Origin of the sequence: Streptomyces sp. NPDC006602 (genome assembly GCF_042870385.1) — a bacterium.
GTDB lineage: Bacteria > Actinomycetota > Actinomycetes > Streptomycetales > Streptomycetaceae > Streptomyces.
This window is the reverse complement of the sequence record NZ_JBIAHG010000028.1, coordinates 1-57671: the sequence shown is the minus strand read 5'-3', so window position 1 is coordinate 57671 and position 57671 is coordinate 1. Positions and strand designations below refer to the sequence as shown.

The 57671-nt window shown below is 68.6% G+C and carries 46 protein-coding genes and 7 pseudogenes (1 of these 53 running past the window's edge); 29 read left to right on the top strand and 24 right to left on the bottom strand.

Annotation, left to right across the window (positions count from 1 at the left end):
- The 4 genes and pseudogenes from ACFYO2_RS39250 to ACFYO2_RS39235 form a co-directional block, all read right to left on the bottom strand.
- Window positions 1–462, bottom strand: partial view of an ABC transporter substrate-binding protein gene (locus ACFYO2_RS39250; RefSeq protein ID WP_388359358.1) — the start only. The gene continues 921 nt to the left of window position 1, outside the view; 462 of the gene's 1383 nt are visible here — the first part of the coding sequence; the start codon lies at window positions 460–462; its stop codon lies off the left edge, out of view.
- A gap of 301 nt (window positions 463–763) precedes the next feature.
- Window positions 764–1891, bottom strand: a complete 1128-nt coding sequence (locus tag ACFYO2_RS39245) for a LacI family DNA-binding transcriptional regulator (protein ID WP_388359356.1) — start codon at window positions 1889–1891, stop codon at window positions 764–766.
- Between the two features lie 604 nt (window positions 1892–2495).
- Window positions 2496–4514, bottom strand: a complete 2019-nt coding sequence (locus ACFYO2_RS39240; protein ID WP_388359353.1) for a beta-galactosidase — start codon at window positions 4512–4514, stop codon at window positions 2496–2498.
- Between the two features lie 55 nt (window positions 4515–4569).
- Window positions 4570–4664 (bottom strand): annotated as a pseudogene (locus tag ACFYO2_RS39235) (carbohydrate ABC transporter permease); the annotation flags it as partial.
- Between the two features lie 315 nt (window positions 4665–4979).
- Between ACFYO2_RS39235 and ACFYO2_RS39230 the strand changes: the two are divergent.
- The 3 genes from ACFYO2_RS39230 (at window position 4980) to ACFYO2_RS39220 (ending at window position 9292) form a co-directional block, all read left to right on the top strand.
- Window positions 4980–6023 (top strand): LacI family DNA-binding transcriptional regulator, encoded by a 1044-nt coding sequence (locus ACFYO2_RS39230; protein WP_388359350.1) that lies wholly within the window; start codon window positions 4980–4982, stop codon window positions 6021–6023.
- 310 nt (window positions 6024–6333) lie between these two features.
- Entirely contained in the window at window positions 6334–8391 is a 2058-nt protein-coding gene (locus tag ACFYO2_RS39225) for an RICIN domain-containing protein (protein WP_388359347.1), read from the top strand.
- Between the two features lie 130 nt (window positions 8392–8521).
- Entirely contained in the window at window positions 8522–9292 is a 771-nt protein-coding gene (locus ACFYO2_RS39220) for an IS5 family transposase (protein ID WP_388359344.1), read from the top strand.
- Here ACFYO2_RS39220 and ACFYO2_RS39215 read toward each other — a convergent pair.
- Window positions 9228–9395 (bottom strand): annotated as a pseudogene (locus ACFYO2_RS39215) (hypothetical protein); the annotation flags it as partial. The gene ACFYO2_RS39220 and the pseudogene ACFYO2_RS39215 sit on opposite strands and share 65 nt — an antisense overlap.
- Before the next feature lie 260 nt (window positions 9396–9655).
- Between ACFYO2_RS39215 and ACFYO2_RS39210 the strand changes: the two are divergent.
- From ACFYO2_RS39210 to ACFYO2_RS39180, 7 genes are all read left to right on the top strand, one after another.
- Window positions 9656–11086 carry a DnaB-like helicase C-terminal domain-containing protein gene (locus ACFYO2_RS39210; RefSeq protein ID WP_388359342.1) on the top strand — a complete coding sequence of 477 codons (1431 nt, stop codon included), beginning with the start codon at window positions 9656–9658 and terminating at the stop codon, window positions 11084–11086.
- Between the two features lie 195 nt (window positions 11087–11281).
- Window positions 11282–12178, top strand: coding sequence for a hypothetical protein (locus ACFYO2_RS39205; protein ID WP_388359341.1), 897 nt, complete (start codon window positions 11282–11284; stop codon window positions 12176–12178).
- Entirely contained in the window at window positions 12178–12360 is a 183-nt protein-coding gene (locus ACFYO2_RS39200; protein WP_388359338.1) for a hypothetical protein, read from the top strand. The genes ACFYO2_RS39205 and ACFYO2_RS39200 overlap by 1 nt, the downstream gene beginning before the upstream one ends.
- Window positions 12357–12749, top strand: coding sequence for a hypothetical protein (locus ACFYO2_RS39195; RefSeq protein ID WP_388359337.1), 393 nt, complete (start codon window positions 12357–12359; stop codon window positions 12747–12749). Before ACFYO2_RS39200 ends, ACFYO2_RS39195 begins: the two co-directional genes overlap by 4 nt.
- 114 nt (window positions 12750–12863) lie before the next feature.
- Window positions 12864–13070 (top strand): hypothetical protein, encoded by a 207-nt coding sequence (locus ACFYO2_RS39190; protein ID WP_388359334.1) that lies wholly within the window; start codon window positions 12864–12866, stop codon window positions 13068–13070.
- 35 nt (window positions 13071–13105) lie between these two features.
- On the top strand, window positions 13106–13246 hold the full coding sequence (locus ACFYO2_RS39185) for a hypothetical protein (RefSeq protein ID WP_388359331.1): 141 nt from the start codon (window positions 13106–13108) through the stop codon (window positions 13244–13246).
- A 226-nt stretch (window positions 13247–13472) separates the two neighbouring features.
- A complete protein-coding gene (locus ACFYO2_RS39180) occupies window positions 13473–13841 on the top strand; it encodes a hypothetical protein (RefSeq protein WP_388359329.1) in 369 nt (122 codons plus the stop codon).
- A 192-nt stretch (window positions 13842–14033) separates the two neighbouring features.
- Here ACFYO2_RS39180 and ACFYO2_RS39175 read toward each other — a convergent pair whose 3' ends face one another.
- On the bottom strand, window positions 14034–14966 hold the full coding sequence (locus tag ACFYO2_RS39175) for a LysR substrate-binding domain-containing protein (RefSeq protein ID WP_388359326.1): 933 nt from the start codon (window positions 14964–14966) through the stop codon (window positions 14034–14036).
- A 381-nt stretch (window positions 14967–15347) separates the two neighbouring features.
- Here ACFYO2_RS39175 and ACFYO2_RS39170 point away from each other — a divergent pair, with 381 nt between their 5' ends.
- Genes ACFYO2_RS39170 through ACFYO2_RS39155 form a run of 4 tightly spaced genes read left to right on the top strand, consistent with a single transcriptional unit; the run spans window position 15348 to window position 19141 of the window.
- On the top strand, window positions 15348–16709 hold the full coding sequence (locus ACFYO2_RS39170) for a CoA transferase (RefSeq protein ID WP_388359323.1): 1362 nt from the start codon (window positions 15348–15350) through the stop codon (window positions 16707–16709).
- A 48-nt stretch (window positions 16710–16757) separates the two neighbouring features.
- Window positions 16758–17393, top strand: a complete 636-nt coding sequence (locus tag ACFYO2_RS39165; protein ID WP_388359321.1) for a carboxymuconolactone decarboxylase family protein — start codon at window positions 16758–16760, stop codon at window positions 17391–17393.
- On the top strand, window positions 17390–18322 hold the full coding sequence (locus ACFYO2_RS39160) for a 3-hydroxyacyl-CoA dehydrogenase NAD-binding domain-containing protein (RefSeq protein ID WP_388359319.1): 933 nt from the start codon (window positions 17390–17392) through the stop codon (window positions 18320–18322). The genes ACFYO2_RS39165 and ACFYO2_RS39160 overlap by 4 nt, the downstream gene beginning before the upstream one ends.
- Window positions 18323–18361: 39 nt before the next feature.
- Complete coding sequence (locus ACFYO2_RS39155; protein WP_388359316.1) at window positions 18362–19141, top strand: SDR family NAD(P)-dependent oxidoreductase; 780 nt, start codon at window positions 18362–18364, stop codon at window positions 19139–19141.
- Window positions 19142–19273: 132 nt separating this feature from the next.
- On the opposite strand, the pseudogene ACFYO2_RS39150 reads toward ACFYO2_RS39155, so the two are convergent.
- Window positions 19274–19534: pseudogene (locus ACFYO2_RS39150) on the bottom strand (response regulator transcription factor); the annotation flags it as partial.
- Between the two features lie 489 nt (window positions 19535–20023).
- Between ACFYO2_RS39150 and ACFYO2_RS39145 the strand changes: the two are divergent.
- Window positions 20024–20227 carry a helix-turn-helix domain-containing protein gene (locus tag ACFYO2_RS39145; RefSeq protein ID WP_388359313.1) on the top strand — a complete coding sequence of 68 codons (204 nt, stop codon included), beginning with the start codon at window positions 20024–20026 and terminating at the stop codon, window positions 20225–20227.
- Between the two features lie 9 nt (window positions 20228–20236).
- On the opposite strand, the gene ACFYO2_RS39140 is transcribed toward ACFYO2_RS39145, so the two are convergent.
- Both ACFYO2_RS39140 and tnpA read right to left on the bottom strand, forming a co-directional pair.
- Window positions 20237–21892, bottom strand: a complete 1656-nt coding sequence (locus ACFYO2_RS39140; protein ID WP_388359311.1) for an IS1182 family transposase — start codon at window positions 21890–21892, stop codon at window positions 20237–20239.
- Between the two features lie 226 nt (window positions 21893–22118).
- Entirely contained in the window at window positions 22119–22535 is a 417-nt protein-coding gene (gene tnpA, locus ACFYO2_RS39135; protein ID WP_388359308.1) for an IS200/IS605 family transposase, read from the bottom strand.
- A gap of 25 nt (window positions 22536–22560) precedes the next feature.
- On the opposite strand from tnpA, the gene ACFYO2_RS39130 reads away from it, so the two are divergent.
- Window positions 22561–23784 carry an RNA-guided endonuclease InsQ/TnpB family protein gene (locus ACFYO2_RS39130; RefSeq protein WP_388359305.1) on the top strand — a complete coding sequence of 408 codons (1224 nt, stop codon included), beginning with the start codon at window positions 22561–22563 and terminating at the stop codon, window positions 23782–23784.
- A gap of 56 nt (window positions 23785–23840) precedes the next feature.
- Here ACFYO2_RS39130 and ACFYO2_RS39125 read toward each other — a convergent pair whose 3' ends face one another.
- The 4 genes from ACFYO2_RS39125 to ACFYO2_RS39110 are packed head-to-tail and all read right to left on the bottom strand — an operon-like array spanning window position 23841 to window position 27340.
- The gene (locus tag ACFYO2_RS39125; protein ID WP_388359302.1) at window positions 23841–24692 is read right to left on the bottom strand and encodes an ABC transporter ATP-binding protein; all 852 of its coding nucleotides are present in this window, start codon (window positions 24690–24692) and stop codon (window positions 23841–23843) included.
- A 37-nt stretch (window positions 24693–24729) separates the two neighbouring features.
- The gene (locus ACFYO2_RS39120; protein WP_388359300.1) at window positions 24730–25515 is read right to left on the bottom strand and encodes an ABC transporter permease; all 786 of its coding nucleotides are present in this window, start codon (window positions 25513–25515) and stop codon (window positions 24730–24732) included.
- The gene (locus tag ACFYO2_RS39115) at window positions 25512–26303 is read right to left on the bottom strand and encodes an ABC transporter permease (protein ID WP_388359428.1); all 792 of its coding nucleotides are present in this window, start codon (window positions 26301–26303) and stop codon (window positions 25512–25514) included. Before ACFYO2_RS39115 ends, ACFYO2_RS39120 begins: the two co-directional genes overlap by 4 nt.
- Before the next feature lie 59 nt (window positions 26304–26362).
- Window positions 26363–27340: an ABC transporter substrate-binding protein gene (locus tag ACFYO2_RS39110; protein WP_388359299.1), complete on the bottom strand. Its 978-nt coding sequence runs from the start codon at window positions 27338–27340 to the stop codon at window positions 26363–26365.
- 434 nt (window positions 27341–27774) lie between these two features.
- On the opposite strand from ACFYO2_RS39110, the gene ACFYO2_RS39105 reads away from it, so the two are divergent.
- Window positions 27775–29166 (top strand): alpha/beta hydrolase family protein, encoded by a 1392-nt coding sequence (locus ACFYO2_RS39105; RefSeq protein ID WP_388359298.1) that lies wholly within the window; start codon window positions 27775–27777, stop codon window positions 29164–29166.
- A gap of 80 nt (window positions 29167–29246) precedes the next feature.
- The gene (locus tag ACFYO2_RS39100; RefSeq protein WP_388359426.1) at window positions 29247–30101 is read left to right on the top strand and encodes a PaaX family transcriptional regulator C-terminal domain-containing protein; all 855 of its coding nucleotides are present in this window, start codon (window positions 29247–29249) and stop codon (window positions 30099–30101) included.
- Between the two features lie 547 nt (window positions 30102–30648).
- On the opposite strand, the gene ACFYO2_RS39095 is transcribed toward ACFYO2_RS39100, so the two are convergent.
- Window positions 30649–32961: a family 43 glycosylhydrolase gene (locus ACFYO2_RS39095; protein ID WP_388359423.1), complete on the bottom strand. Its 2313-nt coding sequence runs from the start codon at window positions 32959–32961 to the stop codon at window positions 30649–30651.
- A 384-nt stretch (window positions 32962–33345) separates the two neighbouring features.
- Between ACFYO2_RS39095 and ACFYO2_RS39090 the strand changes: the two genes are divergently transcribed.
- The 7 genes and pseudogenes from ACFYO2_RS39090 to ACFYO2_RS39060 all read left to right on the top strand — a co-directional run.
- Entirely contained in the window at window positions 33346–33513 is a 168-nt protein-coding gene (locus tag ACFYO2_RS39090; RefSeq protein WP_388359295.1) for a hypothetical protein, read from the top strand.
- Between the two features lie 172 nt (window positions 33514–33685).
- Window positions 33686–34879, top strand: a complete 1194-nt coding sequence (locus ACFYO2_RS39085; protein ID WP_388359292.1) for a prolyl oligopeptidase family serine peptidase — start codon at window positions 33686–33688, stop codon at window positions 34877–34879.
- Between the two features lie 78 nt (window positions 34880–34957).
- Window positions 34958–36088, top strand: a complete 1131-nt coding sequence (locus ACFYO2_RS39080) for a sensor histidine kinase (protein ID WP_388359290.1) — start codon at window positions 34958–34960, stop codon at window positions 36086–36088.
- Window positions 36085–36750 carry a response regulator gene (locus tag ACFYO2_RS39075; RefSeq protein WP_388359289.1) on the top strand — a complete coding sequence of 222 codons (666 nt, stop codon included), beginning with the start codon at window positions 36085–36087 and terminating at the stop codon, window positions 36748–36750. The genes ACFYO2_RS39080 and ACFYO2_RS39075 overlap by 4 nt, the downstream gene beginning before the upstream one ends.
- 104 nt (window positions 36751–36854) lie before the next feature.
- Window positions 36855–37413: pseudogene (locus tag ACFYO2_RS39070) on the top strand (transposase); the annotation flags it as partial.
- A 183-nt stretch (window positions 37414–37596) separates the two neighbouring features.
- Complete coding sequence (locus ACFYO2_RS39065) at window positions 37597–39093, top strand: ISL3 family transposase (protein ID WP_388359420.1); 1497 nt, start codon at window positions 37597–37599, stop codon at window positions 39091–39093.
- A gap of 38 nt (window positions 39094–39131) precedes the next feature.
- Window positions 39132–39842, top strand: a pseudogene (locus ACFYO2_RS39060) (IS256 family transposase); the annotation flags it as partial.
- Window positions 39843–40010: 168 nt separating this feature from the next.
- On the opposite strand, the gene ACFYO2_RS39055 reads toward ACFYO2_RS39060, so the two are convergent.
- The 3 genes from ACFYO2_RS39055 to ACFYO2_RS39045 form a co-directional block, all read right to left on the bottom strand.
- Window positions 40011–41444, bottom strand: coding sequence for a glycoside hydrolase family 43 protein (locus ACFYO2_RS39055; RefSeq protein ID WP_388359418.1), 1434 nt, complete (start codon window positions 41442–41444; stop codon window positions 40011–40013).
- Between the two features lie 147 nt (window positions 41445–41591).
- A complete protein-coding gene (locus ACFYO2_RS39050; RefSeq protein WP_388359286.1) occupies window positions 41592–43103 on the bottom strand; it encodes a family 43 glycosylhydrolase in 1512 nt (503 codons plus the stop codon).
- 241 nt (window positions 43104–43344) lie between these two features.
- Window positions 43345–43893 (bottom strand): class I SAM-dependent methyltransferase, encoded by a 549-nt coding sequence (locus ACFYO2_RS39045; RefSeq protein WP_388359283.1) that lies wholly within the window; start codon window positions 43891–43893, stop codon window positions 43345–43347.
- 779 nt (window positions 43894–44672) lie between these two features.
- On the opposite strand from ACFYO2_RS39045, the gene ACFYO2_RS39040 reads away from it, so the two are divergent.
- A complete protein-coding gene (locus ACFYO2_RS39040; RefSeq protein ID WP_388359280.1) occupies window positions 44673–45173 on the top strand; it encodes a hypothetical protein in 501 nt (166 codons plus the stop codon).
- Here ACFYO2_RS39040 and ACFYO2_RS39035 read toward each other — a convergent pair.
- Window positions 45088–46023 carry an IS5 family transposase gene (locus ACFYO2_RS39035; RefSeq protein WP_388359277.1) on the bottom strand — a complete coding sequence of 312 codons (936 nt, stop codon included), beginning with the start codon at window positions 46021–46023 and terminating at the stop codon, window positions 45088–45090. The two genes, ACFYO2_RS39040 and ACFYO2_RS39035, sit on opposite strands and share 86 nt — an antisense overlap.
- A 548-nt stretch (window positions 46024–46571) precedes the next feature.
- Between ACFYO2_RS39035 and ACFYO2_RS39030 the strand changes: the two genes are divergently transcribed.
- A complete protein-coding gene (locus ACFYO2_RS39030) occupies window positions 46572–47288 on the top strand; it encodes a hypothetical protein (RefSeq protein WP_388359275.1) in 717 nt (238 codons plus the stop codon).
- A gap of 342 nt (window positions 47289–47630) precedes the next feature.
- On the opposite strand, the gene ACFYO2_RS39025 is transcribed toward ACFYO2_RS39030, so the two are convergent.
- The 6 genes and pseudogenes from ACFYO2_RS39025 to ACFYO2_RS39000 all read right to left on the bottom strand — a co-directional run bounded on the left by ACFYO2_RS39025 (window position 47631) and on the right by ACFYO2_RS39000 (window position 54862).
- Window positions 47631–50378 carry an FG-GAP repeat domain-containing protein gene (locus ACFYO2_RS39025; protein ID WP_388359272.1) on the bottom strand — a complete coding sequence of 916 codons (2748 nt, stop codon included), beginning with the start codon at window positions 50376–50378 and terminating at the stop codon, window positions 47631–47633.
- Between the two features lie 1023 nt (window positions 50379–51401).
- A pseudogene (locus tag ACFYO2_RS39020) lies at window positions 51402–52076 on the bottom strand (ISAs1 family transposase); the annotation flags it as partial.
- Window positions 52077–52096: 20 nt separating this feature from the next.
- Window positions 52097–52423 carry a transposase family protein gene (locus tag ACFYO2_RS39015; RefSeq protein ID WP_388359269.1) on the bottom strand — a complete coding sequence of 109 codons (327 nt, stop codon included), beginning with the start codon at window positions 52421–52423 and terminating at the stop codon, window positions 52097–52099.
- Between the two features lie 71 nt (window positions 52424–52494).
- A complete protein-coding gene (locus ACFYO2_RS39010; protein WP_388359267.1) occupies window positions 52495–53067 on the bottom strand; it encodes a hypothetical protein in 573 nt (190 codons plus the stop codon).
- A 690-nt stretch (window positions 53068–53757) separates the two neighbouring features.
- Complete coding sequence (locus tag ACFYO2_RS39005) at window positions 53758–53904, bottom strand: hypothetical protein (RefSeq protein WP_388359264.1); 147 nt, start codon at window positions 53902–53904, stop codon at window positions 53758–53760.
- A gap of 256 nt (window positions 53905–54160) precedes the next feature.
- Complete coding sequence (locus tag ACFYO2_RS39000; RefSeq protein WP_388359262.1) at window positions 54161–54862, bottom strand: CBS domain-containing protein; 702 nt, start codon at window positions 54860–54862, stop codon at window positions 54161–54163.
- Window positions 54863–55023: 161 nt separating this feature from the next.
- Here ACFYO2_RS39000 and ACFYO2_RS38995 point away from each other — a divergent pair.
- Window positions 55024–56095 (top strand): annotated as a pseudogene (locus ACFYO2_RS38995) (transcriptional regulator); the annotation flags it as partial.
- Between the two features lie 226 nt (window positions 56096–56321).
- On the top strand, window positions 56322–57119 hold the full coding sequence (locus ACFYO2_RS38990) for a maleylpyruvate isomerase family mycothiol-dependent enzyme (protein ID WP_388359260.1): 798 nt from the start codon (window positions 56322–56324) through the stop codon (window positions 57117–57119).
- Window positions 57120–57671 lie beyond the last annotated feature (552 nt).

The window sequence follows — 57671 nt, the reverse complement described above, 5'->3', positions numbered from 1 at the left end:
GACCTGTGCCCAGGTCCAGTCGACGAACTTGTCCTTCAGCGCCGACGCGCCGTACGGACTCAGGTCCATCAGGCTGTTGGTGAGGGTGAACGTCGGGATCTCCTGGTACTCGATGTGCGCCACGTCCGGGGCGCCGGTGCCGGCATTGAGCGCGGTGCGCAGTTTCGTGTACTGGGCGACGCCCTGGCCGGCGTTGACGACCTTGACCTTGATGGCCGGGTACTTCTTCTCGAAGAGCGCGATTTCCTGGTCGATGTTCTGGGCCCAGGTCCAGAACGTCAGCTGGGTGGGCGTCTTCATCGCCTTGTCGATGTCGGCCTGGCTGACCGGCTTGGCGGAGGACGATCCGCCGGAGCTGCTGCCGCCGCAGGCGGACAGGGCGGCGCCGAGCGACACCGCGCCCGTCGCGGTGAGGAAGAGCCGACGGTTCATGGCGGACGCGGGAACGAATGATCCGGGCATGGTGAACTCCATTGATGGGCTGTGGGGCGGCACGTCTGATGAGGACGCGTCGCACGGCAGGGAAAGGCAGGGGAAGGCAGGAGAAGAACCGGCGAAGGGAAGGCGGGGCGCAAGGGTCGCTACCGCTGCATCGCGGTCGCCATGTTCTGGTGCACGTCGCGCGTGCTGTTGCCGGCGTGCGTCAAGAGCGCGCCGCACAGCGGGTGGTCCACGGTGGTGGAGGTTCAGAGGTGGTGGTGAGCCGAGGTGGTCTCATCCGCTCGGCCGCGAGCGTTGTGCCGCCCGGGCCGGTCAAAGGTGATCAGTTGGTGGTTGGTGGTCCGTCCGCTGACGGGGGGTGCGTGCGTCCCGTCGGGAAAGCGGAAGACCGCGCGCCGCCCGCGCCCGGGGGTCCTCCAGGACGCGGGGGTGCAGTCGAGCCTCGGACGACGAGTTCGACCGGTAGGTCGCTCGCCGGTGGCATCTGGGTGTCGGGCTTTTCGATGGCGTGAACGAGAAGCCTGAGTCCGTCTCTGGCTGCGGCGTCTAAAGGCTGGCGCACGGTGGTCAGGGGTGGGGTGACGTGGGCGAAAACGGGGTTGCCGTCGAAGCCGATGACGCTGACGTCGTGGGGCACGCGCCGACCGGCTTCCGTCAGGGCGTGGATCAACCCGATCGCCATGTCGTCGCCCGAGACGAAGACCGCGCTCACCTCGGGGTCGGCGGCCAGTTCGCGGCCCGCTCGGTAACCGGAGTCGGCCGACCAGTCGCCTTCGACGAGGGGCGGTTGATGCCTGCCCCGTGCCACCAGTGCTGCTCGCCATCCCTCGACACGGTCCATGGCGGCGTACCAGCGCAGCGGTCCGGCGAGGTGATGGACAGTCTGGTGTCCCAGATCGAGCAGGTGGTCCGTTGCGGCCCGCGCCAGCAGACCGGCGCCGACCCCTGCGATCACCGCTCGAGGGCCGCCGAAGGCCGGTGGTGCGCCGAGGAAGAGGACCGGCACGTCGACGCGGACGGACACCTCTCCTTCGACGACGGGCTCGGAGACGATGATGCCGTCCACGCCCTGCTCCAGGAGGGAATCCACGGCGCCGGCGATGTCGTCCGGTTCGCCGTCCAGTGTGTTGACCACTCGCAGTGCGTAACCGGAGTCCCGCACGGCTTTCTCAATGGCCACGAGCAGTGAGGCGGTTCCATACCCGGCCGTCCCGAGAGCGACCACACCGATGGAACGTGTTCGTCCGGAAGCCAGTGCGCGGGCCGCGTTGTTCAGCCGGTAGCCGAGTTCCTCGGCGGCTTCGATGACGCGTCGCCGTACGTCGTCGGAGACGTAGGGCTCGTTGTTGAGGACTCTCGACACGGTCTTGCGTGAGACGCCGGCCAGTTGGGCGACATCGGCACTGCGCGGCGCGGAGGGGCTCCCGCCCTGTCCTACCACTGGTGTCATGGTGTCTCCTCTGGCCGAACGCCGGAATTTCTCGAGGTCATCTGTATGACCGCGCGGTCATTGTTTACGCAGTCAGAGTTCGCGCGTCAAGGGTGTACACACAGTTTCTTTCAGCCTCGTGCCCTCAGGGAGAAGCCGGGGACTCAGACGTCAGGCGAAGCCCTACCGCCGACGCAAAACTGCCTCTGACCAGCACGTTCGCGCCTCCCAAGCGTCACTTGTGCGGTGCGCCCGGGCGGGCACGGGATCCGGCCATGGACCAATGGCGAAGTACGTACCTGAGATGCCATACCGCCGGGCCTGCGACGTCGTCGGCTCACACTGACCCCGAGAACATCCGAGCGCGAGACAGTGTCTTCTCCGCGCTCACCAACACCTGTGGGCTCGCCCGCCGAGCTGCCGCACAACCGCCCAGCCGACCTGGACGCCAGGCTCGCGGCTCTGCGCGACCGCCGAGTTGGCAGGCAGCGCACTGCGGCATCAGGCGCGCCGAAGCCGGCGGGAGTAACGAGTGGCGGGACAGTGTCTGGGAGCTTTGACGTGCCCTCGCGACAACCTCAGCGGCAGACAGTGGAATGCGTGAGCGCCCCCCAGGAAGAACCGGTCAGTGCGGCTCGCGGACGACCGCGATGCCTCCAGGGGAGACGGTGACCGTTCCGGAGACCGGCTTGCCGGTGAGTAGTTCTGTGCCTTCGGCGGGGATCTGGGCGCCGTTTCCGGTGTGGTCGATCAGGAACAGGTAGTCGGCGTCGGTGCCGCGGCGCCGGACTACCTCGACCCCGGCCGGTGCGTCGCGTTCCGGTTGGATTCCCGCGTCGTGGCGGATGCGGTCGATGAGAGCGGTCAGGGTGGTGGGGTCGGGCCTGGTGGCCAGGTACCAGGCGGTTCCGTTGGCGTGGTGGTGGCGGGTGACGGCCGGGACTCCGGCCAGGGGCCCTTCGGCGTACGAGGCGACGGCCTTTGCGCCGGCGAGCCGCAGACGTTCCGACCACAGGTCGGCCGTGGCGCCGGGCGGTACTTCGCCGGTGAGGCCGACCCTCTCGCCAGGCAGCAGCGGGAACAGTTCGTCGGTGCGCACACCGAGGACGTCTCGGAAGGCCCCGGGGTAGCCGCCGAGGCGGACGTGGCAGTTCTCGTCGACCGCGCCGCTGTGGAAGCCGACGGCCAGAGTGCCGCCGCGCTCGGTGAACGCCGCGAGGTTGGCCGCGCCCGCATCGTCCACCAGGTAGAGGGACGGGGCGAGGAGGAGCCGGTAGCGGTCCAGATCGGGGGCGTCCGGGCGTACGAAGTCAACTGCGACGCCTGCCCGCCACAGTGGCGCGTACCAGTCCCGTACGAGGTCCTGGAAGCGCGGTGCGCCGCTGGGCTGGGAGGGCTGTTCGAGGGCCCAGCGGGCGTCCCAGTCCCAGACGATGGCGGTGCGGGCGGGGCTGGTGCTGCCCCGTACTTCGGCAAGTGCCTTGAGATCGGTCCCCAGTTGTACGACGTCTTGCCAGATTTGGCTGTCGGTGCCGGCGTGCGGCAGCATCGCGGAGTGCCATTGCTCGGCGCCGGCTCTGGCGGCCCGCCACTGGAAGTAGGCGATGCCGTCGGCGCCGTGAGCGACGTGGGCGAGGGCGTTGCGGCGCATCTCGCCGGACTTCTTGGCGCGGTTGACGGGCTGCCAGTTGACGGCTCCGGTGGAGTGCTCCATCAGCAGCCAGGGGCGGCCGCCGGCCAGCGAGCGCACCAAGTCGCCGCTGAGCGCGATGTCGATCTCGGATTCCGGGTCGGTGGACATCAGGTAGTGGTCGTTGGAGACGATGTCCAGCTCGGGTGCCCAGCGCCAGTAGTCCAGAGCGTCGAAGTTGCGCATCACCATGAAGTTGGTGGTGGCGGGAATGTCCGGGGCGGCGCGGCGAAGGACCTCGCGCTCGGCGGTGCACAGCGACAGCAGTTCGTCGGAGCAGAAGCGCCGCCAGTCGAGGCCGTGGGCGGGGTTGGGGTCGGCGCCGGTGGCGCGGGGCGGCAGGACCTCCTCCCAGGAGTAGTACCACTGGCTCCAGAAGGTGGTGCCCCAGGCGTGGTTGAGAGCGTCGATGTCGTCGGCGTAGCGGGCGCGCAGCCAGGTACGGAAGGCCGCGGCGCTGATGTCGCAGTAGCAGGCGGCGTTGTGGCAGCCGTACTCGTTGTGCACGTGCCACATGGCAAGGGCCGGGTGGTCGGCATACCGCTCGGCCAGGGCGCCCGCGATCCGCAGGGCGGCCTTGCGGTAGGCGGGGCTGGACGGGCAGAAGGTCTGGCGGCTGCCGTACGAGAGCGTGCGGCCGTCCCGGTCCACCGGCAGCGCCTCCGGGTACGCCTGGAAGAACCAGGCGGGCGGAGCGGCGGTGGGAGTGGCGAGATCGGCGGCGATGCCGTTCTCCTGGAGCATGGCGAGGATCTTGTCCATGCGGGTGAAGTCGTAGACACCCTCCGCGGGTTCGAGCAGTGCCCAGGAGAAGATCCCGACGCTGACCATGGTCACGCCCGCCTCGCGCATCAGGCGCATGTCCTCGGCCCAGACCTCCTCGGGCCACTGCTCCGGGTTGTAGTCCCCGCCATAGGCGATGCCTGGCAGGCGGAGGTGGTGCTTGCTGCTCACTGGTCGTGCTCCGAAGGGTGTGGGTGTACGGGGGTGGAGTTGGCGGTACGGGGGCTCAGCCCTTGTTGGCGCCGAGCGTGAGGCCCCTCACGAACTGGCGCTGGACGAAGTACTCGATCACGTGGGGATCGCGGTGAGCAGGGCGCCGGCGGGCGCATTTTGACTCCTGTCAGGGCAGTCGTCCTCGGGCAATGGCGGTCGGCCCTGAGGGTGATGAGGGGAAGCGGCCGTCGAGGCGACCGCAATCAAACGCGATCAAACAATTGTGATCGGCGGATGCCAGGAAGAGTGAACGCGCCGGGGAGCCGCTGTCAAGCCCTCCCGTCGGCCCACATGGAATGGGAAGAAGTGCTGTGACATCTCTTGACGTGCGTCCTGCGGATGCGTAGACATGACCGCGCGGTCAGACCGCGTGGTCACAAAGCTTCCTTGTTCGACGCAGGCATACGGCCATCAGGAGACGTGATGACACCAGAGGTGGGGCGGAATGTGGACTCGCCTGCGCCGCGCAGTGCGGACGTGGCCCGCCTGGCCGGAGTCTCGCGCAAGACGGTGTCACGGGTCCTCAACAACGAGCCGTATGTCTCCGAAGAGGCCCGCACAAGAGTCCTCGCGGCCGCTGAGGAACTCGGCTACCGGCTGAACCAGGCGGCCAGGACACTGGCCTCCGGGCGTACCGGCTCCATCGGTGTGGTCGCCCTGGGCACCGCCGGGTACGGAACCGCTTCCCTGCTCGTGCACATCGAGCGGGCCGTGCGCGACGCGGGCTACGCGCTCCGCGTGGTCAACACACCGGACGGCGACCCGAAGGGTATCGCCGGCGCCGTGGAGTCGCTGCTCGAGCAGGGGGTGGACGGCGTCGTCGTCTCGGAACCCATCGTGGAAGGGGACGTCGGCGTCCGCGTCGACGTCCCGGTCCTCTTCCTGGGGGCACCGCCGGCCTTCACCGCCACCCGCACAGTGACCATGGATGTGGGCGCCCACGCACTGGCTCGGGCTGCCACCGAGCATCTGCTGGATCTGGGACACCCGACCGTTCATCACCTCGCCGGACCGCGGCGCTGGTACGCCACCAAGGACCGCATCGAAGGATGGCGGGCGGCACTCGCGGCGCGGGGCGCGCACGAGCCGCCGGTGCTCAACGGCGACTGGTCGGCCGCCTCCGGCCATGCCGTGGGCCGATCGCTGGCCTCGGACAGGTCGGTTACCGCCATCTTCGCGGCGGGCGACGAGATGGCCATCGGCCTCATCCACGCCCTGCGGGAAGCCGGACGTCGCGTGCCGGAGGACATCAGCGTCGTCGGCTTCGACGGCAACCCCGTCTTCGCCTACGTCTCTCCTCCCCTGACCACTGTGCGCCAGCCCTTCGAGGCCGCGGCCCGGGAAGGCATCCGCCTTCTCGTGCACGCCATCGAGAGGCCGGGCACGGACCTGCCGCCTGCGAGCGCGCCGCCGGTAGAACTCGTCGTGCGCTCGTCGACCGCGCCCCCGCCGGCCATCCGCCACTGAGGGACGCACCGCATCATCGGAGCACCACCACGGCTCCGGGTCATCCACCTCGGTGAGGTGCGCAGAGGCCTTCTGTGAGGAAGCCGGGCACCAACCGGCGCAACCGCAGGCCATCCGCTCGTGCGCCGGCACCGATCCCTGCCACCAACACGGCCGTCAGCAAGCCTGCCGGCCCCTCTCCCGGACCGTCCACCGGCTACGCCCCAACCGGTCGACGCTGCTCCCCCTGCCACCCGCCGCTTCACGCTGAGCCGATCCCCTGAGCGGCGGGCAATTCACAGCACCTCGTTCCCTCAGCTTGGAGCCGCACATGTCCCCCACGCAGACAGGCGCCAGACACCGCGCCGCTCCGCGTTCCCACCCCGTCCCCCTCATGCTTCTGCTGCTGGCCCTGGTCGCAGCCGTCGGCGGGATCGTCCTTCCCGCCGCGGGCGAGGCGCACGCCATCTCGCGCCCGTCGCAGACCCTGTACACCCCGCCGTCCGGCGCGCCCTCGCCCGGGTCGCTCTACCCCAGGGGCCTGCGTCTGCAGCACAGCGGCTCGTCCAACGGCACGATCCTCGCCACGTTCGAGCAGTACACGTCGGGCACCCCCGTCTTCCCGATCTACCGCAGCACCGACAACGGCAACAGCTGGACCAAGGTCTCCGACGTCGTCGACACCCAGAACGGCTGGGGCATGCGCTGGGAACCGGAGCTGTACGAACTGCCCACCGCGATCGGCAACTACCCGGCCGGGACCATCATGGCCGCGGGTGCCTCCGTCCCCAGCGACCGATCCGCGATCAGGATCGACATGTACGCCAGCACCGACCACGGTGTGACCTGGAGCTTCGTCAGCAACATCGCCACCGGCGGCGAGGCGCAGAGCAGTAACGGCCACACTCCCGTATGGGAACCGTTCCTGCTGGTCTCCGGCAACAAGCTGATCGCCTACTACTCCGACCAGCGCGACCCCGCCCACGGCCAGAAGGTCGTACACCAGGTCACCACGGACGGCGTCAACTGGGGCCCGGTCGTCGACGACGCCGCGGTGCCCGAGTACAGCAGCCGCCCCGGCATGCCGACCGTCGCGAAACTCCCCAACGGCAAGTACGTCATGACGTACGAGTACGGCGGTGCGCCCGAGGGCGACTTCGCGGTGTACTACAAGATCTCCTCCGACCCGGAGGCGTTCGGGTCCGCCGCCGCCATCCCGCTGAAGGCGACCGACGGGACCGTCCCCACCAGCTCGCCCTACATCACCTGGCTGCCCACCGGCGGCGCCAACGGCACCCTGGTGGTCAGCGCCCACAGCAGCGACGACCTTTTCCTGAACACGCAGAACGGAGCTGCCAACACCTGGACGCACATCGGCTCCCAGGTCCCCGGCGGATACAGCCGCGGGATGGTCCCGCTGCCGGACGGCCACAGCCTGCTGGTGCTCAGCGGCGGCCGGCTCACCAGCACCGGCCTCAACCCCGTCACCTACGGCACCATCGACCTGGGCGGCGGCATCTCCGACGGCGCCACCTACACCGCGTCCAACGCGGGCAGCAACCTCAAGCTCACCATCGTGGGCGGCACCACCACCAACGGCACCAACGCCACCCAGCAGAACGCCGACAACGCGAGCGACCAGAAGTGGCGGTTCGTCCAGCAGACGTCCGGCTACTTCAAAATCTTCAACGTGGCCAGCGGCAAGGTCCTGGGCGTCGCCAACCAGTCCACCGCCAACGGCGCCAACGTCCTGCAGTGGGACGACAACGGCACCCTCGACCACGAGTGGGCCGTCGCCCCCAGCCCGGCAGGTGGCTTCACCTTCCTCAACCGGCTCACCGGCAAGTACCTCGAGATCCCCAACGCCTCCACCACCGTGGGCACCGCCGCCGGGCAATGGGTCAACACCAGCTGCGCCTGCCAGCGATGGAACCTCACCCAGACCGCCCTGCCGAACCTGTCCAGCGGCCAGTACTTCCTGGTCAACAAGAACAGCGGCAAGTACCTGGAGATCCCGGGCGCCTCCACCACCGTGGGCACGGCCACCGACCAGTGGCAGGTCTCCGCCTCCGCCTGCCAACTGTGGACCTTCCAGTCCCAGAGTGGCGGGGCGTGGACCGTGAAGAACGTCAACAGCGGCCTGAACCTGGACATCAGCAACGCTTCGACTTCGCCGGGCGCGGCCGTCGTCCAGAACACGTCCTCCACCGCCAGCTCCCAGAAGTGGACCCTGACGGACGCGGGCGGCGGCTACTACAAACTCGTCAACGCGGGCAGCGGCCTGGTGGCCGGCGTCGCCCAGTCCTCCACCACGAACGGCGCATCCGTCATCCAGTGGAACAACGTCACCGTCGACGACCAACTCTGGAACATCGTCCGGGTCAACTGACACGCTAAGAATCCTCCGCCCATCCCAGTGCGCCCACCCCTTGCTGCGAGGGGCGGGCGCCCGTTGCTGAACCGATGGAGGTCCGGACACGCGGGAGTGTGACTGCTTCGCCCACAAGTACGGCAATGCCGTGGACAATCCGAGCGGCGGGCACTGCTATCCGACCGACATGAGGGACGCGGAGTGGGCCGCGGTCCGCGAAATGATCCCGGTACCGGCGTGGGCCGAGGGTCGGGGCGGCCGGCCGGAGGAGTACTGCCACCGGGACATACTCGATGCGATCCGGTACGTGGTGGACAACGGCGTGAAGTGGCCCGCGCTGCCTGCCGATTACCCGCCGTGGAAGGCGGTGCACCGGTTCTTCACCCGCTGGCGGAAGCAGGGGCTGACCGGCGAGTTCCACGACCGGCTCCGCGCCGCGACCCGCGAAGCCGAGGGCCGGGATGCGGAGGCGACGGCAGGGGTGATCGACTCGCAGTCCGCGAAAGGCACGTCCACCGTCGAGGCCGCGACCAGCGGCTACGACGGCGGGAAGAAGATCAAGGGCCGTAAGCGGCACATCGTGGTGGACACCCTCGGCCTGATCCTGGCGGTCATGGTCACCCCCGCCTCGACGGGGGACCGGGACGCCGCCCAGGACCTCCTGGCCCAGGCCGCCACACGGCATCACCGGCTCAGGCGCGTGTGGGCGGACAGCGGATACACCGGCATGCTGGTGGGCTGGTGCGCGACCGCCTTGAACCTGATATTGACCGTCATCCGCCGCAGCGACGGCCACAAAGGCTTCGTCGTGCTGCCCAAGCGTTGGATCGTCGAGCGGACCTTCGCCTGGCTCACCCGCTCCCGGCGCCTCGCGCGCGACTACGCGCGGCTGCCCGCGTCGTCGGAGGCAACCGCTTGATGATCGCGTCGTACACCTCCAGGCGCCGCTCCGACTCCACATCGAGGTCGATGTCCGGCAGCGACGTACGGCGCTCGCTCAGGAACCGCTCGAACAGCGCCTTCGTAGCGGATGCGGCCGTGGAGGAGGCCGCGCTCGATCAGGGTGTGCCAGCCGTGCCCGGGCCGGGGTCAGGTGATGGCCCCGGCCTTCGTCTTGTCGTGGCGTCTGCCCGTCGGTTCCGGCCGTGACTGTCTCAAGCCGTCAACGCGTACCGAACAGCCTCACGAGTGAGTGAATATCGCTAGATAAGGTGTTACTAGAGTCAAGTGAATGGGTGAATTCTGGTATCGTGATGGTTAGTTGAGTGCCGTAGGAGGGTGAGTGAGTCAGCCGCACGAAGAGGTCGTGGTGAACGCGACCGAGGCACGGAATGATCTCTTCGCCCTGGTGAAGCGCGCCGAGCGGGAAGGGCGTACCGCGCTGATCCACAAGCATCGGGAGCGTGTGCTGCTGGCGCCGCTGGACCGGCTTCCGGCAGCCCGGAAGGCCGATGCGTTCCCGTCCCACGCGCTGAGTGCGGCGCAGAAGGACTTCGGTGACCTCATCACGCTGGCCGCCCAGGGGCAGCCGCAGGTGCTCCGGCGGGGCCGTACCCCGGTCGCGGTGCTGCTTCCCGTCGACGCCACGTCAGGCGCTCCCTCGTCCGACACGGCCGCGCACCCTGGCGCGGTGACCGCAGGAGGTGCGGTGAACAGCCCAACCGATCAGGACAGCGGCAGCGCACCGCGCAGGCTCGCCACGCTGGGCGACGCCATCGGTGCCGTGCTCGCCTCCGGTCCCATCGCCGGCCCCACCTTCGGGCTGCCCGGCCTGGACGCCGCGACCGGCGGACTGCAGTCCGGGCGGCTCACGCTGGTGGCGGCCGCCCCGAACGTCGGCGGAAGCCTGCTGGGTCTGGCTGCCGCGCGGCAGACCGCCCTCGTTGACAATCACCGGGTCCTGTACGCGGCGTCGGGGCCGAACCAGGCCGACATCATGCGCCGGATCATCTCCGCGCAGACCGGGGGCGACTACCCGCGCCTGAAGCAGGGCCGCCTCACCGAGCACGAGCAGCAAGTGGCCCGGGAGTTGGTCCAGGCGCCGCTACTGATCGACGACGGCAGCGAACTGACCGCCGAGGCGATCGCAGAGACCGCCCCGTACGTCCAGGACTTGGCCCTGGTGGTCGTGGACCGGCTCCAGGCCGCCCACAACCCCCGCCTCCCCCTCTCCGGCGACCGTCTCCCGGGCGCCTCCCAAATCCTGGCCTCCCTCGCGCGCACCCTGCACGTGCCGGTCCTCGCCATCGTGGACAGCACCGACCCCACGCTCCTGGGCCTGCTGGACGCCGACGTCCTGCTGACGCTCACGCCGACCGAGGATCCCTCCACGGTCCAGGTGACGGTCGCGGAGCGGGACTTCGGCGCGATCGGCTCGGCATACCTGCGTCCCGATCTGCTGCACGCCCGCTTCCTTGACGCCACAACTGCCCCCGCTGCCCGTGCAGACGGCGAAGGACCCGCGCAGGGGAGTGTGGGCAGTGCCGTGGAGCGGGAGTTGGCCGAGGCCGCGCTGCCCTACACCTCGGGCGCCCGGCAGGGGCTGCCGGCCTCCGTCACGCATGTGCTGGCCGCCCTGCGCACCGTGCTGGCAGGCGGCGACCAGGAAGCCCTTGCCGACCTCGGACCGTCCCTGGCCCAGGCGGCTGCGGCCCCGCAGCAACTGCCGGATACCGCCGAGGGGCGCTGCCTCGCCGCCGCGCTGAACGCCTAAAACACCGCCGTTTCCGCCAACACCCCCGGACAGCCCGCCGCTGTCCAGTCCGCCGCGGACAGCGGACACGTCCCGGGCGACGAAGACGATGCAGAAGCAGAAGAGGAACTTCAGCCGGGGGACGAGGAGGACGAGCCGGAAGGCGCGCCCTTCCCCGCGCTGAAACTCCTCAAGGACGCGGTCGGCCGCTCAAAGATGCACCCGATCAAGGTCATCCGCCTCGAGGAGCGGGAGAGCGGACCATGGCCGCTGATCACCGAGCACATGGACGGCGAACCGCGCTGGGTCCACCCCGACGTCACCAGCACCCGCGTGCCCTTCATCCGGGACAACGGCAAGCGGGTCCGGCGCGACCAGCTCGATGTGCCCGACTCGTTCGGCGAGGGCGTGCTGTGCCTGATCGACCGCAACGGCAGCTACCCCTCCGCGTGTTCGGCCGTTCCTCTCGCGCCGAACACGCTGCTGCACACCGGACCCCTTGAGGCATTCGACAAGGCCAGCGCCGGTATCTACCTCATCGACATCCCCCACTGGACCCGCACGGACATGCCACACCCGCTCGGGCAGATCATCGACCGGCCCGACGAGCAGGGCCGAGTGTGGGTCACCACCCCGCACATCAAGCAGCTGGAAAAGCTCGTCCGCGAACGCCACCTCGCCGCGATGCCGGCCATCCACGACTCCTGGACCGGGAAGGCCAACGAGTCCCTGTTCAAGCCCTTCTACACCGCGGCCCGCCAGGCGCGCATCGAACTCGTCCAGGCCGGCGGCGACCCGTACAAGGCGTACAAGACCCGGCTGTCGATCGCGCTGCGTCTGCTGTGGCCCAAGCGCAAGGAACAGAAGTCCCCGTTCTGGCGGCCGGACTGGCGCATGAGCATGGTCGCCGAGGCCTCCGTCCGCCACTGGACCGTCGCCTTCAAGGCCGTCCAGGAAGGCCACACGCTCATCGCCCTGCGCAACGTCGACGCGGCCCTCTTCTGGACGCCGCCCGGCACGCCCCCGGACACGTACCGGATCGGGACCGGATTCGGCGAGGTCAAGGCCAAGTTCATCCAGCCCGGCGAGGTCATCCCCGAGGGTGACGACTGATGGCCGGTCCCACCGGCCACGGAGGATCCCTGGGCGCCGCCCTCAACGACCTCCTGCGCTCCCAGGTCACTCCCCGACACCGGCTGTCGTCCTACAACGCCAAGCACTGGCACGCCCAGCTCAGTCAGCTCACCGGAACCCACCGCGGCTACAGGCCCTGGAAGAGGCCGGACTCGACGTGACTGCCAAGACCCTTCTCAACTGGCTGTCCGACCCCGAGTACAACGTCCGCCGCAGCTACCGCGACCTCATCCACACCGCCTACGAGAACGTCGCCATCGTCCCCGCCGACCGGATCCCCGACCACGTCAAGAACGGCCAGTACGAGATCAGCGGCTACGTCACCACCGGCCGCGACCGGCGCGAGCGCGGAACACGCGCCGCCGCGCCCCTGCGGATCGACGGCCGCCAAGGTGACTGGGACGCCATCGAGGAACTCTGGATGGCCGGCGAGCTCACCGACGACGACTTCGAGGACCACTTCATCGACGACGTCATCGTGCAGGACATCGGCGAAGGCACCGACGGATGGACGTTCGACGGAAGCAACTACTCCGTTGAACTCAGGTAGCCGCACACACGAAGCAGCCGAACGTCCGGCGGGAGCCGCAGGCTGTTCGGTGCCTGCCCAACCACGGGCGCCCACGCTGCCCTCGCCTTTCACCACGAGCGCGGGTACCGGGTCGTGTTCGGCGCGGACGTCACGGCCACCGACGACGAATCCCGCCAGGAACCCGAACTCGCGGTACTCCGCAAGGGCTTCGCGCTGGTGCTGACGGCTGAGGAGATCACGGATCGGCTGGCCGGACCGGATCGAGCGCCAGTGGACAGCTATACAGCCCAGGCCGGCGGACCCAGCCGGGGCTGGGCCAGTGAAGGCAGCGGCCGATGAAGTCCAGCGCTCGGCGCCTTCTTCGTGTCGCACCGGTGTCCGCGGTCGCAGCCGGTCTGATCGCGGTGCTGGTCGGGCTCACCAGTTCCGCGGCGATCGTGTTCGCCGCGGCGCGGGCGGCAGGAGCCGGCGACGCGGAACTCGCCCAGTTCTTCGGCAAGCACCTGGGGCTGTAGCACCCCCCGGCGGCTGGCCTGCTCATGGCGCGGGTCGGCCGCACCCGGGCTGCCCGCGACAACCACACTTCGACGGGCGGCCACGAAACGAAGACCCGACACGCGACATCACACAGCAGAGGGCAGCACTCCGACCACACTGAACGTCGGAAGCACCGCGATCCCCGCCGCCCTGAACAACACGCTCACCGCCCAGCGTTTCCAAGGACAGACTGTCCTTCACCGCTTGCTGCGAGAGAAGGCGGGCAAGCCGCCGTACCGGGAGATGGCCGCGAAGGCGTGCTACTCGGCGCCGGCCCGGCGAGTGGGAGTGCCGCTGGCGAGAGGCGGACGCGGAGGTCCTGGTGCCCTCGGCCGAGGAGCGGGCGCCGACCTGGCCGAGAACACTTCCCTGCTGGCCCGGCCGGGCACCGCCAGAAGGGAGCGCGCCGGTGCCCTGATGTCCTTCGTACAGGCCGTCGCCGAGGCGGCCCGCTCCGACCCGGTCTTCGAGAACATCCGGGACGACAACAATGACCATGGAAAATGCTCACAGACTCACCGGTCTGGAGACCGGTCGACTCCAGGCAGCGGCGCGGGCCCTGGGCGTACCTGACATGTCGTCACCCGTTGTCGCCCCTGCTCCCCTCTCCTGCGCTGGATCCGTGCTGGGAATGCGACGGGATCCCGTGCTGACCCGTGGGCCGCAGTTCCTGAAGCGCGCGTCCGGCAGCCCTCTCTACGGGGCCGGTGCCGGGGTGCCGCATCCTCCTCTTTTCCCCGATCAGCGTTGACTCTCGGGTGGTTCCTATTCCGTCCCCGCCATGGCCGGCGATGTCCGTTTCGGTAGCGGCAGCCCGGTCACGGCGTTCGCGAGGTCGGCAACAGGGTCCCCCTGTTTCTCCCGGTCCTGGCGCCAGACGGCCAGGGTCGTCAGTTCCAGGTGGGCACCGTCGATGGGCAGGCAGAGCACCTTCTCGTCCGCGAAAATGCGCTGGACGACGCCGCTTTCGTCGTTCGCCATGACGGTGAAGGCGTGTCCTGTGGAGACGACATGGGGGAGGCCGACGGGGCTCTCGACGGTCAGCCGCTGGTGCACTCCGGCGTCGTGGAGGAGGCCGTCGACGTGTCTCAGCAGCGCCGGGGAGTCCTTCTGCCCGTACATGGCGAAGGTCAGCTGGGCCAGCTCCTCCAGACGGACCGACGCGCGTCCGTCGAACGCGGACCCGGCCGCGACGACGATCCCGAGCGGGCGGCGGCTGACCGGGTGGGTACTCAGGCCCGGCTCCACGACCGGGCCGCAGACCAGGGCCAGGTCCACTTCCCCGGCGTGCACCGAGTTCAGGAGATAGCGGGAGGCCCCTGGACGGATGTCGATCCTCAGGTCAGGGGCCGCGGCGTCCACGGCGTCCAGGACCCTGGTGCGTACGGCGCCGGGTATCTCCCCGCCGATGCCCACCGTGGCGGTGCGGGACGGACCGTGCACCGCGGACGCCAGGGCTGCCGGGAGGGCGTCGAAACGGGCGATGATGTCCCGGGCGAGCGGCAGCAGCGCCTCACCGGCCGGCGTGAGGCACGTGGTGCGGTGGTCACGGAGGAACAGTTGCTGCCCGAGTTCCTTCTCCAGGTCCTGGATCCGCCGGCTCAGCGGTGAACTCGACATGTTCAGGCGCTGTGCCGCGCGAGTGAAGTTGAGTTCCTCGGCCACGGCGATGAAGTAGCGCAGGTGCCACACGTCCACCGCTGCACCGTACCTGGTGCGTCCGTCGCGGTCGCACTCACGTCCGCCGATCGGACGTGGACCGGTACCGGGCCCGACCCTAGCGTGAGCAGTGACGTCGAACGGCTGCGTCGAGCTCCCGGCCCGGCCGTCGGCACGAGACCGGCCGACGCGGCACGCGCCGTGGCACACCACCCACCTGAGAGCCGTGGACACCACCCACCTGAGAAAGGGGCACCCCCATGCCTCCTGCCGGATCGTCTCCTGCCGGATCTGCGACACCCACCCTCACCGAGAAGCTGGAGTCCGCACTGGCGCATCCGGCGACCGGCGGCGTGTTCAACGTGCACGCGGAGCTGGAGGGCCGGTGTCGGCCTGAGCGCCGAGGACTCGGGCGGCGCCGTGACCTTCCGAGGCGCCGACCCCATCCTGCCCAGCCCGGTGCGCTGGGGTGCCGCCTGCGGCATTCCGCTGGCCGCGCGGGCCGTCGTCCTGGCCCAACTGTGGCAGCTGCGCGGTGGGCGGCCGCAGGACATCGAGGTCGACCTGCGGCTCGACCCGCGCCGTATGGCCGCCTTCGCCGAGAACCGCTGGCTGAAGCTCAACGGAGTGGCGAACGCGGGTGGGCTGAACGGCTTCGAGGCGCTGTGTGGCGGCTTCCCCGAGACCGCCGACGGTCGGCACATGCTGCTGTCGAACCCCTACCGGGGTCTCGCGATCGCCACGACCAAACTGCTGAACTGCCCGCTCGACGCGCACGCTGTGTCAGCCGCCGTGTCCAACTGGAAGGGCCGCGATCTGGAGGAGGCCGCGGCGGAGACGGGCGCGGTCATCGCCATGGTGCGCAGCACCGAGGAGATGATGCGCGAGGCGCACTACACCGAGCACCTCGCCGACACCCCGCTGATCGAGATCACCAAGATCGGCGACAGCGCCCCCGAGCCACTGCCGTACGGCGGCACGCAGCCGCTGGACGGCATCCGCGCCCTGGGCATGGCCGGTGCCCTGGCGGGGCCCAGCGCCGGCCGCGCCCTCGCGCTGCACGGCGCCGATGTGCTCAACATCTGGCGCCCGCACCAGACGGAGGTCGAGAACTGGTACATCGACGGCCAGATCGGTGTGCGCTCCACGATCCTGGACCCGAAGCAGACCGAGGACGCGGCGCGGATCCGCACGCTGCTGTCCGGCGCCGACGTCTTCTACGCCAACCGCTGCCCGGGCTACCTGGAGAGCATCGGGCTCTGCGCGCAGGACGCCGCCGAGGTGCGTCCCGGCATCATCCACGCCACTGTCTCCGCCTACGGCCGCACGGGTCCCTGGTCCCAGCGGCCCGGGTTCGACGTCGCCGCCGGTGCCGTGGTCGGCATCTACGACCGGGAGGGCGAGGACGGGCGGCCCGCGTACACCCCGATCAGCATCATCGACGACAACATGACGGCCTGGCTCCTGGCCGTCGGCATCACCGCCGCCCTGGTACGCCGTGCCCGCGAGGGCGGCAGCTACCGGGTCCACGTCTCACTGACCCGCACGGCGCTCTGGATGCAGAGCCTGGGTCTGTTCGACAAGCGGTACGCGCGGCAGAGGGCCGGCAGCAACGCGGACCACACCTTCCTCAACCCCGAACTCTTCACCGCCGACACCCCGCTCGGCCGCTACCAGGGCGTGGCCGACCCGATGCGGATGAGTGAGACCCCCGGGGCGTACCGCCACATCCTGCTCCCGCGCGGCGCCTGCCGCCCCGAGTGGCTGCCGACGCTCGGCTGACCGGTCGTTCCGCCACCCGACTCGCCACCCTCCAGGAGACACATCACCATGTCAGAACAGCTCGTGACGCCCAAAATCCAGCTTCTCCCGGTCGAGCACTGGACCCCCGAGGTCCGCGACGTCTGGGCGGCGGACAGCTTGAAGACCCACGACGGCGGACTGCCTCCTCAGATGGAGGGCCTGCCGGACACGCCCAACCTGACGAAGGTCTTCGCGCACCATCCGGAGCTGGCCGTCGCGTTCTATCCGATCGCCCGCATGGTCAACGAAGGAAGGCTTCCGCACCGGGACCGTGAACTGGCGATACTGCGCACGGCGCTGCGCTGCGAGTCGGTGTACGAGTGGTCCCATCATTACGAGATGGCGCAGACCGTGGGACTCACGGAGGCCGAGGTGCTCCGCACCGCCGAGGACCCGGCCGACGCCGACTGGACCGCTCACGAGGCCGCGCTGCTCACCGCCGTCGACGAGATCTGCGACCGTACCGTCATCAGCGACACCACCTGGCGGCGGCTCCGGCGGACGTACGACACGCCCCAGTTGCTGGAGCTGCCGGCACTGGTGGGTACCTATCGCCTGCTGGCCTCGGTGCTCAACACCTCGGGCGCCCCGCTCGACGAGTGGCGGACCGAACGCGCGCTCCCGGTCGTCTCCGTCTCGGTGAACGGGGGCGTGCCGGCATGAGCGCGCCTTTCAGGACCGCGGCCGTGATCGGCGCGGGCACCATCGGGCTGTCCTGGACGGCGCTGTTCGCCGCACACGGCCTTCAGGTGTGGGTGTCCGACCCCCGGCCCGACCTCGCGGTGGCGGTGCGTGAGGCACTGACCGCCGCCCTTCCCGCCCTGACCGCGCAAGGCCTGGCCACGGAGGGTATCCAGGAAAGGGTGCATCTGGCCGGGGACGTGGCCGAGGCCGTCCGGGAGGCCGACGTCATCCAGGAGAACGGCCCGGAGAGCGTGGAGTTCAAGGCCGGCATCGCCGCCCTGGCGCTGTCCGAGGCGCCGAGCCACGCGATCCTCCTCAGCTCCACGTCGCAGATTCCCGCCGGGGTGTTCGCCAGGAATCTCGAACACGCCGACCGGGTCCTGGTCGCCCACCCGCTCAATCCGCCGTACGGCATGCCACTGGTGGAGGTGGTGCCCGGTGAGCGCACGTCGCGGGAGACGGTGGACCGGGCCGTCGAGTTCTACCGGTTCGTCGGCCGCACTCCGGTGGTCGAGCACAAGGAGGTACGGGGCTTCGTCGCCACCGAACTGCAGAACGTGCTCGCGAATCGCGCTGCCGAACTCGTGCTGGACGGGGTGGTCTCACCGGACGAGCTCGATCTGATCGTCCGTTCCTCGCTCGGCCTGCGCTGGTCCGCTCTCGGTCCGTTCCTCGGCCTTCACCTCGGCGGCGGACCGGCCGGCTACCGCGGCCTCGTCGCACTCGCCGCGCCCGGCGTACCGGACGAGGAGCGCCCGGTCATGCTCCGCGAGAAGGTAGTCCAGCTCGTGGAGGACACCTACGGGCTCTCCCGGTACGGAGACTTCACCACAGCTCGGGACGACAGGCAGCGGGCGGTCCTCGACGCGCTCGCCGAACTGCCGCTGCCCGAACCCTGCAACAGCTGACTGCAACAACCCACTGGCACAACTGAGAGGAAGCGGTCAATGGACCTGCAACTGGACGGCCGCCGAGCCGTCGTCACCGGAGGCAGCCGGGGCATCGGCTTCGCCGTGGCCCGTGCTCTGGCAGCCGAAGGCGCGGACGTGGCTCTCGTCGCGAGGAACGGTGAGGCGCTGGAGAAGGCGGTGGCGCAGCTCGCCGCCGACAGCAGGGGCCGCGTGATCGCCGTGGCCGCGGACACCGGGGACGACACGTCGGTGACGGAGATGGCCCGCAGTGTCGTCGAACAGCTGGGCGGCGTCGACATCCTCGTCAACGCGGCTGCCCGGCCCAATTCCGGCGCCATCGCCGAAGACGACTTCGAAACGGAGATCAACGTCAAGGTCCGGGGATATCTGCGCACCGTCCGCGCCTTCGCCCCGCTGATGCGGGAACAGGGCTGGGGCCGCGTCATCAACATCGGCGGGGTCGCCGCACGCCAGACCGGCTCGGTGGTCGGGTCGGTCCGCAACATCGCGGTGGCGGCCATGAGCAAGAACCTCGCCGACGAACTCGGCCCTCACGGGGTGAACGTGGTCGTCGTACATCCGGGTCCGACCCGCACCGAGGCGTTTGAGCAGCACGTTCAGACGCTGGCCCGGGCCCGGGGCGTCTCCGTCGAGGAAGCCGAGCGGCTGGCGGCGTCGACGGTCTCGATCGGCCGCATGGTGAGCGCCGAGGAGGTCGCGGACGTCGTGGCCTTTCTGGCCAGCCCCCGCAGCGTCGCCCTCAACGGCGACCCGGTCGTCGCCAGCGGAGGAATGCGCGGACCCATCCACTACTGACGGGCCGCGCCCATCGCCTCAGTCCTCCCTGTGGAGGAGGACGGAAGGGAAGCGAGGAGCCGGGATCGGCGCGGTGCACCTGCGCGGGAACCGGCCCCGTAGGTGAGCGGTCCCCTCGCGGGACGGCGAAGAAGTGGTCAGCATGAGCGCCTTCGGGCGGTGGACGAGCCGGGCGGCGGGTCGAGCAGCCGCCGGGCAGCCTCCAGTCCGTCCAGCTCGGCATGCGGACGTCCATGAGAGCACTACGTCGGTATGGGTGGCGCGGCAGACCTCGATGCCGAGACGGCGTGCGGGCCCTCCTACGACGTCGATGTCGCTCTGCGCGGACAGCAGCGCGGCGAAGCCCGAGCGCACCATGTCACGGTCGTCGACGATGGCCACGTGGATCGTCATGTCCACCTGTCCTCTTCAGTACGTCGGTCAGCCGGCGGAGCCGGATTGATCGGAGTGCGCCGCCGACAAGGGACGGTGACCCGGGCGTACCTCCACTTCCTCGGGGGAGAGGGTGGTGGCTGCCCGTACCTTGTCGTCGATCGCGCCGTAGGGATGAGGTTGGTGAGGACCGGGTGGTTCCAGGAGTGGTTGGCGATCTCGTGGCTGGAAAGAGCAGCGTTGTCGTCTCGCCGGTCTGAAGGCGGGCGCCGACGGCTGTCTGCTCCAACCTTTTCACGGTCCCCGAACTGCTCGCTCGCCTGCCTGCGTTGCGGTGCCGGGCCGCGCTTTCGCCGCGGACCCAGGGGGACATACCGGCCGGCGGCCCGCTGGAGACCGCCTCCCTGTGCATCGGCCCGGACGCTCGCCGTGCCTGGTGGGCCGACGAGGAACTGCAGCTGTCGAGGACCGAGTTCGATCTGCTGGAGCTGATGGTGCGACGAGGGGATCGTGCCGGCTCACTCGACGGTCTCCAGCCGGATATGGGGCTACGACTGCGGGCCGCACACCAACAATCTGGCGTGCTGCGCCGGCTGTCTGCGGCGCAAGCTCGCCGACGCCGGCGCGCCCGACCTGATCCACACGGTGCGTCGTGGGCTACCGGGATTCATTCGCAGTGCATCGGGCTTCAGGACTCTGCTGGGAAAGGCGTGATTCGGGCTGTCAGGCCGCGAGCATGAGGGCTTCGAGGTGGGAGGTGCGGGTGCCGCCGAGTGGGGTGCGGGTAAGCCATCGGTCGAGGCGGATGATGTTGATCGCGGTGGCGGCGAAGACGTGGCCGAGCCGGGTTGCGGGCAGATTGCGGTAGCGGGTGCGGCGGATCCCGGTGACGCGCACGGCCTGGGAGATTGTGCCCTCGACGCCGGCCCGGACCTTGTAGCGGTCCTTCCACTCGTCGGTGTCCTGGGTTCGGCGGGCCTCTTCGAGGGCCTCGTATCGCTCGCGGGGCAGGAAGGTCAGGCCTCTGCCCCGGCGGCCGGTCGGGGGTTTGGTGCACTGTTTCTGTTTCGGGCAGGGCCTGCAGTGCTCGGCGGAGAAGAACACCTTGATCACCGGGGTGTTGTTGCGGTGGTGTTTCTGCTCCCACCACTCGAAACTGCGTTGCCCGCCTGGGCAGTTGGCACTCTGGGTGTCCCAGTCGATGCTGAAATCACCGCGGGAGAATCCCTGGTTCTGCCGGGACTGAAGACTGCTGTCGTGCGGGGCAGGACCCAGTAGTTCCATGCCGCGCTCACGTGTGGACACGAACAGGGCAGCAGTGGTGTAGCCGGCGTCGACGACGTGCACCTCGGGCAGCAACTCCCGGTCCGCGAGTGCCTGTTGGACCGGTTCGGTCATCTCGGTGTCGGCCACGACCGCGTCGGTGGTGGCCACCTGCGTGATGACATGAGGGGCGTCCGGCTCGCAGGTCTCGGTCAGATGCACCTTGTAGCCGGTCCAGCCCGAGCCGCGCTTGATGCCGTAGCGGGCATCAACGTCATAGGGCGAGCACAACCGGTGATGAACCGACGGGAGGTCCTTGCCCTCCCGCCAGCGCACCCCCTTCTCATCGCGGTGGTACTGCTGGATCCAGGAATGCCGCAGCACCTGCACCGCCTCGACCTCGCGCAGCCAGCCGGGGGCCTTGGCACCGTAGAGGGCCTGGAGCAGGAAGAATCCGTCCTCGCCCACCTGCCGGGCCCATTTCTCCCGGACCTCTTCACCCTTGGGGAAGCGGTAGTCGTCCACGCGCGGCCCATAGCGCTCGGCCCACTCGGCGGTGACCAGGCCGGACAGCCAGGCAGGGGCCGCGACCGCCAGAGCTTCCAGCGCTGCCCGCAGCGTCTCACCGACGAACTCCATCCGGTTCAGCGTCCGCACCGCCGCCAGGACATGCGTGGCATCGGTCCGCTGCCGCCCTCCCGCCTTCAGCAGACCCAGCGCCCGCAAGTGTTCCAGGACCAGTTCCAGCGTCTTCAGCTCCAGCCCGTGCCCAATCAGCCGGGCACGGAACGTACTCAGCACCGAGTGGTCAAACCCCGGGTCATCGAGCTCCAGGCCAAGCAAGAACTTCCAGTCCATACGGGCCCGCACCTGGTCAGCGGCCTGCCGATCGGTCAGTCCCTCCGCATACTGCAGCACCGACACCAGCGCCAACGCACCCGGCGAAATGGCAGGACGCCCCCGGGCCGGAAACGCTTCAGCGAACGCCTCGTCCTCAAACAGCGGGCCCAGCGCCTCCCGGATCCGCACCGCCATCGTCCCCTTGGGGAACGCGGCCCGCACCACCCGAGCCGTCAGCTCCGGCACTCCCACATCGGCCCGAGACTCCAACGACACTTCCGGCCCTCCCGCCCGCGACCACAACAATTCGGGAAGACCAACGACACAGCACTGCTCGAATCACGCCTTTCCCAGCAGAGTCCTTCAGCCCGGTGGTGAAGCGAATCTGATGGTGGCGACGCGGAGCGTCGCGGATTCCTGGTCGGCGGAGCCGGACGTCGCGTGTTCCCCACCTGTGGCGCGGAGCGCCGCGATGGCCGGTCCCGGCGGAGCCGGGTGATGCTCACACAGGCCGGTTCTGTTGCTCGATGTACTGCCTGACCACGGAGAGAGGGGCGCCGCCGACGGTTCCGGCGAAGTAGGACCCGGACCAGAGCTTGTTGGCCCGCCAGTAGTGGCGTACCAGGTCGGGGAACTCCTGGCGCAGACGGCGGGAGGAGACACCCTTGAGGGAGTTGACCAGCTTGGTGACGGTGACCTTGGGCGGGAAGTTCACCAGGAGGTGGACGTGGTTGTTCTCGCCGTTGAACTCCACCAGTTCGCACTCGAAGTCCGCGCACACCGACCGCATGATCTCCTCCATGCGCGTCAGATGAGCATCCGTGAACACCTTGTGCCGGAACTTGGTCACGAAGACCAAGTGCACATGCATCACGAAAGTGCAGTGTCGGCCAGTTCTGATCTTCTGAATCTCGCCCATAACCCAAGTATGTATCGTGGCCGTCATGCAGCTTCGGTACAGCTTCCGCCTGTACCCGGACACCGCCCAGCGCACCGCGTTGGACCAGGCGTTCGGGTGTGCCCGCGTCGTGTTCAACGACGCGGTGCGCGCCCGTGAGGACGCCCGGAAGGCGGGCGCAGCGTTCCCGACGGCCGGTGAGCTGTCCAAGAAGCTGATCACCCGGGCCAAGCAGACCGTGGAGCGGTGCTGGCTGGGAGAGGTCTCCGTCGTGGTGCTCCAGCAGGCTCTGCGTGACGCCGAGGCGGCCTACCGCAACTTCTTCGCCTCCCTCAAGGGGGTCCGTAAGGGCACGCGGGTGGGTGCGCCGAGGTTCAAGTCCCGCAAGGACAACCGGCAGTCGATCCGGTTCACGGCCAATGCCCGCTGGTCGGTCACCGGTAGCGGGCGGCTGAACCTGCCGAAGATCGGTGCGGTGAAGGTTAAGTGGTCCCGGACCCTGCCCACTGCCCCCTCCTCCGTCACCGTGATCAAAGACGCGGCCGGACGATACTTCGCGTCCTTCGTCATCGACACGGACCCGGCCGCCGACGCCACCGCGATGCCCGACAGTGACCAGATGGTGGGCATCGACCTGGGACTGACGCATTTCGCGGTCCTCTCGGACGGCCGCGTGATCGACTCCCCGCGGTTCCTGCGCCGCGCGGAGAAGAAGCTGAAGAAGGCCCAGCGGGACCTGTCCCGTAAGCAAAAGGGGTCGAAGAACCGGGAGGAAGCCCGCCTGAAGGTCGCCCGCGCCCACGCACAAGTGGCCGACACGCGCCGCGAGTTCCACCACCAGCTCTCCACGAAGCTGATCCGCGAGAACCAAGCGATCGGTGTGGAGGACCTGGCGGTCAAGGGACTGGCGCGCACCAGGCTGGCCAAGAGCGTGCATGACGCGGGCTGGGCACAGTTCGTGGCCATGCTGGAGTACAAGGCGGTCAGATACGGGCGCACCCTGGTGAAGATCGGCAGGTTCGAGCCGACCTCCCAGACCTGTTCGGCCTGCGGCGTCAAGGACGGCCCCAAACCTCTCCACATCAGGGAGTGGACCTGCCCCGCGTGCGGCACGGTCCATGACCGGGACCACAATGCCGCGAAGAACGTGAAAACGGCCGCCGGACTGGCGGTTACAGCCTGTCGAGCGCAGGTAAGACCAGGACTCGTCCTGGCACAGTACGACGAAGCAGGAAGCCACGGATTCTCCCTCGAACCCCGTGCCGCGTAGCGGCACAGCAACGGACGAGAAGGCCAGAATCCTCGGGCTTCAGCCCGAGGAGCAAGTCAAGGGGTGCGGCGGCCATGAACCTCGCTTCCCTGCAGTTCCAGGCCGAGATCCTGGGCCGCGTCACCCGAAGCCGTGTCGCCGTTGTGGTGTTTGGCGCGCTGGATCTGTTCGTAGACGTGGGCGCGCAGTTCGGCGAAGCGGGTGCTGGAGCGGGTGTGCAACTGGTCGCGCTCGTCGGGGAGATCGATGGTCAGGTCCTCCTGCACCACGGTCGGTGAGGTGGACAGGATGATGGTCCGCTGTCCGAGGTAGACGGCTTCGTCGATGTCGTGGGTGACGAACAGGACGGTGACGCCCAGTTCCTGCCACAACCGCCGGATGAGGTCCTCCAGTTCGGCGCGGGTCTGCGCGTCGACGGCGGCGAAGGGCTCGTCCATGAGCAGCACCTTCGGTTCGAAGGCGACGGCGCGGGCGATGGCGACGCGCTGCTGCATTCCGCCGGAGAGCTGCCAGGGGTAGGCCTGATGGGCGTCGGCGAGGCCGACGACCTCCAGGGCGTGGTCCACCAGCTCCTTCTCGCGGGCCTTGCCGAGCTTCTTGCGGCGCAAGGGCAGGGCGACGTTGTCGCGTACGTTCATCCAGGCGAACAGGGAGCGGCCGTACTCCTGGAAGACCACGGCCATGCCGGGCGGGGGCCCGGTGACCGGGTGGCCGTCCAGGGTTACCTCGCCGCCGGTCGGGGTGAGCAGTCCCGCCATGCACTTCAGCAGTGTGGTCTTGCCGCACCCGGACGGGCCGACCAGGCACACGAGTTCACCGGCACCGATGTGGAAAGTCAGGTTCCGCAGTGCTTCGACGTTGCGGTTGCGTCCGGTGTAGATCTTCTGCAGGTTGCGTACGTCGAGCATCGACGTCTCCTTGTCGGGGGTTGCGCCGGGCGCGGCGTCAGGGGTTGCGCTGCGCGCGGCGCAGGCCGTGGTACCAGGCCAGGGCCCGGTTCTCCGTGAAGCGGAAGAGCAGCGACAGGGCGAATCCGAGGAGGCCGAGCAGCAGGACGCCGCTCCACATCTCGGGGATGGCGAAGGAGCGCTGGAACTGGACGATGGTGAAGCCGAGGCCGTTGCTGGCGGCGAACATCTCGCTGATGACCATGAGGATGATCGCGATGGACAGGGCCTGGCGCATGCCGGTGACGATCTGCGGGCTGGCCGAGCGCAGCACCAGGTGCCGCAGGCGCGCGACGCCGGTGATGCCGTAGGAGCGGCAGGTGTCGCTGAGTACCTCGTCGACGGCGCGGACGCCTTCGACGGTGTTGAGCAGGATCGGCCACATACAGCCGCTGACGATGACGATCACCTTCATGGTGTCGCCGATGCCGGCGAACAGCATGATGACGGGCACGAGCACCGGGGGCGGGATGGCCCGGAAGAGTTCCAGGACCGGCTCCAGGACGTCCCGCACGACCCGGCTCACGCCGACCACCAGGCCGAGTCCGACACCGATGACGACGGCGAGGAGATAGCCGGCGACCAGCCGGGCCAGGCTGGGTACGACGTCTGACAGCAGCCGTTCGCCCGTCCACACTTTCCCGAACCTGCCCAGGATGGTGGACAGCGGGGGGACGTAGAAGTCGGTGCTGCCGGCGGTGGCGAACCACCACACGGCGAACAGGACCGTGGGCAGGCCCAGGACCAGTCCGGTCCGCCTGGCCAGTGTGAGGACGCTCGTCACTGTTCCTCCCTGCGCATCGATTGGTGCCAGTGCAGTGCCCGCCGCTCGACCGCCCGCGCCACCAGGTTGACCGCGACCCCGAGGAGTCCGGTGACCAGGACCAGGGCGTAGACCCGCGGTACGGCGCCGGAGGTCTGCGCGACCGCGAGCTGGTTGCCGAGGCCGGGCGAGCCGATGACGAGTTCGGCGGTGATCGCCAGGACCAGTGCCACCGTCGCGGCCAGCCGCACGCCGGTCATCACGTACGGCAGCGCGGTGGGCCATACGACGTACCGCACCCGCCCCCAACTGCCCATGTGATAGCTGCGGGCGGTGTCCTCGGCGACCGGGTCGACGTCCTGTGTGCCTGCCAGCACCTGGACGAGCACCTGCCAGAAGGAGGCGTACACCACCAGCAGCAGCTTCGACTCCAGGTCGGTGCCGTAGAGCAGCACCGCCACCGGGATCAGGGCGACCGACGGGATGGGGCGCAGGAACTCGATGGTGGAGGCGGTCACCGCGCGCAGGACCGGAACGGAGCCGATCACCACGCCGGCGACCACACCACCCACGACCGCGATGGCCAGGCCCAGGCTCCACCCGGTCAGGGTGTCACCGAGCGCCGTCCAGAACGCGTTCTCGGCGAGCAGGTGCCACAGCGCGCGGCCGGTCTCCGACGCGGGCGGAAGGTAGTCGGCCGAGACCGCACCGGTGCGGGGGAGTACCTCCAGGACCGCCACCAGACCTGCCAGGCCGGCGAGTCCGCGCAGTGCGGCGGTGGTGCCCGGGCCGCGCCGGGCGGGGGCCACGCCGGAACCGGTACCGGTCCCGGCGGGCTGCGTCTTCGTGGACGTGATGGCCGACGGGGTCACTGGAACAGCGCCTTCAAGTCGGGCTTCTTGTCGCTGAAGAGACCGTCCTTCTCGCCGAGCGCGGCCAGCTTCTCCAGGGAGGCCATGTCGTACTGCGCGGGCCAGGAGGGCAGCGTCAGGTTCTTCAGCACCGCGCTGTCGATCTTGGTGTACGTGGTGAGGATCTGGCGTGCCTCGTCCGGGTGCGCGGTGGCGTAGGTGAGCGACTCGGTCATCGCCGCGGTGAACTTCTTCACCAGGTCGGGGTTTTTCTTCGTCAGCTGGGTGGAGGCGAAGTAGGTCGCCACCGTGAGCTTGGGGTCGGTCTCGGCGAACGGCGACGCTACGACCCGGGCCCCCTGGGACTTGGCGATCGTCAGCGCGGGCTCGCCCATCCAGGCCGCGTCCACCTGGCCGCCGTCGAGGGCGGCCGGCATCTGGTCGAAGGCCATCTCCACGAACTTGACCTTCGAGGGGTCACCGCCGTCCTTGCGGACTGCCTCGCGCACGGTGGTGTCACCGATGTTCTGCAGGGTGTTCACCGCGACCGTCTTGCCGGCGAGATCCTTGGCGGACTTGACCGGGCTGTCCTTCTTGACGGCGACGCCGGTGACGTCGGCGCCGACCTTGCCGTTGGTGGCCGCTCCGTTGACCACCGACGTGACCGGAACTCCCTTGGTCTGGGCGATCATCAGCGACGTGGTGTTGCTGAACCCGAACTGGAACTGTCCGCTCACCACACCGGGGATGATCGCGGCGCCGCCCTGGGCGCTCACCATTTTCAGATCGATGCCGCGGCTGCTGAAGAAGCCCTTCTTCTGGCCCAGATAGAGCGGCGCGACATCGACGATCGGGATGATGCCGACCTTGACCTGTGTGGTTTTGCCGCCGCCCGAGGACGACGAACCACTCGTCCCAGCGGACGAGGACCCGCATCCGGCCGCACCGGCGACCGTGACCACTGCTATCGCAAGCCCGAGAATGCGCCGTCGCATAGGGCTCCTCCTGACGGAAGTGTGAATGAGAAAATGATTAATTTGCGCAGTTATGCGCCGAGTTGGGCGAGTTGCGCGAACGTTATGACGTTGTCGAACAAGTCGTCAATGGGAGAGTCGCGGAAGTTCCGTGCACGGTGCCTGGCTTCCGCCGGCGTGGGTTGTGGGGTGGGGCCGGGCCTACCGCGATGACTCCGTGTGGAGTGAGGTGGATCGCGGCGGGGCCGAAGCTGTGTATGTTGTGCAGCTTCTTGACGGCCGCAATCTACACGCCTAATTTCGCGGTGTCATGCCCCAGCACAGAGGGATCGCGAAGCCTGTCCCGGCTTCCCGGTCTCCGGCTGCGCCCCTCCCCCGGAGGAGACGGGACTCTCCTGTCGCCCCACGCGCAGTGCTGTTCCCGCCACCTTCACCGAGACAACGGAGTCCGCATCGTGAAGTCCCGCATCCGCAGACGTACGGTCGTCGCCCTGGCGGCACTACTGCTCGCCACACCCCTCGCCCCGTCCGCCCAGGCGGCCGAGACCGACGCCCACGTCGAAGGCACGTTGCCGTCCGGCGCGAGCTATGTGATGGACAAGCCGGAATCCTGGAACGGCACGGTCCTGCTGTTCAGCCACGGCTACACCCCGGCGGGCCTGCCCAATCCCGCGCGGAACGCCCCCGACGACGCCACCAAGTCCATTCTGCTGAAGGAGGGTTACGCGCTCATCGGCTCCTCGTACGCGAGCAACGGGTGGGCCGTGAGCGAGGCGGTCCCTGACCAGCTCGCCACGCTCGATGCCTTCACCTCGCGCTTCGGCAAGGCCCGGCAGACCATCGCCTGGGGCGCCTCCTACGGCGGGCTCGTGACCTCGATGATCGCCGAGCGCCACCCGGACCGCATCAGCGGATCACTGTCCCTGTGCGGTCTGCTCCAGGGCGGCGTGGCCAACTGGAACAGCACCCTCGACCCGGTCTTCGCGTTGAAGACACTGCTCGCCCCGGATGCGGACATCCGCCTGACCGGTCTGGGGAGCCAGGCGGCCGCCGCCGAGGCGGCCGGCACTCTGGCCGGGGCCGTCGGCGAGGCGCAGAACACGGCCTCGGGGCGGGCCCGTATCGCGCTGGCCGCCGCCCTGCACAACATCCCCGGCTGGAACGACACCTCCCAGACCAAACCGGAACCGGCTGACTGGGACGCCCAGCAAGCCAACCAGTTCCAGGCGGTCATGGGCCTGGTGCAGTTCCCTGCCTTCTCCTGGCGTCAGGAAGCCGAAAGCCGGGTCGGGGGCAACATGTCCTGGAACACCGGCGTCGACTACGCCGCGATGCTTCACAACTCCCCCCTCTACAAGGAGGTCAGCGAGCTCTATGCCAAGGCCGGTCTGTCCCTGACCAAGGACCTCACCACACTGAACGGCGCTCCCCGGATCGCCGCCGACACCCAGGCCGTCGACAAGATGGCCCTCACCAGCTCCTTCACCGGCCGGCTGGCCAAGCCGCAACTGACCGTTCACACCACGGGCGACGGCCTCATCCCGGTACAGGCGGAAAGCGCCTACAACCGTGCGGTCACCGCGGCAGGCGCCGCCCCCCTGCTGCGCCAGGCCTTCGTCGAGAACGCGGGCCACTGCACGTTCAGCAGCGCCGAAGGGGTCGCCGCCCTGCACACCCTGGAGACCCGTATCACCACCGGCCACTGGCAGGGCACCGGTCCAGCCGCCCTCAACGCCCGTGCCACGGAGGTCGATCCCTCCGAACCGGCGCGTTACGTGAGCTACCGCCCCGCACAGTACCCGCGCCCCTACGACCTGGCCCACCCCACCGACCGGTACCGCCCCTGACGCCACGGCCGCCCGCCGTGCCCACGGCGGGCGGCCATACCCTTGCCAAGGTGACGCTCTCCCAGGTGAACTCCCTCAACGTGGACGACAGGTACCGCGATGCCGCCCCGGACTCCCCGGTCGGCCCGCAGCTGCGCCCCCAGTCACTGCTGCTCGCCTTCTTCGGCAACCACGTCCTGGAAGAGGGCCCGCTGTGCGTGTACTCGGGCAGCATCATCGACGTCCTCGGACGGGTGGGAGTCGGGGAGCAGGCCGTCCGCTCCACCCTCACCCGTATGGTGGGCCGCGGCCTGCTGCAGCGCCGGCGGCAAGGACGGCGCATGTACTTCGGCCTGACCCCGCACGCGGCGCAGATCCTCCACGACGGCCGGAAACGTATCTGGCACACCAGCGCGGTCAACGACGACTGGGATGGGAACTGGACCCTGTTCGGTTTCTCGCTGCCCGAAGCCTGGCAGCGTCAGCGCCACGACCTGCGCTCACATCTCACCTGGTCCGGCTTCGGTTCCCTCTACAGCGGGCTGTGGATCGCGCCGGGTGATGTCGACGTCTCCGAGATCGTCGCCGAGCTCGGCATCGCAGACCACGTCAAGATCTTCCACGCGCGGGCCGACGCGGCAACCGACATCGACGTGATGATTCGCGACACCTGGGACCTTCAGACCATCGCCGCCCGCCACACCGCCTTCGAGAACCGATGGATCACCCACGTCGGCAATTCGTCCGGCGACCCGCTGGCCACCCACCTGCGCCTGGTCGCCGAGTGGCTGGACACCATCCGCACGGATCCCCGGCTGCCCGCCCGGCACCTGCCACCCGACTGGCCCGCCCGATCGGCGGAGGAGACCTTCCGGCGCATCGCGGCACAGGCGGGGGAGCCTGCCCGCCGGGTGGCCGCCGAGCTGCTGGAGACAGCGCCGCTGCAAACCTCCTGAGCGGTTCCCTGTCGTTGGGCTCCGTGTACCGGGCCCGCGGCGCAGGGTGGCGTCCCGCAGCCGGACCGTCGCAGGCAGTGAACCCACCACGTCCGCACGCCGGTTGAGCGGGCTCACGACCAGCGCCCCGGCTCGTACGCGCCGGGCCCCCGTCGGGCCGCCAACTCGGCCCGGAAGCGGGCGATCTCCTCCGATGTGAACACAGGTGGCTTATCCATGGGCCTCCTTCGGACCGGCCTGCTCGTCGACCGACCTCGACCTGCGACAGGCACGGTCGCGCACCGCGACGGGCTGATGGTGCGCGGCCTTCGCCTTGCCTCTCCCGGTTCTCGGTACTCCGGCGACTGGGCCGTCGGAGAGCGGGCATCGTTCACGCCGCGAGGGTCTCGGGGCGCTCTGTAAGATGGCGTTCCACGAGATGGCGTCCGACGAAAAAGCGTCCGACGAGATGGCCGCGCAGCATGTTCCGGCGCGGGCCAGGGTGACGGAAGACAGGTGACCCGCGCGGCAGAGCCGTACGGGTCACCTGGCGGGCGAGGGAATGCGATCAGGCCCAGGGGCTGACCGCCTTGAAGGAACTGTCGGCGCGGAACGTGGCGTTGTCCTGGAAGGGGTCGACGCGCAGCTCGTAGTTGAAGTGGCGGAGGTAGCGGCCGGGGTAGTTATACGACTCCAGGCCGACCGAGCCGGGGGCCGAACCCGGCCGGGCGCAGTAGGTGGCGTCCTTGTTGAAGAGCGCCGTGCCGTTGCTCGCGTCGAAGCGGATCCGGAAGTCCAGGTGGCGCAGGTAGCGACCGGACGCGTCACGGAACGAGTAACAGCTGCCGTCGGCCAGGCCGGGGACGACGGTGAAGGTGGCGCTCTGCTTGACCGCCGTGGTGCTGGAGGACGTCACCGAGTCGAGGTAGCCCAGGCTGTCCGACCGTACGACGGCGTAGCGGCCGGGGAAGTTGACCGACTGGAGCGAGCGGGTGGTGTTCGTGGGCAGGGTGGTGCCGCCGGAGACCGGGTCGATGCTGCTCAGGGTGGGGACGACCTTCTTGATCAGGCCCGCCGAGTCGAACTCCATCTTGTCGATGGTGGTTTCGCGGTGGGTGCCGTCACCGCCGGGGATGGCGAACCGGTGGTAGGCGATGTACCAGTCGTCGGTGCCCGGCACCTGGACGACCGAGTGGTGGCCGGGTCCCTTGATGCCGAGGGAGAGGTCCTTCTCCAGGATCACGCCGCGCTTGGTCCACGGGCCGGTGGGGGAGGAGCCGGTGGCGTAGGCGACGCGGTAGTTCTCGTCCCGGGTGTCGTTCTCCGACCACATGAGGTAGTAGGTGCCGTTGCGCTTGATGACGAAGGTGCCCTCGTTGTAGCCGCTGGGGGTGATGTCGGTGACCTTCGAGGAGTCGAAGGAGACCATGTCGTCGTTCAGCGGGACGACGTAGGCGTGACCATTGCCCCAGTAGAGGTACGACTGCCCGTCGTCGTCGGTGAAGACCGCCGGGTCGATCATCTGGCCGGTGTAGGCGCCACGGGCGACCAGCGGCTTGCCCAGGGGGTCCTTGAACGGGCCCGTGGGCGAGTCGGAGACCGCTACGCCGATGTTCGTGTCGGCGGAGTAGTAGAAGTAGTACTTCCCGTTCTTCGCGGTCGCCGTCGGGGCCCAGGCGCGGGCGTCGGCCCAGCTGATGTCGGGACCGAGGTCGAGGATGACGCCGTGGTCGGTCCAGTGGACCAGGTCCTTGGAGGAGTAGGCCTTGAACTGCGTGCCGCTCCAGCCCGCGAAGCCGTCGGTGGTCGGGTAGATGTAGTAGGTGTCGCCGAACCGCACGATGTTCGGGTCGGCGTTGAGCCCGGGCAGGACCGGGCTCTTCATGATGAGCGCCGAGACCGTCCAGGTGCGTTTCGCACCGTCGGAGCCGGTCACCTCGTACGTCACGGGCTTGGTGAAGTCGCGCGGGGTGCCGGAGGCCGGGCTGATGGACGCGCCCTGGGCGAGGGTGAACTGCGGGGCGAGCGCGGTGAGGTCTGTGCCCTCCTTCATCGGCAGCGTGATCCTGCTGCCCGCGTCGTCGACGATGGCGGCGATCTTCAGCGAGGGGTGGGTGGCCGTGGCGATGCCCGCGGTGTTCCCGCTGAGTTCGAGGACCTCGCCGGGTGCCAGCGCGCGGTTGTAGACCCGGAAGTCGCGCATCTTGCCCTTGAAGAGCTTGTCACCGCTGTAGAGCGACTTGCCTATGGAGTTGGCCGTGGTGATGCCGGACCCGATGGAGCCGGGGGTGAGGGTGACCGACGTGTTGCGGGCCACCTCCACGCCGTCCTGGTAGAGGACGCCCGTGGTGCCGGTCTGGGTATAGGTGACGTGCTTCCAGACCGAGCGCGGCAGCGCGGCGGAGGTCTGGGTGTTCTGTTCGGTGGAGAAGTTCCCGGAGGCGATGGCGGTCCGGAACGAGTTGCCGGTGGTGAACAGGTACCCGTTGCCGACGCCGTTGGCGGTGTTGCCGAAGCCGTAGAGGAAGTACGGCGTGGCCTGGGCGGCGTCGATCTGCACGTCCATCGAGACGGTGATCGAGTTCATGCCGCTCATGATGTTGTCCGGCACCTTGATGTAGGTGTCGGAGCCGTTGAAGGTGAGCCCTTCGGCACCCGACCAGCCCGCGGTGCCGTTGACGGTTCCGTTCCGGCCGTTGCCGGAGGCGTCCGCCGCCACGGTGCCCGAGGTGGCGTCGAGTTTGTACCAGAGGGCCAGGCCGTCGGTGATCTCCGCCGCCTGGGCGGGGGCCGCCGGGCCGACGACGCCCACCAGGAGCGAGGCGGCGGCCGCGGCGGCCAGAGCGGCGGGCCGGAATCTTCGGCGGCCCTGAGGTCTCACGCTGTGCATGGGTTCACATCCCCTGATGAAGAGAAGAAGACATGCCTGAGGAGGGGGCTGGAGACCTCGGCCGAGGCCCTGACGTTCCGCCCGTATGACATCGCGTTGCGTGAGTGTGAATTGGGGCATGAGTCAGCGTCAATAGTTTTCGAACAACGTCCGACAGGGCGAACCATTTCTTTCCGGCTCGGCGACTCGCAGCCGCTCGCGGACGCTTGGTACGTCCGACCGCCGGACAAACACGAGAGGTCTTCACCGTCGCCGGCATCCGCCGTCGGGGAGGATTCGTCCCTTCTGTGAATACTCTCGCCGTCACCGCACAGACCGGCGCGGTGCTCCGAGCGCCGGCGACTTCGTGGTAGCGGCCCGCAACCGCGCGAGAAAGTGAGGGCAACGGCGGCCTTCGCCGCCCGGCGGACTGCTTCCGCACGGCTGCCGCCGCGCGGCGCGGTGATGCACTGCTTCACCGAGTGGCGCGACGACGGCACCGACCAGACCATCGACGACCTGCGTGCGGGAGCAGCGGCTCGCAGTCAGCGCTTTGCGGTGTAGGTGATGTTCGTACGGCCCTGGTCGCAGCTGAGACGGTGTCCTACCGCATCCGCAGTAGAACACGGCCGTCAGCCTGCTGATGCGGTAGGTGAGAGCCTGCGCATGAGGGACGAGTCCAACCGGTGATCCTTGCGACACTGCCAGGCCCAGCAGTCGATTTCAAGGAGTACAGATGAGGCTCGGAAGAGTCCCGGCCCTGGTGTGCGCGGCGTTGGCGATCACTCTCACAGGCGCGTGTTCGTCCACGTCGTCCGGCATCGCGGCATCCAAGGCCACCGCGTCGCCGTCGGCTGGCGACAGCTGCACGGACACGGGAAGCAACCAGCCGCCCGCAGCGCCGCCCGCCGCTGCTTCGCAGGGGCAGCCGAGTGCCGGGGCCTCCGGCAGCAGCGTCGGCCCGGGCGGCCTGGCACAGATGATGAAAGGCTTCGGCAAGACGGTCAAGCCCATCGACGACAGCACGAGTACGGTGCTCGACACCAAGGGGCAGCGGCTGGTCACGTGTGAGACGTCGTCGGTCAAGGTGACGACGAAGAAGGACGTCACGTTCTCTACGGTCACCACCCGCTACGGCGACAAGCAGCACCTCAAGCTCGACCTGCTGATCCCGCAGGGCAGCGGCGACAAGCCACTGGTCGTGTACATTCCCGGCGGCGGCTTCCACACCCCCATGAAGGGCGGCGGCGCGACCGGCGTGCAGACGTACCTCGCGCAGCAGGGGTACGCGGTGGCGAGCATCGTCTACCGCGGCCTGGAGGACGGCATCTATTCCGACGCGGTCGTCGACGCCAAGTCCGCGATCCGGTTCCTGCGCGCACACGCGAGCGAGTACGGCTACGACGCCGCGAACGTAGCCGTGTGGGGTCAGTCCGCCGGCGGCTGGCTCGCGGCGATGGTCGGCACCACCAACGGGGTGAAGAAGTTCGACGAGGGTGCCAACCTCGACCAGAGCAGTGACGTGCAAGCCGTCGTCGACGAGTACGGCCTGTCCGACCTGACCAAGGTCGCCGCCGACTTCGACGAGGCGGCCCAGAAGGAGCACCAGACCGCCACGATCACCGAGGCACAGTTCGTCAACGGCAAGAACAGCGGTAAGACCATCGCCGACGACCCTGCCGCCGCCAAGGCCGCCAATCCGATCACTTATATTGACAGCAAGGATCCCGCCTTCATGCTGGCGCAAGGCAGCGTCGACAACATCGTGTCACCCAGCCAGACCCTGCTCCTGCACACGGCCCTGCGCAAGGCCGGGGTGAGCAGCAACCGCTATGTGATCGAGGGCGAAGGGCACGGTGCAGCCGGTTTCAACACCGTGCTCTACGTGACGAAGATGGTCGGCTTCCTCAACAAGCACATCGGGAAGTGATGGATGGACGACGGCCGGGGTGACACCGGGCACACGACACCAGCCGGCAGGAGCCGGCCGGGCCCTGTGCTGCACCGAATGATCAACAATGTCACACCGGCCAGCGCCGGCCTCCTCGCCGTCGTCCTGGTCCTTCTTGCACTGCCACCGCACGGCGGTTGGCGCCAGCTGCTGGCGCTGGCCGCGATGGTCATCCTCTCCTTCGCACCGCTGGTCCTGCGCACCCGTGCGCCCCTGGCCACGGTCGCCGCGACCACCGCCATCGAGTCCGCCTACATGGCACTGCTGCCGTTCGTCTTTCCCATTCCGATCACCACCATGTGCGCGCTGCACTCGGCCGCCCTGCACAGCTCGCGACGCAGGACTTGGACGGCGGCCGCAGCGGCCGCGCTCTGCATGACCGCCTGCGCCTCAATCGGACGCCCCGCACCCCTCTTCGGAACCGGATATCTGATCATCGTCGGCTGGATCGGTCTGGCCACCGCCCTCGGCGACTCCGCACGCAATCGCACGGCATACGTGGAAGCACTGCAGGAACGCGCCGCCCACGCCGAAGCCACCCGCGAGGAGGAGGCTCGTCGGCGGGTCCTCGACGAACGGCTGCGCATCGCCCGTGAACTGCACGACTCTGTCGCCCACCAACTCGTCTCGATCACCGCCCAACTCGGCGTTGCCCGCTATCTATTCGCCCGCGGCAGGGCCGTCCCGCCGCAGACCATCGACCAGGCACACCGCAGCAGCCAGGCCGCTATGCGCGAATTGCGTTCTGCGGTGGGGCTTCTCCGGGCCGAATCCGGCGGTGAATCGCCGCGCACGCCCTTGCCGGGGCTCACGATGTTGCCGGAGCTGATCACCTGGGCCGAGGCAATGGGCATCACGGTACGGTCGAAGCACTCCGGAGCGCCCCGCCGGCCACCGGCCGGAGTCGGGCTGGCCGCCTACCGCATCCTGCAGGAGTCCCTCACCAACGTCGCCAAGCACGCCGGACCGCGCGCCGAGGCGCGGATGACGGTCGAGTACCGGGACACCGCCCTGCATCTGACCGTGCGCAACCGCCTCCTCGGGCCGGTGGCCCCGCCCGATCCGGCGTGTTACGGCATCGGGGGCATGCGCGAACGCGCCGCTGCCGTCGGCGGCACCCTGAACGCCGGCCTTGATGGAGGAGACTTCCTGGTCGAGGCCCACCTGCCGCTGGAGGTGGCTTCGTGACCATCCGCGTCCTGCTCGTCGACGACCAGACACTGCTGCGAGCGACGTTCACGATGCTCATCGACTCCGAACCGGACCTGGAAGTGGTCGGCGAGGCCGCCACCGGACGGGAGGCGGTCGAGCAGGTCCGGGCCCGGCGGCCCGACGTTGTCCTGATGGACATCCGCATGCCCGGTCTCGACGGCATCGAAGCCACCCGGGAGATCACCCGTCTGGGCACCCCGGCGAAGGTTCTCATCCTGACCACCTACGAGACCGACGAGTACGTCACCGAGGCGCTGCGCGCCGGCGCCACCGGATTCCTTGGCAAGACCGCCGACCCGGAAGAGGTCGTCCACGGCATCCGCCGTGCCGCACAGGGTCGCCCCCTCTTGTCCGCGGTCGCCACCGAGATGCTTGTAGAGCACTTCCTCGCCACACCCGATGAGACAACCACGGCCGTCGATCCGCGCTTGGAAGAGCTCACCCAACGCGAACTGCAGATGGTCGCGCTCGCCGCCGAGGGGCTCTCCAACGAGCAGATCGGGCAACGGCTCAACCTCGCCGTCCTCACGGTCAAGACCCACGTCAACCGCGCCATGGCCAAACTGGGGGTCCACGACCGCGCCGGCCTTGTCGTCCTTGCCTACCGCTCAGGGCTGGTCAACCACCTTCTTGGCTGAACCGCAGCGGATGAACGGAGCCCAGGCCACGAACGCCGTCGGGTGCAGCTCCAATGGGGACTGTAAGACGTTCGGTGTAACTCCCGATCATGGAAGATGCATCGATGACCAGTGAGAACGTGTCCGGATCCGAGGCCGTCGAGCCCGTGGAGGCTGTGCAGGCAAAGGCCGTGGACGACCAGTTGATCGACGAGCTGGTGGGCCGAGCCCAGGCCGAGGGTCTGCAGCTGACCGGTGAGGGCGGGCTGTTGCAGCAGCTGACAGCGGCTGCTGGAGTCCGCCCTGGAGGGCGAGATCACCGACCACCTCGGCTATGACAAGCACGACCCGGCCGGCAAGAACGGCCGCAACTCCCGCAACGGCAAACGCTCCAAGACCGTTCTGACCGATGTCGGACCGGTGGAGATAACCGTGCCCCGCGACCACGACGGCTCCTTCGAACCAAAGATCGTCAAGAAGCGGCAGAAGCGCCTGAGCGGCGTCGACGAGATGGTCATCTCGCTGGCCGCGAAGGGCCTGACCACCGGCGAGGTGCAGGCGCACCTGGCCGAGGTCTATGGCGCCGAGGTCTCCCGGCAGACCATCTCCACCATCACCGACAAGGTGCTGGAGGGCATGGCCGAATGGCAGAGCCGACCGCTCGACGCCGTCTATCCGGCGATGCCATCCACGTGAAGATCCGGGTTCTGTCGACGATCTTGTGATCCGGACGGCTGAGTACGTTGCTCCGCCTGTTCGCGATCATGCATCGCGTGCTCTCGTGATGTGCTTTTGGAGCTGTTTCCGTACCTGTCCGCGTTGGTGATCGAGGAGGTGAAGAGGCGACCGGGCCAGGTAGTGCTGAGAATGCGGGTGCGGGCGGCGAGTGGTTCTTGTCGGTGCGGTCAGAGCTCGGCCCGGGTGCACGGCCGGTATGTGCGCAGGCTGCGTGATGTCGCCGTGGGCGGGCTCGGTGTCGTGATCGAGTTATGCGTGCGCCGCTTCCGCTGCGAGAACCCTGCCTGCACGGCGGTGACGTTCGCCGAACAGGTCTCGGGACTGACCACCCCGCACAGTCGGCATACCCCGCTGCTGCGCGAGGTGTTGACGCAGATCGGGCTGGCCCTGGCCGGCCGGGCAGGAGCCCGGCTGGCGTCCGCGGTCGGCCTCACCATAGGTAAGGACACGCTGTTGCGGCTGGTCAGGTCCCTGCCCGAGCCGGAGATCGGCAGGGTGGAGATCCTCGGTGTCGACGACTTCGCCTTCCGCAGGGGCCGACACTACGGCACGGTATTGATCGACATGGCCACCCACCGGCCGCTGCACCTTTACGACGGCCGCGAAGGCGAGGACCTGGCCGCCTGGCTCCGCGATCACCCCGAGGTGAAGGTCATTTGCCGTGACCGTTCAAGCGGTTACTCGGAGGGCGCTCGGGTCGGGGCGCCGCAGGCCGTTCAGGTCGCGGATCGCTATCACCTGTGGGCCAACCTCGGCCAGGCGGTCGAGAAGACGGTCAACGTCCATCGCTCTCGCCTGGCCGAACCGTCTCCCGGCTCGGGCTCCACCTCCGACCACGTGGAGGTGGAGCCCGAGGTGGTCCAGCCGGCGAAAGACCTGAAGATCGTGATCCGGCTGCGTGAGCAGCATGCTGCCGCCCATGAGCTGTGGCAGCAGGGGATGTCGAAGGCGGCGATCGGCCGGAAGCTCGGGCTGCACCAGGCCACCGTCCGTAAACTGGTCAACGCCCGCTCCGCCGACGATGTCGTGGCCAAGAGCCTCCAACGAGCGCATGTCGTCGACCCGTACGTCGGCTACTTGCACCGGCGCTGGAATGAGGGCGTCAGGAACGCCGCCCAGCTCTACCGCGAGATCAGGCAACTCGGCTACCCCGGTGGCGAGTTGGCTGTTCAGCGGCATCTGCGGCGTTACCGGACCGGGCGCGGACACGCCCCCGACCCGGGACCGAAGCCTCCATCGGTCCGCGAGGTCACCTCCTGGATGATGACCCACCCTGAGCACCTGCCGGACGAGGACGCCGACAAGCTGCACCGGCTGCGTGAGCGCGATCCCGAACTCGACCGGCTCATTCTTCACATCAGGAAGTTCGCTGCGATGATGACCGGCCGCCACGGCGACCGCCTCGAAGAGTGGATCACGGACGTCGAACGGGACAGTCTGGCTCCGCTTGCGGGCTTCGCCCTCAACCTCCGCCGCGACTTCGATGCGGTCCGCAACGGGCTGTCTCTGCCGCACAGTTCCGGCGCCGTCGAGGGCAACATCAACCGGCTGAAGATGCTGAAACGCCAGATGTTCGGCAGGGCCAGCCTCGATCTCCTTCGCAAACGCGTCCTGCTCACACGGTGAGCCTCGACCGTCCGGATCACAAGATCGTCGACAGAACCAAGATCCGCGACGGTGCGGTGGCCAACCGGCCCATCTACGTGACCATGGTCGTGACCACCGAGGGCCGGCGGGAGATTTTGGGGCTGTGGGCCGGTGACGGCGGCGAGGGCGCGAAGCACTGGCTGCACATGCTCACCGAGATCAAGAACCGCGGCGTGAGCGATGTGCTGATGCCGTTCTGCGACGGGCTCAAGGGCCTGCCCGAGGCGGTGGAGACGGTCTGGCCGCGGACGATCGTGCAGACCTGCGTGGTGCACCTGCTGCGGAACTCCTTCCGCTATGCCGCCCGTCAGGACTGGGACAAGATCGCCAAGCTTTTGAAGCCCGTCTATACGGCGCCGACCGAGGAGGCCGCCCTGGACAGGTTCGCCGAGTTCGCCGACGCCTGGGGCAGGAAATACCCAGCGATCGTGAAGCTGTGGGAGAACGCCTGGGAGGAGTTCACGCCGTTCCTGCGGTTCGACACCGAGATCCGCCGCATCGTCTGCACGACCAACGCGATCGAGTCGGTCAACGCCCGTATCCGCCGGGCGGTCAAGGCCCGCGGGCACTTCCCGAACGAGCAGGCCGCGTTGAAGTGCGTCTACATGGCGATCATGTCGCTCGACCCCACGGGCAAGGGCCAGGCCCGTTGGACCATGCGCTGGAAGACCGCGCTGAACGCCTTCGACATCACCTTCGACGGCCGCCTCTCCGCAGCCCGTCAGTAACCGTCAACCCCGTTACACCGCTCGTTTGACAGACCCAACGCGAGTCATCCCGCGCGCCACGTGTGACGCGCGGGATGACTCGTGGGTGGGATGCCGGCGCCTTGCCCGCTGGGGGCGGGCGGGCGGCGGGCGGGAGGGCGCCGTGAGGACGCCGGCATCCCGGTCGGGTCAGCTCGTCACGCGGAAGGTGGCGTCACCGCGTCCCGTCGCGTTGGTGATCGGGTCGAGCCGCAGTTGGTAGGAGTAGTGGCGGATGTAGCGGTCGGGGTAGTTGTACGACTGGAACGACGACCATGTGGAGTCGGCGAGTCCGGCGACCTGGCGGAAGGTGGCGTCCTGGGCGAACTGGCTGGTGCCGTCGTTGTAGGCCAGCGAGAAGTCGAAGTTGGTGTGCCGCAGGAAGTAGCCGGGGAAGTTCACCGACTCGAAGGAGACGGTGCCAGTGCCCGCCAGGCCGGTCCGCAGCCGGAACTGGGAGTCGTCGACGGGGCTGACGTTCGGGTCGATGCGCACGTCGAAGTTGGTGTGCCGCACGTACCGGTCCTGGAAGTTGTACGACTGGAGCCGGTTGATCGCGGTGTTGGGCCACCGTGCGAGCACGCGGCTCTCCTCGGCGGCCGTCATGTTGAGGATCCAGCCGTGGCGCTTCTTGGTGCCACCCATGTTGTAGCTCGTCGATGCCTGCTTCTGGTAGCTGGCTGGGTCGGAGGGGTTGGTCGTCAGGACCGGCATGTACCCGCCGCCCGTGGCGTACTGGTCGAGGTAGAGGGCCCACTTGTTGCTGCCGTTGAACTTCATCCACATCGGGCCTTCGACCTGGGAGCCGGTGAGGCCGATGCCGGAGAGGTCGCCGAGGTTGGTCCACGTCCCCAGGATCGAGTTGCTGCCCTCGAGCGTGATCTGGCCGTCGCCGGAGGCCCGCACGTAGCGGTAGTTCCCCACGCCGGACGGCACCTCGATGATCTGGGTGTCGATGATGCCCTGGGTGCCGGGGCGGTCGATGTAGAGCTGCGGGGTCGTGATGCTGCGGAAGTCCGAGGTGCGGGCGTAGTAGATGCGGTGCTTGAGCACGCCGTTCAGCGTCGCGTTCGTCGCCCAGTACAGGACGTAGTCGTTGGTCGCCGGGTCCCAGATCGCCTCAGGGGCCCAGGCGTTGCGCCCGTCGGGGATCGCGTCGGCGACGTTGAGCAGCCACGGCTGCGACCAGGTGACCAGGTCCGTGGACTCCCACACCACCAGGTTGCGGCTGCCGTTGGTCTGGGCGTCGCCCCACGACTGTCCGCAGTTGATGCACAGGTCGGTCGCGATGATCCAGTACTTGCTCCCGTCGGGGGATCTCACCAGTGCGGGGTCGCGCACCCCCTTCGTACCGACCGTGGAGCGCAGAACCATGCCGCCGCCGTTGAGGTCGTTCCAGTTCACGCCGTCCGTGCTGTGCGAGAGGTACATCTGCTGATTGGTCGACCCCTCCCCGGTGAAGTGCACCATCAGGTAGCCCGGATCAGCGGCGGCGGCCCGCTGCGGTGCGGTCAGGGTTTGGCATGTGAGGAGAAGGCCGACGGCGACCAAGAGCGTCGCCAGCCGTGAGAACAGCGCGGATATGTACACTTTTTTGTCTTTCTTCGAGTGCCTTGATCACATGAGAGTGGGGTCAGCGGACCGTCCAGCAGGCGGCCGGTGCTGTTTCCAGGGACGTCTGGGTCTGCCCGGGGGATCAGTGATGACGGCGGCCAGGCGCGTGTGTGGCTTTCACGTTCGTGACCACTGGAAGCTGGCGGCTGTGCCGCAGGTGCGCTGTTCGAGCAGGGCGGCGTCCGCGGTCGAGGCGCCGACGACGTTGACGCACTTGCCGCTGTGGCGGACTTTGAGCTGGTTGTATCCGTCGACGGCGACCCACTGGAACTGCTGGTTCCGGCCGGAGTGGCAGGGGTACTGGATGATGTCGGCCCCGTCGGCGGTGGACACGTTGTTCACGTCCAGGCACTTGCCGCTGTTGAGGCTCTCGATCTGGAAGTAGCCGTCGCCCACGTCGACGAAGCGCCACTTCTGCCAGGGCTTGCCGTTCGAGGTGTACTGGCCGATCTTCGCGCCGTTGTCGGTGTTGGGTGCCTGGACGTCCATGACCTTGCCGCTGTTGCGGTTGGTCAGCCGGTAGTACGTCACCACCGGCTCGCCGGACGGAACGGTCAGCGCGGTGCCCGTGGCCACCGGCACGCCGAGGTTCGGTGACCCGTCCGTGTTCCAGGTGATCTTCTGGATCCGGGTGGTGCGGGTGGTGCCGCAGCCCTGGGACGAGGAGGAGTTGGCGTGGTAGACGATCCAGTCCTCGGTGCCGTCCGGGGACTGGAGGAAGCCGTTGTGGCCCGGACCGTACACGCTGTTCGTGTCACTGCGCTGGAAGGCCGGCTCCGTGCTCTTGACCCAGGAACTCGCGCTCAGCGGGTCGCTGCCGGTGAGGGTGAGCAGGCCCAGCTTGTAGTCCGGGCCCTGGCAGGCGCTGGCCGAGTAGGTGAGGAACGTCTTTCCGTCGTGCTGCACCGCGACCGGGCCCTCGTTCATCGGGGTGCCCTGCTTCTCCCAGGAGTAGGTCGGGGTGGAGATCTGCGTACGGGATCCGGTCACGGTCCACGGATTGCTCAACTCGACGATGTAGATGCTCGGATCGGATCCGGCCCACTGCGGCGTCGGCACCCCCGACCAGGTGAAGTAGAGCCGGCCGTTGATGGTGACGACGCTGCCGTCGATGCCCCACCAGTCGTTCGCACCGAAGATCATGCCCTTGTACGTGTACGGGCCGAGCGGGTCGGTGCCGGCGCTCTCCAGCACGTGCACGCGCTGGTCCTCGATGTCGCCCGTACCGGCGGAGTAGTAGATGTACCAGCGTTTGCCGTTGGGGCCGTCGAGCAGGTGCATCTCCGGCGCCCATATGTAGTGGTCACGGCCGGCGGCGTGGGCACTGAACACCGGCACCGGCGCCGCTGCCTTCAGCGCCTCGATCGTGGGCGCCTTCCGCATCGTCAACGCCCCGCTGTACGGCGTCGTCATCAGGTAGTAGTTGCCGCTGTAGTAGGTCATGTACGGGTCCGCGCCGGAACTGTTGAGCGGGTTCGTGAACGTCGCCGTGGCCGCCTGCGCGCCGGGTGCGGTCACCACCGTCCCGAACGTCAGACCACCGACGAGGGCGGCGAGAGCCGTCGCCGTGGCGCACAGCCCCCGGAGGAGAGAAGAGCTTTCCCGCACCCGAGTATTTGAACTGCCCATGACAGAAACATCCTTGTTCGCGTCGGGGAGCGTAAGCGCGGTGTCCTTTCAAAACGCGTTGTCGTGCCGGGCCGTGCGCTCGGACGCCGTCGCGTTTCTGTCACGACCCGGGATATCGGGGGTGGTTGTGCCGTTCGTCCGATTGAGGTGGTGGCGGACGACCAGAACCCGTCCAACGCAGTCGCTTGCGTAGGTCGGATACGCGAGCGAGGTGAGAGCAACGGCCCATTTTGTTCGAAATTTAGAATGCCGTTTGGAAATTCGGCCAGACGCTATAGGGACGGTAAGAAGGTGTCAAGACGGCTGGGGGAAGAGGGGCCGGCTGCCGTGGCGATGAGTTCGGCAGAAAGCTGTTACGCGATCCGTCCGGCAAGGGGCCGCCGCATCCTCGCTGGTAACCTGCGGCGCCAACCGTCGTTTGTCGGAAAGTCGTTGAATTTGGTATCAGCTGTTTCAGCCCGGTGAGCCCGAGTCCCGCTTTCATGGTCCCGGGCATGGGCGATGGGTCCAGGGTGTCGTATGAGTAGAGGTGCCCGGTGCCGTTGTCCCGCAGGGCTGGGAGGATCCAGGTGGTGGGCCAGCCGTGGAAGGTGCCGATCTCGACCACCGTCTCCGGTCGGGCCTCGCGCAGCAGGAGGTAGGTGATCTCCGCCTCCAGGCCGTCGAGTTGGGCCTTCAGCGAGGTTGGCGGTGGGTGCAGTTTCCGCTGCTTCTCGCGGACCCGGTCGAGGTCGGCGGCGTAGGTGCCGTACAGCCGGATGATGTGGTCGGTGTCGATGGTCAGGTGCATGCGCGCACTCCGTGGAGACCGGTCCTGGTGGGTAAGGGCGCGGTGACGCCAGGGCGCTAGAACGCGGCAGCACGTCACACTCGGGTGTCAACTCCGCTATGGCAGTGCGTGGCTGCGGCGACATCGCCGCGCTCCTGCAAGCGGGGTGGAGACCGCGATGCAGTCTTCCCGCGCCGCGGGGACCACGGCCTCGGTCCAACGGCCTGAACAACCGGACCTGGCAGGTGGAACCTCGGCCGAATAGCGGATTGATCGGGCACGGGCAGGCGGAGTCCGCGTGAGTCCTCGAACGGCGCCCGCAGCATGCGGCCCCCCATTCAGCAGCCGGATCGTCGGCCTCGCCACGGCGCGTGGACGCCTCCAGATGATTCAGCCACACAGAAACCTATGAGAAACGACAGAACCATTGACCTGTCGGTGCCCCACCTCTACTTTCTGACCGACCCAGCGATCCCTGTGCGGTATTTCGGACGGAATCCAGTGTCCTCGCGATGTCAGTTTCCCCCTCCCCTCCCGCTGGAGAGCCGCATGTCGCACACCACTGCTCGCAGATGGGCCAGACGCGTCACCGCCCAGGTCCTCGCCGTCGGACTCGGCGTCATAGGTCTGGCGGCCCTCGACCGACAGGAACCCTCGGCGCCCCTGTCCGCCGAACCGGCCGCCGTGAGAGGGCTTCTCGAAACCGAGTGTGTGGCTGGGTTTGTGCTGGTCAGGCATGATGCCGGGGTGGGTGAGGTAGGTCCGGTGCGTCCGTGGAGGTGGCGTGCTGGAGGTGTGTGATGGCGTCGGTGCTGGGGCGGCTGGAGGAGCGGGAGCGGGCGGCCCGGAAGCGGGTGGAGGAGTTGCAGGCTGAGCTGGAGGCGGCGCAGTCGGAGTGGGACGAGTGGCTGATCGCCCGCAAGCGGGTCGGCGAGGTGTGGGAGGCGGGTGAAACCACAGGCCAGGAGGGTGTGGCGGGGAAGACGCCGGAGGGGGACAAGGCCAAGACGTCGTCGGCGGCGAAGCCCGGGTCGCTGGTTCCGGTCTGGCGGGAGGGGTTGTCGGCCGAGGTACTGGCACCGGAATATCAGCAGGTCATGGGCCTGCTGGCCGAACGCCGCGCCACTGGCGGTCAGCCACTGAACTGCCGTGAGATCACTGCCTTGTTGGGGCTGGAGGTGGTTGCGGCGAAGACGGAGGGCGTGCGGTGCAAGCTCAAGCGGCTCGTTGCGCGGGGATGGGCGCACGAGCCGGTGCCGGGCCGGTTCGCCTGTGGCGACGGCCGAGTCGGCGGGTCATGACCATGGTCATCGACCACAGGATCATCGCCTCCGACGACGCGGGCAGCCGCTCGTAGTCGCGGGCGAGGCGCCGGGAGCGGGTGAGCCAGGCGAAGGTCCTCTCGACGATCCACCGTCTGGGCAACACGACGAAGCCTGTCTGGCTGTCGCTGCGGCGGATGATCGTCAGTATCAGGTTCAAAGCGGTCGCGCACCAGCCCACCAGCATGCCGGTGTATCCGCTGTCCGCCCACATCCGCCTGAGCCGGTGATGCCGCCGTGCGGCCTGAAGGAGGAGGTCCTGGGCGGCATCCCGGTCCCCCGTCGAGGCGGGGGTGACCAGGACCGCCAGGATCAGGCCGAGGGTGTCCACCACGATGTGCCGCTTACGCCCTTTGATCTTCTTCCCGCCGTCATAGCCGCTGGTCGTGGCCGCGACCGTGGACGTGCCTTTCGCGGACTGCGAGTCGATCGCCCCCGCCGTCGGCTCCGCATCCCGGCCCTCCGCTTCACGGGTCGCGGCGCGGAGCCGGTCGTGGAACTCGCCGATCAGCCCCTGCTTCCGCCACCGGTTGAAGAACCGGTGCACCGCCTTCCACGGCGGGTAATCCGCGGGCAGCGCAGGCCACTTCACGCCGTTGTCCACTAGGTACCGGATCGCGTCGAGTATGTCCCGGTGGCAGTACTCCTCCGGCCGGCCACCCCGGCCCTCGGCCCACGCCGGTACCGGGATCATTTCGCGGACCGCGGCCCACTCCGCGTCCCTCATGTCCGTCGGATAGCAGTGCCCGCCGGACGGATTGTCCGCGGCGTTGCCGTACGTGTGGGCGAAGCAGTCGCACGTCCGCGTGTCCGGAATGGACTCTTTCACAGCAGACCGATACAACTGCGGCAACAGGGCCTCCCGGTGAGCAGTGGCGTAGACACCCTCTGTGCTACCGAGAGGCCCTGTCTTCATGCCCCCGCGCGGCCACAATCACCTGAACAGCACACCCGTACGGAACCCCCAGCCACACACTCGGTTTCGAGAAGCCCTCTAACGCACTCCTCTAATCTTGCTTGTCCTGCGGGCATGGTGTGTTCCTAGGTTCAGAATTGCTACCTTCGGGTGTGACTCCAAGGATCTCTCGGTTGATCAAGTGATGCGACTGGGGATCTCTCGGGGGACTACCTCAATATGACGCCAGCGTATCGCCTCATGAGCCCCAATCACGTAGAGGGCCGATACACACTCTTCATGCCCCGCAGCGAGCCGCGTCCGATACGTGACCTGCGTCAAGAGGGGAGATGCCTGTGCACATGAGGTCCGACGCCGTGCTTCAACGTCGCGTCCTGCGCGAGGACTTCGCCAAGGGGTGAGAGCGTGCTGTTTCCCAGTACGTGCCGACCTGACAGAACTACGCTGGCGGGGTGACCCTCATGGCTCCCCAGATTGCCCAGCTGCCCGCTGATCCGTCGTTGGTCAGCCTCGTTTACCACCACGAACACCCCGTCCGAGTGTACGAGTTCGAGAACACGCTGGAGGTGTGGACGGTGTCCGCCCGGATCGACGCGGACGTCCTGGCGGAGGATCTGGCCGCCTACAGCGACATGGACCAGGAGGCGCTGGACGCGGTCCAGGACGTCACGGTGGGCAGGATGTCGTTCGTGCGGGTGCGGATGTTCGGCCCGGACCATCCGTTCGAGGCGATGGACTCCTACACCGGGGACGTCTCCCGCATCGGCGAGGTGGTGCTGGACGTCGCTGACGGCCAATGGGAGCCAGCCTTCGAGGCCGCCCTCGCACACCCCGTCGGTGACCTGCTCATCATGGACCGGGTCATTCTGGAACCACTGTGGCGCGGACTGGGCCTGGGCCCGGTACTGGCAGGTGCCGCCATCCGCCGCCTCTCGCAGGACTGTGTCGCGGTGGCGTGCGAGCCCGGATCGGCCGACGGCCGCGAGCTGACCGAAGCCCAGCATCGCGAAGCCGCAGCCAAACTGAGCCGCGTATGGGAGCGGATCGGCTTCGAACCCTTCCAGGACGGCGTACACATCCTGGACTGCCACCTGCAGCGGCCCCAGGACCTCCTTGCCGAACCCCAGGAGGAGTTCAACGCGCTGTGCCGCGCCTGGCGGGAGCACCACCGGCCGTAGGGCTCATGATTCAGCCCGGCACGTCAGCACCGGTCGCTGCGACCTGTTGCGGCAGGCTGGAGCCGTCCGGTTACGCTGCCTGCCCTCCGACGCCGGGGCGCCAGTGCTTGCTTCGGCGTCGTGGCTGGCTCCGCCATCGGGGGCCGCCCCGGCACGCTTCAAGCGCACCGGGGGGCAGCAAGAGCGCTCGTCGCTGCCGGTATGGATGATCAGCACACCGTCCCCTGAGGCCTCGCCCGGATCGACACCGCCTGGAACACGCTCGGCCTACCGGCCCATCCCCGTGACGCGACGGGCCGGTTCCTGCTCGTGCGCGCGCCGGCCCGCCGCTTGGTTGGTCATCTAGAAGAGGCCCTTGTAGCCCTGCCAGCCGGTGGCGATCTTCGTGCGCGCCCCGAACGATCCCTTGCCGTCGCCGTTGTTGCGCCAGACGTTGCCCGCGCTGTCCCGGGAGACCAGGTCGGCCTTGCCGTCGCCGGTGATGTCGCCGACGCCGACGATCACGTTGTACGAGCCGCCCCAGTTGGAGAACACCTTCGTCCGGGCGCCGAACGTGCCGTTGCCGGTGCCGTAGTACCGGTACAGGTTGTTCGCCGTGTCCTGCGCGAGCAGGTCGCCGATGCCGTCGCCGTTCAGGTCCCCGGCCCCGACGACCTTCTTGTACGTCTTCCAGTTGTCGTAGAGCTTCACCCGCGCCGACAACGTGCCCGCGCTGGTGCCCTTGTAGAGGTACACGGTCCCGCTCGAGGAGTTCCGTGCGATCAGGTCCGGGCGCCCGTCCTTGGTCACGTCACCGGGCGCGGTCAGCACGTCGTACTGGTTCCAGCCGGACGTGCCCAGCGAGTTGTACGGCGTCGACGTCTTCAGCACGGCCCCACAGCCCGGCCGGTAGGCGCGCAGGGCGCCGCTGCCCAGCCGCACCAGGACGTCGTTGCACCGGTCCGCGCTCAGATCGCCGAACGAGACGAACCTGGCGCTCGTCGGCCACCCGCTGCCGCTCACCTTCCCCGAGAACGTGCCCTTGCCCGTGCCCTGCTGGAACGCGAGCGCGCCGGAGGAGTCGAGAGTGAGCAGGTCGCCGATGCCGTCCCGGCCCGCGTGATCCCGCCGCACGGGAGCGGCGAGAGTCCCGGCCGTCATCAGATGGATGCGTTCGCCGGCGTCCACGAAAGCCACGCGGCCGCTGTCAGGATCCAGGGTCCAGCGGACGCGCCGGTCCGAGGTGCTGCCCTCGGGCATGAGGTTCTTGGTCGCGGGCAGATCGGCCAGGTCGGAGGTGACCGCCTGCCCGGAGCGGACGTCGGTGCGCACCAGCTTGCCGCGCTCGTTGTCATGGCGGACCAGGAACCCGTCGGCCAGCAGCGCGTCCCCCACGGGCACGGCCACCGACCGTCCGCGGGAGCGGTCGAACACGCCGGCCTTCTGCTGCGCGGCGCACGCCCAGTAGACGAAGCGGCCGTTGACCTGCAGCTCGCTGGGCACGCACGCCGAGCCGACGTTGACGTCGACCGCCGCGGCCGTGGAGCCGAGGCGGCTCATCGACAGGTGCCCGGCCGTGGAGGTCGTGGTCCACAGCTGTCTGTCCCACAGGGTGGCGGCCACGGCGGTGCGGGTCGAGATGACCTTGGACTGCGTCCAGTCGACGAGGAACTGCTTCTTGTTCGGGCCGCCCGCGAGCAGCGCGTACCGTCCTTCCGCGGCGCTCACCTCACCGTAGAAGCCGTCAACGGTCAGCGTCTGGACGTCACCGGTGGGTGTACGGCGGTGTATCAGCTGGGAGTTGTCCAGGTCGTTGTAGACGACGGATCCGTCGCCCGCGCCGAACAGCCGCACACAGCTGTTCACGAAGATGCACGGCTTGACCCCTCCGCCGGCCTGGCGGACCGGCCCCACCTGGGGGACCGCGTCGGCCGACACGGTGCGCGTGTTGAACATGACGTCGTAGGACGGGGGCGCGGTCTGGTCGGTCCAGGCAAGGGTTCCGCCCACCAGCGAGAGTCCGTCGACGGGCGCGGGAACCGGCGGCAGGTCCATCAGTTCATCGGCGACGATCTGTCCGTCCGGCGTCTCGGAGATGCGGTGCATGCCCCAGTGCGCCTTGTCGGGACCGCCCACCACGACAGCCGATCCGTCGGCCGACGCGTGGATCCAGCCGTCCATCTGCGGGAGCAGGGTGCGCCATTCGCCCGCGTCGGTGAGGGGCCGGGTGAGTATGGCACGGGTCTCGTCGCCGTAGGTGGCCACCACGACGTCGTCACCGACGACCGTGAAGTCGGTCTTTCCCACGGTGCCCTGGAAGGGAACGGTGATCACCGGTCCGTCCAGCGCGTCGCGACGCAGCAGCCGCGCGCCGGCTCCCGGATACCACCAGCCGACGTAGCCCTCGTTCAGGACGGGCAGCCGGGCCGAGTTGGTGTTGTAGGGGGCGAACAGCTTGGTCCAGGTCCCGTCGCGGACGTCGACGAGGACGAGCTGGTAGAGGAAGACCTGGGGGTCCTCGGTCGGCACGCGGTAGCGCAGCAGCAGCGAGCGGTCGTCCTTCCCGCTCAACGCGAGGAGCTTCGCGTCGGCGGGCCAGCCGGTCACCTTCGTGTCCTCGGTGCCGCCCCCGGCCGCCTGCTTCAGCAGATGCAGTTCGCGTACGTTGGTCGAGCCGCCCAGGTAGGCGACCACGACACCCTGGCCAGCCGTCCCCGCATAGGTCAGACCGGTCGGGACGGTCACCGAGCCGCGGTCCTCGCCGGAGCCCATCGCGCGGAACCGCACGACGCGCCGGCCCTCGGCATCGGTCGACAGGGTGTAGGTGGTGTCCGACTGGGCGAGCGCATTGGGCTGCTGAGTGCCGGCGAACTCGGTCACCGCTCGGGTCTGGCGCGTCGCGTAGTCGGTCCAGAGCCAGCCGCTGGATCCCTCGGGATTCGACAGCACACCTGTGTCGCCGAAGCCGATGAACACCGGGTTGCGCGTGGCGCGCCGGTCCGCGGCGGGGAGCACGACCTCGCCCGCCGCGGCGACCTGGTCCGCCACGACGGCCACCGCCGTCCCCGTCGGCACGGCGCCCGGAGCACCCGCGGCGAGGGCGACGGTCACAGCCAGGGCCGCACCCCCTCTGCCGAACAGACAGCGTCGCACGACCTTGCTGACCCCCACGGAACCCCCCGGCCCCTCGCCCTGCCGGCTGCGACCCCGATGGCCCCGACAGTCTGTGAATGAAATGTGCATGCCCTGAGCAGGCGACGGGAGCCTATCAGTGCACACCAGTGGGGCCGCCGGGATTACCGGGGCAACGGAAAAGGCCCAACGACTCGGCCGTACGGTCCCTTGTCGCAGCTCACGCTGCGTCAGCCGTTGCGCTTCCAGCGCGACTTGTCCTCGCGGCGGCCGAAGGAGCCGGTGCCACTGCCGCGATCGCGGACGGGCACACTGCGGGCGTCCCGGTGATCGCCTGCCCGACGGCACCAGCCGACCGGCAAGAGCGGCGGACGCTGTCCCGGCCATCGCCGCAGCGCGTATACGCATGTGAATCCAAATCAGAACGGGGCCAGCACGGCAGTGCCCTGCTCGACCAGACCGCGAGAGTCAGGGCCGGACGGCCCGCGTGATCAGATGGTCCGCGCGGGCCGAGGGTTTGTACGAGTTCATCGAGGCCCGACCCAGCTCCAATCCGGTCGCGTACGGGGGAGTAAGCATCCTGCTAGCTGTCACCGTGCCAGCACGACGGCATGGGACGCGGTTGCTGCCAGCATCCCGCGCGGCAGCGACGGCTGATCCAGTCGCGAAAACGACACCCGTGGTCACCCGGATCGTGCTCGAGACGGACTCGCTGCTGAGCTTGTACTGGACGCGGCGGTGGTGGGCGCCGATCCCTTGGAAGATCCAGGGGGCCATCTTGACCATGCGGACGTCGGTCTCCCCTCAGGGCTTCGGCGTAGTCGGCGGGCGTCCGTTTTGTGATCACGCGAGGCCGAGGAGCGCGAGGGGTCGGCGGGCGTCGCGCGCGTTGCGGCGGAGGCCGGAGGCGATGTTCTTCACGCCGTTCATTCGCAGGGCGCCGACGGCAAGGTTGCGCCAGGTCGCCATGGCGCGGGGTGCGTTGCCGGTCCGCAGTTGGGAGGCGTCCTCGGCGAAGGTGGTGTCGCGGACGTGGTGCAGGACTTCGATATTCCAGTGGTCGCGGATGAGCTTCGCGAGCTGGGCGGGAGTGCCCTGCTCGGCGGTCAGGCTGGTGACCGCGTAGACGGTGGTGAGGGTGGTCTTGCCGGTCTTGCGATCGGTTCGTCGGCGCTTGATCTGCACGGCCTGACGGGCGCCGGGGAAGCGCAGGTTGCCCGCGGTGGCGACCTTGATGCGACGGATCTCGGCGCGGCCGTGGCCTGTGCCGTGGGTGCGGCCTTGGAGCGGGATGTCCTTCCAGGGCAGGGACTTCAGCTGCTTACACAGGTTCTTCTGGTTGCCCTTGACGATGGCGATGTAGTGGGCCCGGCGGCCCAGGAGGTAGGCGGCATGCTCGCGTTGCGTGTGGAGCGCGTCGCTGGTGACCACGGTTCCGGCCAGGTCGGCGACGTTGTCCAGCAGCGGCTGGAAGCGCCTGGTCTCCCCGGTCTTCTCGCCGACGTCGAGCTGAGCCAGGACGAGCCCGGTGGTGTGCTCCACCGCAGCAAGCAGGTGGATCTTCCGCCCCCGAGCCTTAGCCGCGCCGCGCAGGGACTTGCCGTCCACGGACAGTCCGCGCAGCCCGGCGCTCGCAGGCCGACGATCGGCAAGCCATCCGCCCACCGCCCGATCCAGGGCGTCTCCGTCGATGCGGGTCAGCAGCCGGCGGACCGTCGCCTCGCCGGGACCAGCCGCCGAGGCAGCACCGGATCAGGGCACACGCCGAGTCCCTCCAGTACCTGCGGTGGCGCGTCCGCGATCCACTCGCCGACTGCCAGCAGCGAGGTCGCGCCGGCCAGCACCGCGCACGCGGTCAGCGTGAGCACGACGGACAGGGCGTGCCGCACTCCGCGCGGATCGCGCGGGTCCGGCACCTGGGTCAGCCGCTCCAGCAGGCCGGGCACCTCGCCGGGGCCGACGTCGAGATGCTCTCGGAGCTGGTCAAGGGCGAGCGGGATCGCGGATGATGCGTCGGCAGGCACGGTCTTCCAGGCAGGTCACGAGGGCGTAGAGCACTCCACGATCACGGGACCTTCCCGGTATCGTCCTCAGGTCACATCAACGCCGCAGCCTTGCCTGCCACCCAGGTCTGCCAGACATGACGGGTGTTCGGCAGGTCAGGGCGGTCAAGGAGCCAGAGCACATACCCTGCATGGCACCGGGCCCACGGACTGTCGGAATCGGCTGCCCGATCGAGCCTGCCGCGCAGGTCAGCGCTGTCGACAGCCCGGGCAACCCACACGTACTCGCGGTCCTTGCAGTGATACTCACGGTGGACGACGATCTCGACCAGGTCGGTGAGCTTCGCCTTGATCGCCTCCTCCTGGCGAGCACGGGCCACCTCCCGGATCAGGCTCTGCTTCGTACCCCACGCCTTCGCATGCTGCGTCCAGTCCTGCGGGAATCTCGCTTCCCACTCCAGGAAGAGCAACGCATAGGGCAACCCCGGCCAAGTCGCCAGATCCTCGCTCACAGGGCGACCCCACAGCCCGTCAGGCAGCGAACGTCTTTGCGCCTGCTGATACCTCCGACGCGCCTTGAGAAAGGCCGGCTCCCGGTACTGCTCGTCCGCTCCCAGGGGCCGCGTCAGCCGCCACATCTCGTTGAACCGACCGAGCGCGTCCACGACCTGCCTCCGTGCCTCAGCCAGATGGGCAAGCGCTGCGGTCCTCGCAGCCGGATCATCCGCTATCAGTCCGAACGCCCAGCTCAGTCGCTCATCCCATACACAAGCGTCGTCCGCACCAGTACATGCCTCTTCAGCCACGCAGGAGATCATCCCCCAGCACAGTCGGCTCGCTCCACCTGACGGTGCTGGCAGACGCAACAGCTCCGAGGCGTACGTCCGTGAGCAGGGAACCGCACGCTCGCCCTCCTTCAGCTCACGTGATCACGAAACGGACGCCCGACGACTACGCCGACGCCATGGGTCTCCCCTGGCGTAACTGCGATCTCTCGGGTTGTTGTCGGTGGTGGTGAGAGTCGGTCGCGCTGGTCCAGGGGTTGGTGTTACGGGGCTGGTCGGTGGGTGTTTGTGGGTGGGCGGGCCGCTGTCATGAGGTGAGAGATTGATGGGTGGGATCGCTGTCGTGGGGCTTTATCGCATGGCAGCTGATGCTGTCTCAGGTTCGAGAGTTCTTATGCGGTGAGGTGGGCCGGGCCGGTGTGATCGTGGAGTGGAAGAGGTAAGTGACCTGTCGCATTGAAGGTTGAGCGGTTCTCATCGAAGGTTGAGTGAGGACACGGTGCAGGTGAGGGGCAGGGGGTCCGGGGACTATCGGAACCGGTTCTGGCGGTAGGGCTCAGCGCTCTCCAGTTACCGGCCGCCGAGGCGGCCGACCTGCCAGTGCCCCCGACCCGTGACGTCCACGAACATCGCGTGGGCGGCCAGCACATCCAGGACGGCCGCCATCCGCCCGGTGTGCCCGGCACCGGGGACGGCCTCGCCCAGGCGCTCCCGCATCGCCCCGGGCGTTGACCTCGGCATCGCAAAAAACCACGATAGCCGTCGCGGCGGCGCCTTTGCGGGTGCGTCACTCCATCGGGCGATTGAGCTGCGAAGACGCCCCCGGGTCGCATCTGATGCGAAATTCTCGCATCAGATGCGATAGACGGAGAGTGATCGTGGGTGGGTGGGGACGGTCCCATGCCGGGATCTGCTCGACAGCACCTGGTGGTCGGCCTGCCGCTGCTGCGGCCGGACCCCCGGGACAGAACACCTAGCCCGCCCGGGCGGCGGTGAGGTGGGCGTCCACGGCGACGACACCGTCGACGCCCTGGCAGAGGCCCACGACCACAGGAACGAGGCGTGGTTCCGGGACGTGACCCCGAAGGGTGACGACCCCGTCCTGGACCTCGACCGCGACGGTGCCCTCGTCCAGGCCGAGGATGCGCCCCAGGACGTCCTGCTCGACCTCGCCGCGGATCTCGACGTCGGAGCGGATGAAGGCGTCGAGCAGGTCACTGCGGGTGACGATGCCGGTGAGGAGCCCGTCGTCGCCGACCACCGGCAGCTGCTTAACGTGCCGCTTGCGGAGTTCCCGTGCGGCCCGGGGGATCGTCCAGTCGGCGCGGGCGGTGAAGACGGGGCTGCTCATGAGCGCGCCCGCGGTCCGGGCCCGGGCCTTGCCCCAGGCACGCTCGTCGTTCCCGTCCTGACTCTGCGGATCGGGCATGCCGGTCTCGTGCCGCAGCACGTCGGACGCGGACACGACACCGACGGGAGCGCCGTCGTCGTCGACGACCGGGGCCGCGACGATGTCGTTCGCGTCCAGCAGGGCGGCGACCTCCTGGAACGGTGTGCTGGGGCGGAGGGTGACGACATCCTCGGTCATCACGTCACCGACCGTGCGGCGGTACAGCATGGCATCGGCCTCCTCCGCTGTGCGACGGGGCGGCCGCGCCCCTGCCGGCTCGTCCACGCCGTCTTCCCTACCCATGACAGCACTGCGCCGCTCCGGCGGCCAGTGACGTTCGGCCTGGCGGGGAGGGCTGGCGGTCCCACGGCCAGGAGTGCGACCGAGTGCGCGGTAGACGCTGGGCGCCTGGCGCTTGCGCTTGTCGATGGGGATGATCAGGTCACGCCGACTGGAAGCTCACGAAGCGCGGGTTCGGACCGTGGGCGAGGATCTACCGCCCCGCGCAGGGTCCGGAGCGGGCCTGCGTGCAGCTGTGCATCCCGTCGTGGAACGCGCTGGACACCCGCCACTGGGGCGAGGCCGCCCAGCTCCCGCCGGCGGAGCTCGCCCGGGTGCTGGGCGTGTACGCGTCGCGGGTGATGACGCCGCGCGGATCGACCGCCGTGACCGGTCTGGAGCTGATGACCGCGCTGCGCGACCCGCGCCTCCGAACCGGACGCCGACGGCAGGCGGCACTCCGAGCACAACCCCGGCTCGCTGGGCAAGGACCCGGTGGACTGCGCGCCGTGCGAGGCCCCCGACGGGCACCCTCTCCTGGCGGACCTGCCGCGCTTCCACGTCCGGGGACCGGCGGAGAAGTTGTTCGAGGAGGCGTACGACTGGGCGCGGCCGATGACGGATGCCGAGTGCACCCTGCGGCATCTGGTCGGCGTCGACGTGAACATGGCCTTCGCCGCCGGCGCGAACGGCCTGGTCGTCGGTCTTGGTGCGCCCACCCACGTCAAGGCGCCGGTGTTCGATGCGAAGCTGCCCGGCTCGTGGCTGGTCGACCTCTCCCATGTGGACCTGTCGAGGGTGAAGGTCGGCAAGGACAAGTGGGCGGACCTGGACGCGGGTCTGCTGCCCAGCCCGTTCACGCCGAAGGGCGAGCAACCGCAGGGCCCGGCCTGGTACGCGACGCCGACCGTGGCCTACGCGGTGGAGCTCGGCTACGACGTCGCGCCGCTCGAGGCGTATGTCCGCTACGAGAATGGCCGCTATCTGGACGGCTGGTACCAGCGGCTGCGTGACGCCTTCCTCGCCACGATGGCCGACCTCGGCGTGCACGCGGACATGGCGCCGGCGGACTTCCTCGCCGCGATGGACGGCTACAAGAGCCGTGACCTCCAGCTGGCGATCGTCGTCTCCGCGGTCAAGGCGACGGTCAAGGGCGGCCTGGGCAAGCTGCGCGAGCGCCCACGCGGCGAAGGCTGGAAGCCCGGCGAGCTGATGAGATCTGCGAAAACGGCCAGGCCCGCTCTCGATTCCCCACTTGGTTGCGCGTGCATCGAAGGCCGGAGTCGCCCGTCCCCGTAGGGTCCGGCGGCACGTCGCCCCCGGTGAGGCGGTCCCGCTCCACCTGGAGGCGGTCGCGTTCGCTGGTCACCCGAGCGGTGGGAGGCGAGGACGTCCGCAGTGGCCAACCGGCGGCGACTGTGAAAATCGCTGTCCGATCACCGGAGCACGGTGATAGACATCCGGCGTGGAAAAGAATCTTGAGTTCCCTGACCTGCTGCGACTGATCGATGAACGGTCGACCGCCTTCCGCGCCGCGGTCGCCGCCGCGCCCGGTCTCGACGCACAGGTGCCGACCTGCCCCGGGTGGACGCTGTCCGATCTGGTGAAGCACCTGGGTGGGGGAGACCGTTTCTGGGCCGCCATCGTCGGCGCGGGGCCTGCCGACGCTCCCCCGGCCGAGGCCGTCGCTGCGCGCGCCGCTCTGGTAGTGCCTCGGGAGCGTGAGGCCCTGCTGGCCTGGCTGGCCGCGTCGACGCAGCTTCTGCTGAGCGCCCTGCGCGAGGCAGGACCGGACGCTGGCTGCTGGGCGTGGTGGAGTGCCCTGCAGACGCCGCGGACCTCTGGCGGAGTCGCCCGGCACCGGGTCCAGGAGAGCGCGGTGCACACCTACGACGTCCAGCGCACCGCGGGCGCCCCGCAGCCGCTGCCGCTCGAGGTGGCACTCGACGGTGTCGAGGAGTTCCTGTTCACCGTCTGCGCAACGCAGAGTGCCTGGCCGCACAAGCCCACGGCCTTCGACTTCCACGCCGCCGAGGGCCGCTCCTGGCGCCTCACGGTCGACGGCGACGGCGCACGCTCCACCCGCATCCCCGCGCCCACTGCCGCGACCGGCGAGGACTCGGACGCAGCCGGCGCCTCCATCCATGGCACGGCCAGTGAGTTGGTCCTCTACTTGTACGACCGTATCCCCGCCGACTCCTTGCACGTTGACGGAGACGCAGGGCTGCTCGACCTGCTCCGCGCCTGGGAGCCGGAGAATTAGGACGTAGCGGGGGCGGTTGGCCGCGCCTCGAGCCGGTAGGACACGACTCTTCGCCAGGTTCGTCAGCCGCGGCACCGGGCTCAAACCCGCGAGGCGGCCTCGGGGCGTCACCAAGCCGACCGTCTACCTGGTCAGAGCTCGAACTCACGACCTCCGCACGATCAGAGACGAGTACATCAATAGCCGGGCAACCGCCGACCGGCTCGCTCTCCGTATCCAGCGAGCCGGCGGTTCTGCGTCGAGGCCGACCCCTGGCCGCGCTCCTGGTCCCACGAACCCGCCAGATGATCATTTGTCAGGTAGGCCATAGGCAGCTGCTCTCCTCGCCAACCCGCGCAGCGGCGACCGCCGCTCTCGCCATCGGTGTACCCACCGCCCGTTCCAGCGTGGGGAATCCAAGTGAGCATGTCTGGCCAGCACCTGAGCGGCGGGTGGGGAAATTCGAAGAGCCTCATCACCTCTCGATCTGTTCAATTCGTTGGTCGGCCCCCAGGGAGATCTCTAGGGTTGAGGGCATGGCTCATGCGAAGACCTCGTACGTCTGCCTCTCTT

What these genes read in the sequence shown, in the direction of transcription:
- ACFYO2_RS39205 (WP_388359341.1), top strand. Translation starts at nt 11,282, where the DNA reads ATGCACCCGATCAAGGTCATCCGCCTCGAGGAGCGGGAGAGCGGACCA.
- ACFYO2_RS39245 (WP_388359356.1), bottom strand. Translation starts at nt 1,891, where the DNA reads ATGACACCAGTGGTAGGACAGGGCGGGAGCCCCTCCGCGCCGCGCAGT.
- ACFYO2_RS39225 (WP_388359347.1), top strand. Translation starts at nt 6,334, where the DNA reads ATGTCCCCCACGCAGACAGGCGCCAGACACCGCGCCGCTCCGCGTTCC.
- ACFYO2_RS39165 (WP_388359321.1), top strand. Translation starts at nt 16,758, where the DNA reads ATGTCAGAACAGCTCGTGACGCCCAAAATCCAGCTTCTCCCGGTCGAG.
- ACFYO2_RS39040 (WP_388359280.1), top strand. Translation starts at nt 44,673, where the DNA reads ATGGCGTCGGTGCTGGGGCGGCTGGAGGAGCGGGAGCGGGCGGCCCGG.
- ACFYO2_RS39050 (WP_388359286.1), bottom strand. Translation starts at nt 43,103, where the DNA reads ATGGGCAGTTCAAATACTCGGGTGCGGGAAAGCTCTTCTCTCCTCCGG.
- ACFYO2_RS39065 (WP_388359420.1), top strand. Translation starts at nt 37,597, where the DNA reads ATGCGGGTGCGGGCGGCGAGTGGTTCTTGTCGGTGCGGTCAGAGCTCG.
- ACFYO2_RS39230 (WP_388359350.1), top strand. Translation starts at nt 4,980, where the DNA reads ATGACACCAGAGGTGGGGCGGAATGTGGACTCGCCTGCGCCGCGCAGT.
- ACFYO2_RS39200 (WP_388359338.1), top strand. Translation starts at nt 12,178, where the DNA reads ATGGCCGGTCCCACCGGCCACGGAGGATCCCTGGGCGCCGCCCTCAAC.
- ACFYO2_RS39160 (WP_388359319.1), top strand. Translation starts at nt 17,390, where the DNA reads ATGAGCGCGCCTTTCAGGACCGCGGCCGTGATCGGCGCGGGCACCATC.
- ACFYO2_RS39130 (WP_388359305.1), top strand. Translation starts at nt 22,561, where the DNA reads ATGCAGCTTCGGTACAGCTTCCGCCTGTACCCGGACACCGCCCAGCGC.
- ACFYO2_RS39045 (WP_388359283.1), bottom strand. Translation starts at nt 43,893, where the DNA reads ATGCACCTGACCATCGACACCGACCACATCATCCGGCTGTACGGCACC.
- ACFYO2_RS39080 (WP_388359290.1), top strand. Translation starts at nt 34,958, where the DNA reads ATGATCAACAATGTCACACCGGCCAGCGCCGGCCTCCTCGCCGTCGTC.
- ACFYO2_RS39005 (WP_388359264.1), bottom strand. Translation starts at nt 53,904, where the DNA reads ATGCGGGAGCGCCTGGGCGAGGCCGTCCCCGGTGCCGGGCACACCGGG.
- ACFYO2_RS39155 (WP_388359316.1), top strand. Translation starts at nt 18,362, where the DNA reads ATGGACCTGCAACTGGACGGCCGCCGAGCCGTCGTCACCGGAGGCAGC.
- ACFYO2_RS39085 (WP_388359292.1), top strand. Translation starts at nt 33,686, where the DNA reads ATGAGGCTCGGAAGAGTCCCGGCCCTGGTGTGCGCGGCGTTGGCGATC.
- ACFYO2_RS39125 (WP_388359302.1), bottom strand. Translation starts at nt 24,692, where the DNA reads ATGCTCGACGTACGCAACCTGCAGAAGATCTACACCGGACGCAACCGC.
- ACFYO2_RS39030 (WP_388359275.1), top strand. Translation starts at nt 46,572, where the DNA reads ATGGCTCCCCAGATTGCCCAGCTGCCCGCTGATCCGTCGTTGGTCAGC.
- ACFYO2_RS39110 (WP_388359299.1), bottom strand. Translation starts at nt 27,340, where the DNA reads ATGCGACGGCGCATTCTCGGGCTTGCGATAGCAGTGGTCACGGTCGCC.
- tnpA (WP_388359308.1), bottom strand. Translation starts at nt 22,535, where the DNA reads ATGGGCGAGATTCAGAAGATCAGAACTGGCCGACACTGCACTTTCGTG.